The organism is Patulibacter brassicae (assembly GCF_033949425.1).
Lineage (GTDB): Bacteria > Actinomycetota > Thermoleophilia > Solirubrobacterales > Solirubrobacteraceae > Patulibacter > Patulibacter brassicae.
The window spans coordinates 1-56,794 of the sequence record NZ_JAXAVX010000008.1 but is presented as its reverse complement, the minus strand read 5'-3'; the positions used below and the strand labels follow the sequence as shown (position 1 = coordinate 56,794).

The window sequence follows — 56,794 nt, the reverse complement described above, 5'->3', positions numbered from 1 at the left end:
TCCCCGTCGAGCCGGACGCCGAGCGCGATGGGCCGTTCGCCGGTGTGCCGTTCCTCGTGAAGGACCTCGAGCAGGACGTCGCCGGGGTGGCCGGGTCCAGCGGCTCGCGCGCGCTCGTCTCGCACGTGGCGACGGAGCACTCCACCGTCGTGCAGCGCTGGATCGACGCGGGGCTCGTGCTCTTCGGCAAGACCAACACGCCCGAGTTCGGGGCGAAGGGCATCACCGAGTCGGAGGCCTTCGGTCCGGCCCGCAACCCGTGGAACACCGACCACACGCCGGGCGGCTCGTCCGGCGGCTCGGCGGCGGCGGTCGCGGCCGGGATCGTGCCGTGCGCGGGTGCGAGCGACGGTGGCGGATCGATCCGGATCCCCGCCGGCTGCTGCGGCCTCGTGGGGCTGAAGGCCGGACGGGGACTCGTGCCGGTGGGTCCGGCCGCGGGGGAGCGCATGCACGGCGCCGCCACCCACGGCGTCGTCTCGCGCACCGTGCGCGACACCGCTGCGATGCTCGACGTCCTGCGCGGCGGCGAGCCGTCCGGGCCCTACGTGCCGGCGGTGCCCGAGGCGTCGTTCGCCTCGCTCGTGGGCCAGGATCCCGGGACGCTGCGGATCGGCGTGCGCGTGCCGTCGGCGATCACGCCCGACCCGCACCCCGAGGCCCGCGCCGCGGTCGACGGCGCGATCCGCACGCTCACGGCCCTCGGGCACGAGGTGACCGAGCTCGCGCAGGCGCCCTTCGACGACCACGCGCTCGCGAAGGAGTTCCTGCTGACGTGGTTCGTCTCCGTCGCCGCGTCGGTCGACGAGGCCAAGCGGCTCACCGGCGCCGGCGACGACGGGTTCGAGCGCGACACGCGGATCATGGCGGCGCTCGGCCGCGCCACGAGCGGCGTGGACTACGTGAACGCCGTCAACGCGCGGCACGGCCACGCGCGCCGCCTGACGACGTACTTCGAGTCCTACGACCTGCTGCTCACGCCGACGCTCGCCACCCCGCCGCCGCGGATCGGCGAGTTCGACCTGCCGGTGGCGCTCCAGCGCGCCTCCGACGTGCTGCTGCGCACGAGGACCGCGCGACTGCTGCGCCACACGCCGATCGTCGACGACATGGTCGAGAAGAACCTCGGCTGGGTGCCCTACACGCAGCTGGCGAACATCACCGGCCGTCCGGCGATCTCGCTGCCGCTGCACTGGACCGCCGCAGGCCTGCCGCTCGGCGTGCAGCTCGTCGCGCCGCTCGGCGGGGAGGGGCTGCTCATCCGCCTCGCCGCGCAGCTCGAGGAGGCTGCGCCCTGGTTCGACCGGGTCGCGCCGCTGTAGGCGGAGGCGCCGAGCGACCGCTGCACGCGTCGGCACGGCGCGACGGATGCCGGCCGGACGCGGTCCCCTGAACGCCGGATGGCCCACGAACCGCCGCCCGAACAGTCGGCCAGATCGGCCGTCGCGGCATCTGGCCTTTCGTACCGTCGACCGGCTCGATGCGTCGGTTCAGCGGTCCATTCACCGAACAGCACGCCGAGCGGTTGCTCTGGCGGGCCGGGTTCGGTCCCAAGCCGGGGGAGGCGAAGGCCCTCGCGCAGCGCGGGCTCGTCGGGGCCGTCCGGTCGCTGACGCGCGTCTCCGGTCCCGCGAGGCTCGTCGGCCCCGCGCCGACCGGCAAGGACGGGCATCCGCTGGCGCCGCGCGACGCGTGGGGCCATGACCACCTCTGGTGGCTGGACCGGATGGTGCGCTCCGACCAGCCGTTCGTGGAGCGGATGACGCTCGTCTGGCACGACTGGTTCGCCACGAGCCGCGACACCTCCGACGGGAACCTCATGCTGCGCCAGAACGCGACGCTGCGCAAGCACGCGCGCGGCAGCTTCCGGTCGCTGCTGGCCGCCGTGACGACCGACCCGGCGATGCTCCTCTGGCTCTCCGGCGCGTTCAACACGAAGTGGTCGCCGAACGAGAACTACGCGCGCGAGCTCATGGAGCTCTTCACGCTCGGCGCGGGCGCCTCGTACACCGAGCGCGACGTCCGCGAGCACGCCCGGGCGCTCACCGGCTGGCAGCGCACGAGCACCGGGTCGGGCTCGGGACGGTTCCGCTACGTCCGTGCCGCCCACGACACCGGCCGCAAGCGGATCTTCGGGCGCCGCGGGCGGTTCGACTGGCGCGACAGCCTCGACCTCTGCCTCGCGCACCCCGCCCACCGGCGGTTCGTCGTGACGAAGCTCTGGGGCGCCTTCGTCCCTGCGACCCCCGACCGCGCCACCGTCCGCTCGCTCGTCGCGCTCTACCGACCCGGCAGGCCGATCCTGCCGGTGCTCGAGGCGATCCTCATGCACCCGGCGCTCTACACGGGGCCCCGCCAGGTGAAGAGCCCGATCGTGCAGACGGCGGGCCTGCTGCGCGCAACCGGACGCGCCGTCCACGACGAGTCGCTCAGCTGGGCCGGGTCCCTCTCGGGCCAGCAGCTCTTCCGTCCCCCGAACGTCGCCGGGTGGGATGAGGACCGCTGGCTGGACACCGGGACCTGGCACGGCCGCTGGGTGACGGCGAACCTCGTCGCCAAGCCCGACGCGCTGGGGGAGGGGCCGTACCCGCACGCGCTGCCCGAGAGCCCCGCCGACGCCGTCGCCCGCGCGCTGCGCCACTGGGGCGACCCGACGATCTCGGCCACGACCCGCGCCGAGCTGGAGCGGTTCGCCGGCGAGGTCGACCGCGCCGCCACCGCCCGCTGGCAGCGCGAGCAGTACCCGCGCCTGCGCCAGAACGCCCTGCGGATGCTCATCGCCACGTCCCCGGACTTCCTCACCTGCTGATGCCCGGACCCTGCCGCTCCCACCGCCGGGCCGAGGCGGCCCGCGCGGCCGCCGGTCGCGGCTTGCCGTCGATCGAGCCCGGCCAGCCCGCGCCGGCCGGCACCGGCATGAGCCGCCGCGCGCTGCTGGCGCGCGCGTCGGGCCTGGCGCTCGCCGTCTACGGCGCCTCGCACCTGCCGCTGGCGCAGCTGGAGGACTCCGTGGCCCACGCCGCCGCCCCGGCCGCCGCGCCGGGCGGCACCGTCCTCGTCTCCGTCTTCCTCGGCGGCGGGCTCGACGGGCTCGGCCTGCTCGCGCCCGTCGGCGACCCGCAGTACCGCAAGCTGCGCTCCGGCCTGCTCATCGGCGACGAGGCCCGGCCGTTCCGCGAGGACGATCGCCTGCGCTGGCATCCCGCCGCCGAGCCCCTGCGCGAGCTGCACGAGCAGGGCGTCCTCTCGGTGCTGCCGGCCATCGGCTACGCGAACCCCGACCAAAGCCACTTCACCTCCCGCCACTACTGGGAGGTCGGGTCGCTGGACCACCGCGGCACGACCGGCTGGATGGGCCGGCTGCTGGACCGCGTCGGCGACGACGAGCACCCGCTGCAGGGCCTGTCGCTGGACGGGACGCTCTCGCCGGCGCTCGCCACGAGCCGCGTCCCGGTCGCCGCCGTCGCCGATCCGTCGGAGTACTCGTTCTGGGCGCACCAGGTCTGGGGCGACGTCGACGACCTCATGCGCGAGTCGGCCGCCCGCATCGGCCGGGCGCACGCGGCCTCCGGCGATCCGGCCATCGCGGTCGCCGGCCGGGTCGCGCAGCGATCGATGGCGCTCTACGACCAGCTCGGTCCGGTGCGACCGAAGGACGGCGAGCAGGGAGCGGCCGACGCCTCGCCGGTCCGCTACCCGACGGCGCAGGACTCGTCGTTCCCGGAGAAGCTCCGGGCGCTCGCGGCGATGCTCGGCGCCGGCCTGCCGCTGCGCTGCGTGGCGGTCGACGGTCCGGGCCAGTACGACACCCACGACCGGCAGGCGCCGACGCTGCAGCGCAACCTCGAGCTGCTGAGCCAGACGCTGCGCGCCTTCCAGGCCGACCTGACGGCGCGCGGGCTCGCCGACCGGGTCCTCGTGCACGTCTGGAGCGAGTTCGGCCGCCGTGCGCAGGCCAACGGCTCGGGCGGGACCGACCACGGTGCCGCCGGCGTCTCGCTGCTGCTCGGCTCGCGCGTGCACGGGTCGATGATCGGCGAGTTCCCCGGCCTGTCGCAGCTGGACCGCGACGGCAACCTCCGCGCCACGACCGACTTCCGCGCGCTGTACGCCTCGATCGCCGAGCAGTGGCTCGGCGTCGACGGCGCCGCGATCCTGCCCGACGCCGGCCGCGTCGGCCGCTACGCCCTGCTGCGATGACCCTCCGCCTGCCGCTCCTGCTCCTCACCGCGCTGCTCGCCGTCGCGGGCCTGACGCTCGTGCGTCCCGTCGAGGCCGCCGCGCCGTCGCGCGTCTTCATCACCGCGACCGAGCACCACCTCGGCCTGTCGCGCACGAGCGTGAAGGCCGGGACGCTCATCGTCCAGATGCGCAACCAGGGCGAGGACCTGCACGACGTGCAGCTCGTCCGGCTCTCGCGCACCGGCCGCGCCACCGGGCGCACGTACCGGATGCGGACGCTGGCGCCCGGTGAGCTCGGCGAGCTGACGCTGCGGGTCCGCGCGGGGCGCTACCGCCTGACCTGCACGATCGCCGGGCACGCGCGGATGGGGATGCGCGCGACGCTCCGCGTGCGCTGAGGCGAGCGGCGGGACGCCACCGGGAGGCGCCGTGCGCCGGCCGCCGGACGGCGATGGCACCCGGATGATCGTCGAGTCGGTGGGGAGGCCCACGGGCGAGCGCTGCGAAGATCGAGGGATGGCGATCGACCGGGAGACGAGCGGGTTCGGGGCCCGCCCCGGGTGGCGGGCGCCGAAGGGCGGGCGCGGCGCTCGCCGGAACGGCGCTCCGACGCGCACGCCGCCGGCGGCCTCCGACCCCGCGGCGCCGGACGCGGCGGCCGTCGATCCGGCGGTCGCGGGCCTCGCCCGGCTGGCGGGACTGGGGGAGGACGCCACGCGGCGGCTCGCCCGGCAGGAGCTGCCGACCCCGGGCGCGCCGGACGCGATCCCGGCGGCGCTGCGCGCGGTCGGCGCGGTCGCCGGCGAGCTGGAGCGCGAGCGCGACGCCGAGCGCCGGCGCGCGGACACCGCCGAGCAGCGCCGTACCCGGGACGCCGAGCGCCAGGCCGTCGCGCTGGAGCGCGCGCGGGCCGCCGAGACCCGTCAGCGGACGAAGGCGGGCACGGAGCAGGGCGAGCGCCAGCGGCTGACCGGCGAGCTCGAGCGGGCGCACGGTGAGCTGGCGCAGCTACGCGCCGAGGCGGCGTCGCGGCGGCGGACCGATGAGGCGTCCGAGGCCGCCGCGTCGCCGGGCGAGACGTCCGCGTCGGGACGGGGCGGCGCATCGAGCGCGCGGGAGCGCGACGCCGAGCACGAGGGCCTCGTGGCGCGCGTCGCGGACCTGGAGCGCCAGCTCGACGAGCGCGGTCAGGCGCTCGACGTCCTGACCGGGCGGGCGGAGGCGGCCGAGGCCGAGCAGGCGCGGCTGCTCGTGGAGACGCGACGGCTGCGGCGCCAGGCGATCGAGGCCGGCGCCGACGTCGACCTCGTCGACCCGGAGGACGTCGCGCCGCTGCGGATCGACGACCTGCCGGAGGTCCGCACCTGCCTGGAGGCGGTCCAGCTCGCGGCGCGCCACGCGCAGCACCTCGTCTACACCGACCGGGCCTTCGAGACCGCGCGCAGCGCGCCGTACGACGAGCCGCGCAAGCTCCTGCGCGATCTCGTCGCCCTGGACCGCGTCGCCGCCGCGTGGAACGCGCCCGGCGGGACGGGGCGACCGATCCGCGACGTCGCGCGCGACGAGGGCCTGGAGTGGGCCGACGACGTCTCGGCCACCGCGCTGGGCCAGCACCCGCGCGAGTACCTCTTCGTCCACGCCGGGCGCCAGCTGTGGGCCGGCCCGCACGTGAAGGTCGCCACGGGACGGGGGATGCGGCGCACCTGCCGCGTGTACCTCGCGCTCGTGAAGGGCGACGAGGCGGACCTCGCCGGCCTGCCGCGCGGCGCCTACGTCGGGCCGGTCGGCAAGCACCTCAGCGACTCGACCACCGGCTGAGCCCGGCCGGCGCGCGGAGCCCCCGGAACGACGAAGGCCCCGCGATGCGGGGCCTTCGGCGCGATGCGGATGAGAGGACTCGAACCTCCACGGGATCTCTCCCACACGGACCTGAACCGTGCGCGTCTACCAATTCCGCCACATCCGCAGGCCGTTGCCGTCCGGACCCGAGGGTCCGAGCGGGACGCGCACGATAGCGCATCGCTCCGCCGCGACGGCGCCCGGCTGCGGCCGTCGCGGGCGGGCTCAGCGGCGCAGCGTCGCGCGCCGGGTCCGCTCGCGGTCCTGGCCGTCGACGGCGGCCGCCGCGACCGCGAGGACCCGTCGCGGAGCGCGGCGCAGGCGGGTCGTCGTCGCCCGGCCGACCGGCACCGCGACGTCGATGTCGCGCACGCCGTAGGGCAGGCGGAACGGGGCGTCGCCGAGGCGGGCGTTCGCCGGCGGGTTGCCGCGCCGGCGCTTGCCCGGCACCGCGCGCAGGCGGACCGTTCCGCCGCAGGCGAAGCGGACGTCGTCCTCGGTCCGGCGCAGCGTCACGGTGACGCTGCTGCGCCCCGAGGCGGTCGACACGGGGGAGACCGCCACCGGCGTGGCGGCGCAGCGGGCGGCGGCCTCGCGCGCGCCGCCGAAGCAGTGGTTCGGGTTGCCGGGCGGGCGCGAGACGCCCCGCTCGCACAACACGCGCTCGAGCGCCCGCGGCGCGGCGGGCATCATCCCGTCGACGCCGAGGTCGAGCATCTGGCGGTACACGCGGTCGGACTCCTCCTGGCCGCTGAACCACACGTGGACGGCCTGATTCATCGCGTGCGCGCGCGTGACGAACTCCTTCGTCACGAGCGTCAGGCCGAACTGCTTCGGCGGCACCTGCAGCGCCTGCGTGCCGGGCGGCGTCAGGCCGGTGGCGAGGAACAGCGCCACGCCGGTGATGCCCGGGGCGACCGGGATGCTCGGGGCGAGCTCGCGGAACCGGTCGACCGCGGCCTGCTGGAAGGACACGACGATCAGCGGCGGATGCGGCACGCGCTTCAGGAGGTCGGCCAGGAGGCGGGCGTTGCGCAGGAACGAGTCGAGGTCCTGGTCCGACCGGCCCTTGATCTCGATGTTCATCGGCACGTCCGGGAAGGCCCGCAGGACCTCCTCGAGCGTCGGGATGCGGAAGTCGTCGGGCCGGTACCCCAGCGGCGGGGCCTGCTCGCCCGTCCGCACGCCGCGCAGCGGGTAGCGGTCGGCGGGCAGGTCGGCGACGGTGCCCTTCCCGGGCACGAAGTTCCGTGCCGCATCGAGCCGCTGGACCTCGGCGCGGGTCATCGCGTAGACGGAGCGGTCGACGCCGGTGGTCCGCTTCACGCTCTGGTCGTGGAGGACCATGAGCTCGCCGTCGCGGGTGGGCTGGACGTCGAGCTCGAGCGTGTCGGCTCCGAGCGCGAGCGACTCGCGCAAGGCGTACATCGTCCCCGAGGGATGCTCGCGCTCGCCGCCCTGGTGGGTCATGTTGATGACGCGGCGGTCGAGCCAGGTCGCGGCCGAGGCCGGCGCCGGGAGGGCGGTCAGGGCGAGGCTTGCGAGCAGCGCCGCGACGAGGACGCGCGCGGGAGCGCGTAGGCGACGGACGGGGAGCGCGGGCATGCCAGGACGCTAGGCCACCGGCGGGGGTGCGCGCGTGAACGGTTCGGGCCGACGCACTCGCCGGCCCCTGGGGGCCGCTGATGCCGGCCCGGCTGCGACCGCCGGTCGGGCGGGTGCCTCACGGGGTCGCGGCGACGGCGTGTTCCGCGGCGGCTGCCCAGTCGACGGTCACGCGATCGGGCCGGCGCCGGTCGATCGCCACCGGAACCGTGGTGCCCTCGTCCAGCAGGTGCACGGCGAAGGCGGGGACCCGCATCCGCCGGCCCGCGACGGGTCGCGCAGCACCGTCGTCGTCGACCACGAGCCGCACGTTCCACGCGTCGGTGCTCATCCCCATGACGACCACCGGCTCGATCCCGGTGATGCGGGCCTGCGCGCGGCGGCCCTGCTCCAGCCGCGACCGGTCCGAGCCCCGGTGGTCGATCCCCGGCTCGATCGCGTGGCGCAGCTGCTTCGTGCGGAAAGCGACCGCGGGCTCGTCGCCGAGGGCGACGCCCGCGCGGCGCAGCGTCTCCTCCCAGTCGATCGCGACGTCGCCGTCGCGGTGACGGACGAGCACGGTCGCGCCGAGGTGCGCGCGCTCGGGCTCGGGCAGGAGCTGCTGGCGGACGGTGACGCGCAGCGGCCCCGCCGCGGTCGGCACGTCGAGGCCGTAGAGCCACGTGTCGGCGGTGTCGTGCTGCTCGACGTACCGGATGGCGTAGATCCGGGCCGGCAGCAGCTCGCCCTCGGCCATGAGCCGCTCCAGCCCGCGGTCGCGGCGCGCGAACGTGAAGACGTTGCTCAGCGCGTCGGTCACTACGTCGCCGATGATGCTCATGACCGGACCCTACGAGCGGTGGACGGCGTCTACCAGTCCCGTCCTGGTGCCGCCGCCTGACGCCTCCGCGCGAGCGTCACGACGGTCGCCTCGACGACCCGCCGACGTCACCGCACGCCCCGGGTCCCCTTGCTATAACTCCCGTCCCCGCGCCGCTATCGTCTAGGGGACTAGGACGCCGCCCTCTCACGGCGGAAACCGGGGTTCGAATCCCCGTAGCGGTACTCAAGAAAGCCCCGCAAACGCGGGGTTTTCTGCTTCCTGGACTCCCTGTCGGTACTGGGGGTCGGGAGGGGTCAAACGCCCCTTAGATGCGGTAGATGCCGCAAGGATTCGGTAGCGCCGGGGGTCGAAAGAGGGGTCGAAAACACGGCCGCCGGGCGGCGCTACGGTGCGCCGCATGGGCCGCCTGTCGCCGTCTCCCAAGGGCAATCAGCGTGCCGTCACGCACGGCGCTTCCAGCGAGTTGCGGCTCGCTCCCGTACGGGAGAAGCACGCCGTGATCCTCAAGCAGCGGTACGAGCACATCGACGACGTGCGCCTGGCGCTGCTGGCGAACCTGTTCGCCCGGATCGAGCTGGCAACGAGATGGCTCGACGCGCAGCGCGGCATCGTGCGCAACAAGAACGGCGAGCCGTTCCACATCGTGCGAGACCTGCACCTGTGGGAGCGCCGCGCCGAGCGCATCATCAAGGAGCTGGACGCCGAGTACCGCCAGCCGGAGAGGCTCGATCTCGCCAGCCAGATGAGCGCCGTTGGAGAGGGCGAGGAGGTCGAGATCGCAGATGCCACGCCAGCTTGATCCCGCCATCTACATGCGGGACACCGCGACGGGAGCCGTCGAGCGCGTGATGCGTGGCACGACGGCCGGGCTCGAGCGCCTCAACGAGATGCACGCCCAGTTCGTGGGTCTTCGCCCGCGGTGGGAGCAGATCCTCAACCCGGCGTCGAGTGACGGCGATGGCTGATGCCGCAACGCTCCGGAAGGACGTAGCCGCATTCGCGGAGTACATCGAGAGACCCTTCTCCGATCGCCAGGCCGCCGACCTGCGACGCGTCGCGGAACGCCGGTTCAGCGCCATCGTGGGGCCGCGCCAGTCGGGCAAGTCGCGCAGCCTCGCCGTCTACGCGCTGTGGCGCGCCATGCGCAAGGCCGGGCAGCGCGTATTGATCGTGAGCGCCGGCGACATGGCGGCCAAGCGCCTCCTGAGCGAGGTGCGGATGGTCGTGAGCAGCAACGAGGCGTTGCGCGGGGCAGCGATCGAAGAGCAGGCCGCGCTCGTTCGTCTCAGCAACGGCAGCGAGATCCGCAGCGTGCCTGCCAGCGAGGCGCAGATCCGCGGCTGGAGCGTGGACGCGCTGATTCTGGACGAGGCGCAGTTGCTGCCCCAGGACTTGATCGTCAGCGCGGCGTTGCCGACGGTGGCGGCCAGGCCGGAGGCGCTGGTCATCTTCGCCGGGACCGCCGGGCGGGCTCAGGGCAGCTTCTACGACGCGGTGGTCCGCGGCGACCAGCACAGCGACTTCCACCAGACGTTCCGGTGGAGCGTGGACGAGTGCCCGTGGATCACGCCCAGCGCCGTGGCCGCCATGCGCGAGAGCATGTCGCCGGCGCGGTTCGCGGCGGAGATGTTGGGCGAGTTCCAGTCGGGGAGCGACGCCCTGTTCAGCAAGGAACTGCTCGACCGCGCAACGGCCGACTACGTGCCTGGCACGCTGCAGAGCCTGCGCGGGCCCGCACGGGTGCTCGCAGGGGTCGACTGGGGAGCCGTACACGACCGCTCAGCCCTGGTGGCAGTGGCCCGGCTGCCGTACGTCGCCACCGACCTGCCGATGTTCGGCGTTGCGCTCGCGCACCGCTGGCAGGAGGGGGCGCCCCTGCCCGACGTCGTCAGCGACATCGTCGACGCACCGGCGCACTGGGGGTTTCTCGTTCCCGAGCGCAACGGCATCGGCGAGTCCGCCACGCAGACGCTCCTGCGGGCGATGGCCCGACGCCCTGGCAACGCTGGCGGAGCTCGCCGCAACCGCCTACGCCTCGTCGACGCGACGCGCTTCGAGCAGCGCACGCGGCAACGTGACCCGCGCCCCGCGCGACGTGACTGGCACGCCCGTGTGCTGCCGCATATGACGTCGGCGCAGTCCAAGGGGGCGATGTACGGCGACCTGGCGATGCTCCTGCACCGGGGGCAGATCGTGCTGTCGTCGAGCGACACCGAGCTTCTGCGCGAGCTGCTGTTCCTTCGGGTGGAACTCACCGCTGGGGGCAACGAACGGGTCGAGGCCGCAACAGACGAGGGCAGCGGCCACGACGACCTTTCGGACGCCCTGGCCTTGGCGCTGGCGCCGCACAAGCTCCGTGATGGTCGCTGGACGACCTTGGTCGGCCGCTGCGCCGAGCTGGACTCGCCACGCCCCGAGCCGCCGCCCTCAACCCTGAGGCGGCCTTCCGGACCGTGAAGACCGGCGCCGGCCTGAACGTTCCGCGGGTCCCAATCTGGCAGTCCGTCGGGGGCAGCAACGTAAGCGCGCCCGAGCACCTTCTCCGCCCGCCGCCGCGGCGCGTGGGCGACTTCGTGGTGATGACAAGGAACCGACAGGAGACGCAATGAGTACCCCGTACGACGGGATCAATCTGGACGAGGACACGCCCGACTGGGAGCCGCTGACGTTCGCCGAGGTGCAGCGCATGTCGCGCGACGAGATCATCGACCGCTGGGACGAGGTCGAGGTCGCTCTGGCCGCCGGGCCGACGCCGAAGGACGGCAACGATGACTGACGCGTTTGAGGAGCGGGAGCGGCTGCGCGGCGAGATCCGTGCGGCGACCTTGACCGGCGGCGAACTCAGCGCGCGGGCGGTTGAGTTGCGGCGGCAGATCGCAGAGGCGGACGTTGAGCAGTCCGACAACTACGCCAGGCTCGCTCGCGGTCAGATCGAACGGAAGCAGCTCAAGGCCACGAACGAGCGCCGGGCCGACCTCCAGAAGGAACTGGCGGAGGTGACCGTCGAGAGCCAGGGGGCGTTGCGGGGCCGGCGCCAGGCCGAGGCGGAACTCAAGGCGCTGTACGAACGCGAGCTGGATGCGTTTGCGAAGGAGGCCGAGAAGACAACGCAGGCGGCGCGGGCCGCGATGGAGGCGTTGCGGGGGCAGTACGTGCAGGCGCGCGAGCTGTGGGGTGCAGCTCAGGCCGCGTGGCACCCGCTCACGGTGGCCGTGCGCGAGCGCGTCGAGGCCAGCTTCGCCGACCAGGGCATGTACCCGTCGCGAGACGAGGTCGAGCGGCTGTCGCGGTGCCCGCCGTGCCCGCTGCCCAGCGATGTGGACGTGTTCGACAACGACATTGCGCCCCGGCCGCTGGGCCTGCTGCGCGAGGCCATCGAGAACACTCCGGCGGCCTACGTCGGCGAGATGGAGATCGAGGACGCAGCGCCTACCGCTAACGACTCGTAAGAGACCGCCTTGAATCTTAGCGGCCCCTTGCGGTAGTGTGCCTTCTAGGCGTACACACACCGTGCACTCGTTGGCGACAGTCGCGTCCGTTGCCCCGCTGCCGAGCGGGGTCTCTGGGGCGTGTAAGAGCCGTGACCGTTCAGCCCACTCGGTAGGGCCGCGATCGGATCCTCCAACGAGGTCTACGCCAGGCGCGTCGCAAATGAGCTTTCCGCGCTAAGGGCCTTCGGCAAGTCTCGAGCGGCGGTGTCTCAAGCCCGAGTGGCGCCTTGAAGTGCAGGCGGCGTCTCCTGGGTTTGAGACCCGTGCCTGCCGCTAGGGAGCCTTCGATGCCGAAGACCGAACCGACGCAGCCGCCCGTCCTTTCCAACGGGCAGGAACGGCTTTCCTTCTCCATCAATGAGGTCGCAGACCGGCGCGGCCTGACCCGTCGCCACGTTCGCGAGCAGATCGCGGCTGGGCGCCTTCGTGCGTGGCGCGCCGGCAATACCTGGCGCGTCGACCGCGAAGACGAAGAGGCCTGGATCGCTGCCGCGAAGGACGAGGCCGCCCCCAAGACGGCCGCGTAGTTCCCGGGCGCTCCGGAACGCAGCAGGGCCGGCGAGGGAGAAAGGAACCCTCGCCGGCCCTAGTCATCACACACACCAACCACGGGAAGGAGCCGCGAGGTGAATTCTACCACCAAAAACGGTGGGTTGCTACCGCGCACCCATATCTATCGAAGAGTCAGTGGCGAGCCTCTGTTCATGGTGCGTATCGAGGTCGGTCCGGACGGCCAGAAGAGCGTCACTCAGGAACACTGGACCGGCGCCGCGTGGGCGCCCGGCCGCAACGGCGCGCCCTCGGTGCCGTACCGGCTGAACGATCTGGCCGACGTGGCCGAGGCCGGCCGGGCCAGCGTGCGGATTACCGAGGGCGAGAAGGACGTGGACGCTCTCTGGGCCGAGGGGTTCACCGCGACGTGCAACCCCGGCGGGGCAGGCAAGTGGACCGATGACTTGACCCGCCACCTAGCCGACCTCGGCTACACGAAGGCGACCGTCGTTCGCGACAACGACGGGCCGGGCCGGGCTCACGCCCTGAGCGTTGGGAGAGCCTGGAGCGGGGCGGCATCCGGGTGGTTCATCGCGCTCCGCCGAAGCCCCACAAGGACGTCAGCGACCTCCTGGACGCCGGTGGCAGCCTGGCCGACCTACGACGCACGCGGCCCAAGGCGCCAGGTACCCCGTCGCCGGGGGCGCAGCGGGTCGTACAGGCCGCAGGCGAGCCACTACCGGCGGCGCTGCGGCTGCTGCTCGACCGAGAGGGCGCCAGCGCCAAGCGCACCGCCAACGGCTGGCAGGTTCGTTGCCCGGCGCACGAAGACCGCGGCCCCAGCCTGAGCGTGGCTACGGGCGACGACGTCCCGGTCGTCCTGCACTGCCACGCAGGCTGCACGGTGGGGGAGATCGCCGCTGCGCTGGGAGTGTCGCCGGCAGAGTTCTCGCGGGCGTTGCCGACCGACGAGTTCCGACGCGACGTCGAGCGGGAGCGGCGCCGCATCGAGGTTCGAGAGGAGGCCCGGCGGCTGATCGCATCGGACCGCCCGCGGCCACCACTGCCGACCGGAACCTTGGCCGACGCCCTGGCTGAGCCCTCCACCGAGGCCGAGTGGACGGTCGACGGCCTGCTGCCATTCGGTGGCAACGCCGTCGTGGTGGCCCTGGCGAAGTCCGGCAAGACCACGCTCGCGATGAACCTCGCGAAGTCGTTCGCCGACGGCGACGCGTTCCTCGGTCGATTTCCGGTGCGGCCGCTCGATGGGCGGCTGCTCTACCTCGACTACGAGCTCTCGCGTCGGCAGGAGCTGAGCTGGTTCCGCGGCATCGGTATCGAGCAGACCGAGCGCGTCGTGCCGTGGTCGTTGCGAGGCGAGAGCTTCCAGTTCTGGCTCCCCGAGGTGCGTGACGAGGCTGCCGCGCTCTGTCGCGAACAGGAGATCGAGGTCGTTGTCGTTGACCCCTGGGCGCGGGCGGCGCGGCCGTTGGTCGAGGAGGAGAACAGCAACAGCCAAGGGGCCGCGTGGACCGACGCGCTGGACGCGTTCAAGAAGTCCGCCGGCATCCGAGACGCCGTGGTCGTGACGCACACCGGCAAGGCCACCTACGAAGACGGCGAAGAGCGAGCCCGCGGAGCACAGCGCCTCGAGGACTGGATGGACGTGGGCTGGTACCTGACGAAAGACCGGGCCAGCGGGCGGCGCTCGTTCCGGGCGATGGGGCGCGACGTGGACCTGGATGCCATCGACCTTGCCTACAGCCCGGGCAATCGTGCGTTGTTGGCCACCGGCAAGACCCGTGCCGAGGCCCGCAGCGAAGAAGGTGCCCGGCGCGCAGTCCAAGCAGTGGCGGCCGTGGGGGAGGGCGCGAGCAGCACGAAGGTCATCGAGGCGATGACCGGGACCAAAGAGAACCGGCAGCGATGGCTCGACAGCGCAGAGCGGGAGGGCTACATCGAGCGCCGCGAGAACGGCCAGACGAAGCAGTGCTTCTTGACGGCCAAGGGGCTGGCGTTGCTGATCGCGCAGGGCGCGCACCTGTTGCAGGTAAAGGAGTGGCTGGGCCACGCCAGCGTCACCACGACCGAGCAGTACGCCCACCTGGCCCCGGACCGCAACGCCGACCTGGCCGCCCGCCTGGGCGTCGCCAGCCAGACCTGCTAGCTCAACTCACCCTTCTTGGGGAGGAGCCCCTGCTCCTCGACAGCCACCATGACCCGAATGAAGGCCTTCATTCGAGGGTCCTTGAACGCGGTGAGGTTGTAGACGCGCGTTCCGTCCTGAGACGGTCGCGGCACGTCACGCAGGATCTCTCCGTACTCGGGGGTTCGCAGCGTTGCAAGCGGTCCGCTCAGGGTCGTCGATGGAACGGTCTCGTTCAGGTACTTCGAGATGGACGTGGTGAGCTCTTCCATGGTCACAAAATCGCTGGGACTCTCCGCCATGGCTCGGAGGATCTGCTTCCGGTACCGCTTGGGGCCGACGGTTTCGATGGCCTCCATGTAGCGCTGCGTTAGACGCCGCTCACTTGTCTTGATGAACGTTGTAACGGCGTAATCGATGTCCTCGTCGGACACCTCACCCGTCTCGCGCTTGACGGTTCGCTCTGCGACGTCGAGGCAGACCTCCTGGAGGAGGGCCGGGGCCCCAGCCGCTGTCCTCACCATCCGCTCGACCAATTCCGTAGCGATGTGGATGTCGAGCTTTCCCATTCCGTTGGTCACAACGAAACGGGCTTCGTCGTCGGTCATCGGGTTCACGCGTACCTCGCGGAGAATCCGATCGATCCCCTGATCCTCTTTGACGAGTTCGGCCGCGTCGGCTGTCGTGCCGATCACGACGATCTTGGGCCAGCCGCGATTCAGCCCGTTGTTCGCCTTGATCATGGAAGCTAGCTGACGGCGAAAGCCTTCGGACGCCGTGTGGACTTCATCGAGTGCAAGGACGATCTCCGCGTCGGCCATCGCGTTGAGAAGGCCATGGTCGGTGGGCGTCCGAACTAGCAGTTCGGTCCTGGAGGACGACGACTCCGTGATCTCGCCTTTTAGCTTCGCCTTCAGAACCGAAAAGTACGAGGCCTCGGCTTCTCCGCCGATCGTGGCGCCACGGCCCTTCGTGGTTTCGACCACGACTTCGTAGTCCAGTGCCTCGAGGACGAGCCGCGCAACGTCGTCAAACTTGCGGTCCTGGGGGGTTAGGAAGTGGATCAGTCGACCATCGCGGTCGGCTTCCGCGAAATGCTTCTTGATGAGCGTGGTCTTACCCACCCCGTACTCCCCGAACACGACCGGGACCTCACTGCGCGTTAGAGCACGATCTAGAGATTCCTCGGCTTCTGTGCGCGCGGCGTAGACGTTGGTCTCTTTCACCGGAAGGCTCGACGGCGTAAAGACCTCGGTCGGCAACAGCTTGGCCATCGCCGCAGCGTAACGACAGGTGCGGCGACCGCAAGGCGTAGGGGTCGAAAAAGGGTCGAGCGCGCTCGCGGCCGTACGCAGTGGCCTAATTTTGCAGGCAATTCGTGGTGAAGGACCGGTGCTGGCCGGGCCCTCTCACGGCGGAAACCGGGGTTCGAATCCCCGTAGCGGTACCTCTCGAAACCCCCGCCCAGCGGGGGTTTCGTCGTTCTCGAAGCCGTGACTTGCGTTCGCCCTGAGCGCGCGTATCGGCGGCGTGTCCGCCAGGCGTCGGCTCGCCGCCCAGACTGCCCCCAGTCCAGGCTTCGCATGCTCAAGTCACTGCTGCGCCACAGTGCTTGCACCGAACAGCTTGCCGCTTGATGCTCTCGGCGCAGGACGGGCATCGCCGTGTGTCTTGCTCCAGTCGGACTGCTACTCCGCGGGCCGTCAGGCCCTTCCACGAGCTAGGAATCGGGCCGCGTGTGTATGCCACGCGGATGACGGCATTCGCGCCCATGCTGATCGCTTTCTCCCTGAGTCTTGAGTTGATGGCTTCGATGCTCGGGGAACGATTGAGCGGGGTGCGTGTGCCGATCCGAGCGAGGACGTCTCCGACGACCTCGTAGGGTCGGTCGGGCTCGCCGTCGTGGATCTCGATGTCCTCGATGCGCATTGTCTCCGCGTAGTTGTCGGTAGTGGCCGGATCGATCCGCTACTTCGGGATTCGAGCCCGCGCCGCCAGAATCGTGTCGGCTGTAGACGAGGAGCACGACCGGAGCGAGTCCGCCTCGCGTCTGAGGTAGTCGCTGAGTGGTGCGCCGTCGATCGTGACCCGCGGGTAGTTCTTGACGACGCGGCCGGACTGCGCGGCGAAATCATGGAGGTCCGTCTCGCTGGCGTCATGCTGCCCCAGGCTTCGGGTCTCGCAATAGGTGTGGGCTTTGCTGGCAGCGAGCTTCAAGCCGAGGGCGACGACCTCGGGGTTGTAGCCGGGGTCCTTCTCGCTGTCGGTGAGGGCGTCGTTCGTCCTGACGTCGGGCTCGTTTGCGGCGTCGGTCGAATCTGAGCCACATCCGGTCAGGCCGAAGGTCACGACCACGAGGGTCACGAGCGCAAAGGTTCTCATCGCTGCAGCCTAACTTGTGACTTTCCCTCTGGTGGCTGGGGGCATGTCACAACACGATCGACTTAGCGGACCTGGCCGCCTTCGCAGCGAACGTGCGCGCGGCGCGGGAAGCGTCCGGGTTCACTCAGGAGGACGTCGCAGATCGATCCGGGATCCACCCGACCGAGGTCAGTCGGATTGAACGGGGCCTGCGGGATCCGCGGATCTCGACAGTCCTGCGACTGGCAAAGGCCCTAGACGTCCCGCCGTCGAGCCTGATCGACGGCGCTTGATGCCCTTTCAATAGCCGGACAGTCATGGTCGCCGGTTCAAGGCCTCGTCAGCACGCAGCGCCGGCGGTGGTACGTCTCTGGGCCATAACGCTGCGAAGGGCTGGAAGCCCTTCCGGGGAGCGGCGGGGCATAAGCGGGCTGGGCGTCGGCCGTCGGTCTACGTCGTGCGGTATCACGGCGCCAGCGCGATGCCGATCCCGAGGCCGACCCGCCGCCCGGCATCGGCGGGAGGGCGGACGACGAACCTTGAGCCGCCCTCGGCGGCTGGACGACGGGCCAATCGCGACCCCAACGAGCAGAGGACGCAGCGCTCCTCGGCAACGGACGTCGCCACGCGCGAACGAGTCGAACAGCATTCCCATCCCGTCGGCGACCCACGGCGCGACGTCCGTGCGTCCGCCGGGCGGCCTCCGCTGTCACGCTCCGGCGATGTCCCGCCCGACGACGATCCTCTTCGCCATCGCGGCCGTCCTCCTGGTCCTCGGCGTCTGGCAGATCGGGTGGGAGACGGGCCAGACCGACAACGGCATGCGCTGCGACGGCGGCGACGAGCCCTTCGCCTGCCGGACGCGCGGCGTCGGGTACGTCGTCGTCCTCCTCGGCCTCCTCATGACAGTCACCGCGGCGGCGAGCAGCGTCGGCGACCGCTACGCCGCGAGATCCCGACGCACGCACGAGGTGCCCGATCCGAACGACGAGGATCCGCGTCGCTGACGGGGTCCCGATCGTTGGTCCCGGCAGCGGGGATGATGCCGTCGATGACGTCCCTGTCCCCACGCCTGGCGGCGATCGCCGACGCGCTGCCGCTGCGGCCCGGCCTGCGGGTGCTCGAGGTCGGCGGGGCGCCCGGGGCCGCGGCGCGCGAGGTGGCCCGGCGGGTCGGGGCGGCCGGGCACGTGCTCGTCGTCGATCGGTCCGCGGAGGGCATCGCGCTCGTCGAACGCGCCGCGGCGGCGGAGATCGCCGCCGGACGCCTCGGCGTGCGGTGCGTCGCGGTCGAGGATCTGGCGCTCGCGCCGGGCGAGGCGCCCTACGACCTGGCCCTCGCGGTGCGGGTCGGCGTCTTGGACGGCCGGCATCCCGCGCGCGAGGCGCAGGCGCTGCGCCGGATCGCCGACGCGCTGACGCCCGGGGGGCGCCTGTTCCTCGACGGCGGCTCGCCGTTGCGCGAGGTGGACCTCGGTCCCTACCGGCCGCGATGACGGCGCGGCGACGACGCCGTCCGGGGCGGGCGGCCCGAACTGGGCGCACCCCGCGCGGGGCGCACGCAGCCGGACGAGCGCGCGATTCGCGAGATCTGGTTGCACGGGTGTAACTCGTCGCGTTAAGGTCGCGAACGTGCCTGTTCGCCGTCCCTCACGACCACCCCGCCGGCGCCGACTCGGTGCCGCGACGCTCGCCACCCTCCTCAGCGGGGTGCTCGTCGCCGCGCTCGGCGCTCCCGCGGGGGCCACGGCGGCGGACGCGCCGGACCGCTATGCGCTCGTGCACGGGTGCTACGTCGTGCGCTCCGCGCAGACCGGGCAGTTCGTCCGGCGCGTCGGGGGCGGCTATCGCGCGGACGCCGCGACGGCCGCAGCCGGCACGCCGTTCCGGATGCAGGCCACCGCGCTCGGGCGCTACGTCCTCTACGGCCCCGACCGCGCCGCACCGGAGCAGGCCGGCCAGGGCGTGCGGCCCGCCACGGTCCTCGGCGGAGCGTCGGACTGGGCGGTGCGCCCCGATGGCGACGGCTTCCAGCTCCAAGCGCTCACGGGCGGCCAGCTGGCGGTGCAGCCCGACGCGAAGGGCGCGCTCAGCGCGACCGGCGGCGCCGTCGGCACGCCGGGGCGGTTCTCGTTCGTCGCGGCCGACGGCTGCGCGACGTTCCCGGAGGCCGACGTCAACGCGACCGGGACCCCGGCCCGCGGCGTCGCGCCGGACGCCGAGGTGCGCGGGCTGATGGACAGCCACAACCACCCGATCAACTTCAACTTCATCGGCGGACGGGTCCACTGCGGCCGCACGTGGTCGGCCTACGGGATCGAGCAGGCGCTCGTCGACTGCCCCGACCACCAGCTGGCCAACGGCAACGCCGCGGTGCTGGAGAACTTCCTCTCCGACGCACCGACCGGGCCCCTCGGCGCGCACGATCCGGTGGGCTGGCCGACGTTCAAGGACTGGCCGCGCTGGAACTCGCTGACCCACGAGGGCGCCTACTGGAAGTGGATCGAGCGCGCGTGGCGCGGCGGCCTGCGGGTGATGGTCGTCGACCTCGTCGACAACGGCGCGCTCTGCCGGATCTACCCGTTCAAGGGCAACGACTGCCGCGAGCTGCACACGCTGCTGCAGCAGGCGCGCTGGGCCCGCGAGCTCGAGGGCTACATCGACGCCCAGAGCGGCGGCCCGGGCAAGGGCTGGTTCCGGATCGTCACCTCGCCCGATCAGGCGCGGCGCGTGATCAACGACGGCAAGCTCGCGATCGTCCTCGGGATGGAGAACTCCGAGGTGCTCGACTGCGCGCTGCCCGGCGGGCGCTCGACCTGCACCGAGGAGCAGGTCATGAAGCGCCTGGACGACATGTACGCCCTCGGGGTGCGCAGCGCGTTCCCCGTCCACAAGTTCGACAACCCGTTCGGCGGCACGACCGGCGACGGCGGGCTCACCGGGCTTCTGACGAACGTCGGCAACCTCGTGAGCACCGGCTCGTTCCTGAAGCTCCAGAAGTGCGACCCGCACGGCCACGGGGACGGGCACGTCCACGACCGCTACGACCTCGACGTCGTCCCGCGGCTGGACATCGTCACCCAGCTGCTCACGACGCTCGGCGTCCACGGCGTGCTGCCGGTCTATCCCTCCGGCGGGCTCTGCAACCCGCGCGGGCTCAGCGACCTCGGCCGCAAGCTCATCGAGCGGATGATGGACAAGGGCATGATGGTCGAGGTCGACCACATGAGCGTGAAGACGCGCGACGAGGCGCTGAAGGTCATCGAGGGCCGCCGGTACGCCGGCGTCATCTCGAGCCACAGCTGGTCGGACGAGACCTCGCCGGCGCGGATCCTGCGCCTCGGCGGCTTCATCGGCCCGTACGCGGGGGCCTCGACGTCGTTCGCCGCGGAGTGGAAGACGCTGCGCAAGGTCGCCGCCGAGGTCGGCCTGCCGCGGCTGGGCATCGGCTTCGGCGCCGACATCAACGGCTTCGGCGCGCAGGGACCGCGGCGCGAGAAGAACAGCGCCAACCCGGTGCGCTACCCGTTCCGCTCCGCCGACGGCGCCGTCGTGCTGGACCGCAACCACGCCGGCCAGCGGACCTGGGACATCAACCGCGAGGGCGTCGCGCACTACGGGCTCTACCCCGACTGGGTCGAGGACCTGCGCCAGATCGCCGGCGACCCGATCGTCGACGACCTGATGCACGGCCCCGAGGCGTACCTGCGCACGTGGGAGCGCGCGACCGGCGTGCCCGCGGAGCGCTGTCAGGACGCCGGGCGCCTGACCGGCGCCGGCGTCGGGCCGCTGCGGATGGGGGAGGAGCGCCTGGCGCTGCTGCGTCGCGTCGGCCAGCCCGCCGAGCGACCCGGCGGGGCGTACCGCTACTGCGCGAAGGACGCCCGCGGACGCGAGGGCCGGATCGCCGCCGCGTTCGACGACCAGGGCCGGACGGTCGCGGTCAGCTCGACGCTCGCCGCGCACCGCGTGTCGGGCGTGCGGCCCGGCAGCCGGGCGGCCGTCGCCGCGAGGGGCGCGCGGCGCGTCGCCAACGGGCTCTGGGTCCGCCGGGCCCCGGCGGCCGGCGGCCGGCGCGTCGTGTTCGTCACCCGCCGCGGCAAGGTGCGGGCGGTGGCGGTCGTCCGCGCCGACCACGCGAAGGCCGCGCGGCTGCGCACGGTCCTGCGCCGGGCCGGGGTGCGCTGAGTCGCAGGGCGGCGGCGCGGGCGCATGGCGCTCCCGCCGCTCGCCCGCGGCGCCGAAGCGGCGAGCACGACGCGGACCGCCACGACCCCTCTAGCCTCTGGGTGATGTCCGAGGTTCCTCCGCTCTCTCGGTCCGGCCGGTCGTTCCTCCTGCGCCTGCTCGGCGCGGGGGTCGTCGTGCTCGTCGTCGTCGCCACGAGCGTCGCGGCGGTGGTCAACGAGGGCGCCGGGGACATCGAGGACGCGCTGCGGTCCAGTCAGGACGCGAACGTCGACGTCGACGGGTCCGCGCGCGGCGAGCCGCAGACGCTGCTGCTCGTCGGCGACGACCACCGCTTCGGCAGCGGCGAGGGCAACCGGACGCGGGCCGACACGATGCTGCTCGTGCGCCTGAACCCGGAGGAGAAGGTCACGACGATGCTGTCGCTGCCCCGCGACCTCCTCATCTCGCCGCCGGGATCGCCGAACGTGAAGCTCAACAGCGCGTTCACGAAGGGCCCGCAGAACCTCATGCGCAAGCTGCGGCAGCTCCTGTCGAGTCCCGGCGAGCGGTTCCGGATCAACCACTACGTCTCGATCCGGTTCACGGCGTTCTCCAAGGCGGTCAACGAGCTCGGCTGCCTCTACGCCGACATCGACTGGACGTACTTCAACGACAACAACCCGCCGCGCGGCAGCCGCGAGCCGTACGCCGCGATCGACGTGCCCTCGGGCTACCAGCGGCTCTGCGGCGAGGATGCGCTGTCGTTCGTCCGCTACCGCCACGGCGACACGGACAAGGTGCGCGAGGCGCGGCAGCAGACGTTCCTCGCCGACGCGCGGGCGCAGGTGTCCACGGGCAAGCTCATCTCCGACCGCGACGGCCTGCTGGAGGCGATCGCGCCGCTGCTCACGACCGATCCCCAGCTGAAGAAGCGGCGCGAGCTGCTGCGGCTGGCGAACCTCGCGCTGTCGGTCAGCGGCGGCGCGACGAAGCGGATCGAGCTCGACGTCACCGACGCCGGCGACAACTCCAGCTACCGCGCCAGCCCGGCCGCGCTGCGGCGCGCCGCCCGGCAGTTCCTGCATCCCGGGACGGTCGGCGAGCCCGGCGTGACCTCGTCGTCGAGCAGCAGCAGCGCCGGCCGCTCGTCGCGGCGCTCGACGAAGGCGCGCCGGGCCGCACGGCGCCGGGCGCGCGCCACGCCCGCGACGATCCAGGCCTCCGACGCCGGCCCGCAGCTGGGGCGCCAGCTGCAGCAGAAGCTCGCCGAGCTGCCGGTGCTCGCACCGACCCGCGCCCGCGCCGGCGCGACGTACGACGAGGCCGCGACGCACGCCTACGACATCGCCTCGCCGGGCGGCAAGCTCTACCCCTGGCCGGCGTACCGGATCGTCGTCGACCTGCCGGGCCTGGGCCAGCGGTACGGCATCCAGGGCACGACGTGGCGCGACCCGCCGCTGCTGAAGCTCCCCGGATCGAAGGAGCGCCTCGGCGGGCGGACGTTCACCGTGCAGTACGACGGCCGGCGGATCCGCCGGATCGTCCTGCGGACGAGCCGCGGCACCTACTGGGTCGCCAACTCGCTGACGGCGCAGCTCACGAACGCCGAGATGCGGGCGATCGCCCGGTCGCTGGCGCCCGTGCGCTGACGGGCGCCGCCGGCGCGATCAGCGACCGGCGCCGGGCTGCCAGAGCGGCTCGTCGCCGTCGTTCGCCGAGCGGGCGAGGATGAAGAGGAGGTCCGAGAGCCGGTTGAGGTACTTCGCGACCTCGGGGTTGGCGCCCTCGACGAGCAGCGCGCGGCGCTCCGCCCGGCGGCAGATCGTCCGTGCGACGTGCAGGTGGGCCGCCGCGGGCGAGCCGCCGGGCAGGAGGAACGAGCGCAGCGGCTCGAGCTCGGCGTTCACCTCGTCGCAGCGCTCCTCGACCCAGGCGACCTGCTCCGGCGTCGCGCGGAGGCGGTCCTTGCGCTCGGACGCCGTGTCCTCGGGGACCGAGAGGTCGGCGCCGAGGTCGAAGAGGTCGTTCTGCACCCGGCGCAGCCACGGGCGCAGGCGCTCGGGGAGGTCCGGCAGCGTCAGGACGACGCCGAGGTGGCTGTTCAGCTCGTCGATCTCGCCGTAGGCCTCGATCCGCGGATGCGTCTTCGGCACGCGGCTCATGTCGCCGAGGTGCGTCTCGCCGGCGTCGCCGAGACGGGTGTAGATCCGGGTCAGGTTGACGGCCACGGGCCGAGCCTACCGCTGCGTCCCGGGCGCCACGCCGCGGGGCCGCGAGGCGCGCCAATACACTCGCCACCCGGTGTCGCGCCCCGTCGTCCCGTCGATCCTCCGCCCGTGGCGCGCCGTGCGCGGCGGCGGTCTCCTCGCCCTCGGCCTGGTCGGGCTCGCGCTCGCCGGCTGCGGCGGGACCGACCGCGGCACGGGCGTGCGGGTGCTCGTCACCGACCGCTTCGGCGAGGTCCAGGTGCTCGACCGGCGCGACGTCGCGGTGCAGGACGGCGACCGCGTCCTCGACGTCCTGCGTCGCGCCACGGACGCGCAGGCCGACCGGACCGGCGACGTCGTGCGGATCGGCGACCGCGCCGCGACGGGGCAGCGCCGCTGGCGGTTCCTCATCAACGGCGTGCCGGCCGAGACCGGAGCGCTGGACGACGCGCAGCCGACGAACGAGCAGCGGCCGACCGACCGGCAGACGGCGTCCGAGGCGCCGATCCACGACGGCGACACGGTCTGGTTCGACCGCGCCGACCTCGGCGACCCGCGGCGCCCGGTCGCCACGCCGCCCCGTGGCGGCGTCGGCCTCTTCCCGGAGCCGTTCGTGCACGGCTTCGAGGGCAAGCGCTGGCCGCTGCGCCTGGAGTGCGTGGACCCGCGCGGCGACGCGTGCCGCCAGGTGCGCGACCTCATCGTCCGCTACGGCCTGCCGGCGTCGGTGGCGCCGCTGCGCAGCTCCTACAACCCGGAGACGGCGCGGATCGCGGTCGGCACGTGGCGGGACCTGCGCCAGGATCCGGCGGCGGGGCTGCTCGAGCTCGGGCCGCGCGTCTCCGGCGTCTTCCTGCGCCCGCGCGCCGACGGCCGCCAGGTCCAGCTGCTGGCCGCCGACGGCTCCGTCGCGCGGACCCTCGGCCCCGGGACCGGCCTCGTGGTGGCGTCCCGCTACCGCGACGAGCCTCCGAGCTGGATCATCAGCGGCACCGACGCGGACGGCCTGGCCCGCGCGATCGCCGCCTTCGACGAGCGGACGCTGCGCAACCGGCTCGCGATCGCCGTCTCCGGCGGCGACGTCATCGCGCTGCCGGTCCGCGCCGCGAAGTAGCGGCCCGCCTCCCGCCTCCCGCCTCCGCCCGCGGCTCGCCTCGGGTGGCCCGCATCCCGCGGAGGCGCCGCCCGGCCGGTGCCCCCGACGCGCGTCGCCGCGGTCCGCCGCGGTCGGGGCGGGGCCCCGAGAACGCGCGCAGGCGCGGACGGAGACCGGCGCCGCCGCCGCGCGTCCGGACAGCGTGTGCGGACGGGGTGGACACCGAAGTACACAACGTGTACTTTGATCGCGCCGCCCGCGCCCGGGCCGGGGAGGACCGACGGGCGCGGCGCCGTCGAGACCGCACGAGGGCGGCTCGGTGACGACCCCGGAGGAGCCATGGGCCAGAACACGTCGTACTTCATGAACCCGCAGATCGCCGACGGCTTCGGGACCGCCCGGCCGGAGGACGAGCTGCTGCACCGCGAGGCCCGGGCGACCGAGTCCAGCCCGGCGCTCGTGGAGACCGTCTTCACCGGGTTCAACGTCCCGGAGGCGGACATCCACTGCCTGAACTACCTGTGGATGCACCCGAACCTCCGCCTCATGAGCGGCGGCGTCTGGTGCTGGCAGGGCCACAAGGCCACCCAGCTGGAGGCCGAGATCTTCGAGATGCGGGACTTCGTGCCCGACACCGCGATCACCGACGACGGGGGCGACCTCGACGACGTGACGATGCCCTCCGGCTACCGCCATCAGGTGCTCGAGCCGCTGCGCGAGGTCCGGATGACCTACGAGGACGCCGCGCGCGACAACGCGATCGACGTGACGCTCACCGCCGTCATGCCGCCCGCGATGCTGCCGTCCAACCGACACTTCGACCAGATCATGCGCACGTCCGGCACGGTCCGGCTGCGCGGCGAGGAGCACGTCGTCGACGGCCTGGCCGTCCGCGACCGCTCCTGGGGCGAGGCCCGGACCGAGGACCCGACCGGGCTGCCCGGCATCCACTGGCTCGTCGCCGCGTTCGACAACGACTTCGCCATCCACGTCACGGGCCTCGAGGACCCGGAGACCGCGGAGTGGCGCGACCGCTTCGCCGCCGACCCGGCGATGGCGCAGGCGATGAACCGCGGCTGGGTCTGGCGCGACGGCCGGCTGCGGACCGTCACCTCCGCGGTCATCCGCACCGAGTGGGACCGCGCCGGGCGCCGTCAGGCGGGCCACGAGGTCGTCGTGACCGACGACGAGGGGCAGGAGCACCGCCTCCACGGCACGCTGCGCGCCTCGGCGCCGTGGCACACCTGGTCCAACGTCCACATGTCGGTCGGCCTGGCCCGCTGGGAGTGCGACGGACGCGTCGGGTACGGCGACAGCCAGGTGGCGATGTGGACCGACTTCGTCCGCGCGGCGCTCGGGGGGCGGTCCTGATGCCCGGTCCGGTGGTCGAGGACATCAGCGCCTACCTCGTCGCGGGACGGGTCGCCTCGCACCTGCCCGCGGACGCGAGCGACGAGACGGCGGTCCGGACGGTCCGCCAGGGCATCGACGACGCGGTGCAGGCCGAGGAGCTCGGCTTCGTCAACGCGTGGTTCTCGGAGCGGTGGAACCTCAAGGAGGCCGCGGTCTTCCTCGGCGCCGCGGGGGTGCGCACCGAGCGGATCGGGCTCGGGACGGGGCTCGTCTCGCCGGCGCGTCGCCACGTCCTGCACATGGCGGCCTTCGGGGCCACGATGCAGGCCGTCGCCGGGCCGCGGTTCATCCTCGGCCTCGGCCGCGGCGACCACGCCTACCTGCGCCACGAGGGCCTGCGGACCGCGGGCTTCGACGGCATCCGCGACTACGTCGACATCCTTCGCCGGCTGTGGGCCGGCGAGACGCTGGACTACGACGGGCCCGCCGGCACGTACCGGGCGATCAAGCTCGGGGACGTGTACGAGGGACCGCCGCCGCGGGTGTACTACGGCACCTTCGGCCTGCCCAAGGCCGCTGCGGCGGTCGCGCAGACCTTCGACGGCGTGATCCTGCCGCCGATGATGACCCCCGAGGCGACCGCCGGCTCGGTCCGTCGCCTGCGCGAGGCGTGCGAGCGGATCGATCGCGACCCCGCGTCGCTGCGGATCGTCCAGTGCGTCGTCACCGCGCCGGACCTCGGCGAGGAGGAGGCCCGGACGCTCGCCCACGCCCGGGCGGTGACGTACCTCCAGGCGCCGGAGTACGGCAACTCCCTGCTGCGGGTCAACGGCTGGGACCGGGAGCCCGCCGAGCGCCTGCGCGAGGCGATGCGGGCCCGGCAGGCCGCCGCCGGCGGCGACGAGCTCGCCGACACGGCCTTCCACCGGCGCGAGCTGCTGGAGCCGGCGACGCTCGTGCCGGACGCGTGGATGGAGGAGTCCTGCGCCTTCGGCGACGTGCCGGCGTGCGTGGCGGCGCTGCAGCGCTACCGCGACGCCGGCGCGGACGAGATCGCCACCTACGGCAGCACGCCGGGCCAGAACGCCGCGCTGCTGGAGGCCTGGCGCGCGCGCCCGGCCGCCCTCTCGACCACCGGAGCCACCCGATGACCGCCGAGCCGCCCATCGTCGACACGACCGAGGCCCGTCCGACGGTCTGGTTCGCGGATCCCCAGGCCACCGACCACGACGTCGTCGGGGGCAAGGGCGCGAACCTCGGCCGCCTCGTGCAGGCCGGGTTCCCGGTGCCCGAGGGGTTCGTCGTCAGCACCCGCGCCTACGACGCGCACGTCGACGCCCTGCGCGACGGGGTCCGGGAGCTCCTCGACGGCCTGCCCGCCGGCGACCTCGCGGCGCTCGAGGACGCCGCCGCGACGATCCGCGAGCGGATCGAGCAGGCGGCGATCCCGGACGCCGTCTCGATGCCGGTGCGCGCCGCCTACGCCGAGCTCGGCAGCGGCTTCGTCGCGGTGCGCTCGTCGGGCACCGCGGAGGACCTCGAGGGCGCCGCGTTCGCCGGCCAGCACGACACGTACCTCGACGTCCGCGGCGAGAACGAGCTGCTGGACGCCGTGCGCGGCGCGTGGGCGAGCCTCTACACGGCCCGCGCGATCGACTACCGCCGGCAGCGCGGGATCGATCCGCTGCCCTCGATCGCGGTCGTCGTCCAGCGGATGGTGGCCTCCGAGGTCGCCGGCGTGCTCTTCACGGCCGACCCCGTCCGCCGGCGCACCGATCGCCTGCTCGTCAACGCGAGCTGGGGGCTGGGGGAGGCGGTCGTCTCCGGCATCACGACGCCCGACCAGCTCGTCGTCGAGCACGGCAGCTGGCGCGTCCTGGACCGCGTGATCGGCGGCAAGGAGGTCGAGGTCGTCCGCGACCCCGAGACCGGCCGCGGCACGATCGAGCGCGACGTCGAGCCGGAGCGTCGGGCCCGGCCCGCGCTCGACGACGAGCGCGCCGCCGAGCTCGCGCGGCTCGGGGCCCGCGTCGCCGAGCACTACGGCAGCCCGCAGGACGTGGAGTGGGCGCTCGCCGACGGGACGCTCGTCCTGCTGCAGGCGCGGCCGGTCACCGGCGTGGACTTCTCGCTGCCGCCGGAGCCCGACGGGCCCGACCTCGACGCGAGCCCGGTGCACCTGCCCGGCAGCCGCGTCCGCTGGACGACGGCGAACGTCGACGAGGCGTTCCCGGGCATCGTCACGCCGCTGACCTGGTCGGTGTACGACCCGGCGACCGAGGCGACGATGCGGGACTGCTGGACCGACTTCGGCGTCCTGCGCGAGCGCGAGCGCGGCGTCCCCGCCGACGTCGACCTGCGCTTCATCACCGTCGCCCACGGTCGCGCGATCGCCAACGTCGACGTCATGTGCCAGCTGGCGGGGCGCCTGCCCGGCAGCTCGGCGGCCCAGATGGAGGAGCAGCTCTTCGGCTCGGTGCCGGAGGAGAACACCGAGCCGCCGTTCCTCGAGCGGATCCGGCGGTGGCCGATCGTCGCGGTGCGGATGCCGCTGACCGTCCGCCGGCGCATGCGCGAGCAGGAGCAGGTCGCGGCGGACGTCTTCGCCTGGTGGGGTCGGGTCGCCTTCGGCGTCGCGCACGCGACGCTCGCCGACGCCGTCGACCTGCTCGCCGAGGCGCGCCGTCGCTACGCCGAGGTCACCCGCAGCCACATGGTCCTCTCGATCATGGCCCAGGGGCTGCTGGCGAAGGTCGAGTCGCTGGCGCAGGACGCCGGGCTGCCGGGGCTGGAGCGCGAGCTCGTGCGCAGCGACCACGGCACGGCGGAGTTCGACCTCGTGCGCGACCTCCAGCGGCTCGCGCGCGACGAGATCGACGTCCCGGCGTTCCAGCGCGCGCACGGCTACCACGGGCCGCGCGAGGGGCTCGTGGAGTCCGTGTCCTGGCGCGAGGACCCGTCGCTCGTGCGCGAGCTCGCCGCCGCCTACCGCCGTCGGCCGGAGGCCGAGGACGTGGAGCGGATCGCGGCCCGGGGCCGCGAGGCGCGGGCCGACGCGATGGCCCGCCTGCGCGAGGCGGTCGGGCCGGCGCGCTGGCCGCTCGTGCGGGCGATCGTCCGCTTCTCGGGCCACGCCCCGATGTGGCGCGAGCGGGGCCGCGCGGCGATGCTCCAGACCGTCGACGCCGCGCGCGCGGCGTCGCGCGCGGTCGGCCGGCACCTCCACGACGAAGGCGTGCTCCAGGACCCGCGCGATGTCCAGTTCCTCACGATCGAGGAGCTCGAGGCGCTCGATCGCGACGCGATCCCGGCGCTCGTGGCCCAGCGCCGCGTCGACCACGCGGCGTTCGAGGCGGCCGAGCTGCCGCACGTCTGGCACGGCGTGCCCGAGCCCGTCGCGGCCTCGGCGGACCCGGGCGACGGGTCGACCCGGCGGCTGACCGGCCTCGGGGTGAGCTCCGGCGTCGCGGAGGGCACCGTCCGCGTCATCACCGACCTGGCCGGCGCCGACATCCCGGAGGGGACGATCCTCGTCTGCCACGCGACCGACCCGAGCTGGGCGTCGCTGTTCCCGCTCGCCAGCGCCGTGGTGACGAACGTCGGCAGCGCGCTGAGCCACGCGGCGATCGTCTGCCGCGAGCTCGGGCTGCCGTGCGTCTCGAACACCCGCACGGGGACGCGGGACCTGCGCGACGGGATGCGCGTGCGGGTCGACGGCGCGGCGGGCGTCGTCGAGGTGCTCGACGCCTGATCGGGCGAGGCGGCCGACCGGCGCCGTCCCCGCGGCGCCGGCGCGCGGCGTCGCTGCGAAGGGCGGCGCCGGCGCGTGGCGCCGCGAGGCGCTCGGGCTCAGCGCAGCGCGCGCCAGGGCTGGGCGCGCAGGCGCAACGCGAGGACCTCGCAGCCCTCGGTGCCCGGCGCGGCGGCCGACCGGCAGCCGTAGCGGCCGTCGCTGGCGAGGCGCCGGACCGTGGCGATCCGCGCGTCGTCGAGCCACGCCACCGCGCTGAGCGCCGAGCCGTAGCGCTCGGTCTGCCCGGCCGTGAAGCCGCTCTCGAGCTTCCAGGCGCGCGAGCCGCCGATCGTCGTGCGCACGATCGTCGAGCGGCCACCGCCGCCGGTGCGGATCACGGGGGCGAGGACCTGCAGGCCCGTGCTCTGGCCGCCGCCGAGCGCGGGGCTGCCGAGCGCCGAGACCGAGCCGCGCGCGGCCGGCAGCTCGAAGAGCCCCTGCGCCGATCGCACGGCCGGCGCCCGGGTCGATCCGGTCAGCAGGGCCGTCCGCAGGCTGCCCACCGTGCCGGAGCGGCGACGGACCTCCCAGGTGTAGGCGAGGCGCCGGCCGACGAGGTCCAGGCCCACGGGGCCGTAGCTGCGCGCCCGGACCGGCCGGCGGCCGCGCCGCTCGTTGCGCGGCCCGTGCACGACCGCCCGCCGCGGTGCGGGACCGTCGAGCGCCGCGATGGCGATCCCGACCCGGCGTGCGCGGCTGCCGCGCTCCTGGCGAGCGAACGCGATCCGCGTGCCCCAGACGGTCGGCAGGCGCTCGTCGACGTCGGGCCGGCTCGCGGCGGCCACGACGCGGGTCTCGCCGCTCTGCGGGTCGATCCGCCAGACATCGCAGCCCGTCGGGGGCTGCGCGGCCGGTGCGGCGCAGCGCGAGTACACCACGAGCGGCCGCCCGTCCGGTCCGGGACCGATCCGCGCGTCGTAGGGCCGCCGCTGCGCCGGAGCGGGCAGCGCGAGCCCCGTCCCGTCCGGCGCGCGCGCGACGAGCGTGAACGTGCCGCCGGCGTCGCGGCGGCTCCAGACGAGCCAGCCGCCCCAGCCGTCCAGCGCCGTGTCGCCGCTCTCGACCGAGAGCGCCTCGGGCCCCGCCAGGGCGGCCTGGGCGGGCGACGCGGGCAGGCCGGCGAGCGCGCCGGCCAGGGCGAGGACGAGGAGGGAGGAGCGGCGGGAGACCACGTCCCTCAGAACCCCGTCGGTCGCGGCGAGTTGCGCAGGCCCGCCCCGGCGCGACGGTCCGGGCGTCCGGCGCTCACCGACCCGCCGGCGCGTAGGCCGGGTCGTCCTCGTGCTCGCGGAAGAACGCGACCACGGGCCCGACGTACTCCGCCAGCGACGGGCACCGCAGGCCCCGGCTCGCGAGCAGCTGCGTGGCGCGCGAGGTGTCGTAGCGCACCTCGTGGCCGAGGTAGCGCAGCGACTCCCGCGGCGTGCCCCCGTAGAGGGCGCGGACCGGCGCCAGGCGCAGCGCCTGGTCGACCAGCGCGAACGGCAGGCGCACCTGCGGCTCGCGACCCGCGTACTCCACGCAGAGCAGGCGGAAGAGCTCGGCGGCGCTCACCGGGTCGGGGTCCACGAGGTGGAGGGTCTCGCCGACGAAGCGGTCGTCGTCGGTCCGGGCGCCGGCGGCGATCGCGTCGACGATGAAGTCGACCGGGACGACGTTGAACGGCGCGGTCATCGCCCCGGGCTGGAAGAGCAGCCCGCCGCCGCGGCGCAGCGACGCGGAGATCACGCGCAGCAGGTAATAGGGCCCGTCGAACTTCTGCGTCGCGCCCGTGCGCGAGTCGCCGACGACGATGCCCGGTCGGTAGATCGTCGTCGGGACGTCGTCCATCGACGCGCGGACGAGGACCTCGGCGGCGAACTTCGTCGACTCGTAGTGGTTCTTGAACTGCTGGCCGGCGGCGAGGTCCGCCTCCATCACGCGCCCGCCGCGCAGGCCGGCGACGTAGGCGGTCGAGACGTAGTGGTGGCGCTCCAGGCGCGGGCAGGTCCGGCAGAAGTCCACGACGTGCTGGGTGCCCAGGACGTTCACGCGCTCGGCGAGCGCCTGGGGGACGGCGAGGTCGTAGATCGCGGCGAGGTGGTGGACCGCGACGACGTCGTTGGCGAGCGTCCGGGCGGTCGCCTCGTCGAGGCCCAGGCGCGGCAGCGTGATGTCGCCCGGCTGGATCCGCAGCCGGTCGCCGGCCCGCAGCTCGGCCGCGGCGGCGTGGGCCTTCTCCACCATCCGCGGCTCGACGAGCGCGACGACGCTCGCCTCGGGGTCCTGCTCGAGCAGCAGCGGGATCAGGCGGGCGCCGATGAAGCCGGGGAAGCCGGTGATGAGGATCGTCCGCGCGCTCATGGGCGGCGATCCTACTCATGCGTAGGGTCGACTCGCCGTCCGACGGCGAGCGGCGTGGGACTCAGTCCACGAGCCGCCGCTCGGCCGCCCAGCGCGTGAGCTCGTGGCGGTTGGAGAGCTGGAGCTTGCGCAGCACGGCCGAGACGTGGTGCTCGACGGTCTTCGGGCTGATCGACAGCCGCAGCGCGACCTCCTTGTAGAGGTAGCCGCGGGCGATGAGCCGCAGGACCTCGCGCTCGCGATCGGTGAGCTGGTCGAGCTCGGGATCGACCTCGCCCTGCGCCAGGCCCGCCTCCTCGAGCCGGCCGGCGAAGGCGTCGAGGACGAAGCCCGCCAGCCGGGGCGAGAAGACCGCGTCGCCGGCCCGGACGCGACCGAGCGCGTCGACGAGCTCGGTGCCCGAGATCGTCTTCGTGACGTAGCCGCGGGCCCCGGCGCGGATCAGCGCGATGACGTCGGCCGGCTCGTCGGAGACGGACAGCGCGAGGAACCGCTGCCCCGGGCGGCGCTCGTGCACGCGGCGCAGCACCTCGACCCCGCCGCCGCCCGGCATGTGGACGTCGAGCAGCACCACGTCGGGCTCGCGGTCCAGCACGAGGCGCACGGCCTCGTCGACGTCGCCCGCCTCGCCCAGGACGGTGGCGTGGCCGTCGCCCTGCTCGAGCTCGGCGCGCACCCCGGCGCGGAAGAGGGCGTGGTCGTCGACGAGGACGACGGTGGGCGGCTGCGTGGTCATGGGGCTCCGGTCGCCGGGGTCAGGCGTCGAGGGGCAGGGAGAGCTCGACCTCGGTCCCCTGTCCGGGGGCCGAGTGGATGGTGGCGCGCCCGCCGGCGCGACGCAGGCGGCCGACGATCGACTCGCGCACCCCGCGGCGGTCGGCGGGCACCGCGTCGGGGTCGAAGCCGCGTCCGCGGTCGCGGACGAAGACCTCGAGCCGGTCGCCGGTCACCTCGGCGAAGACCTGGACGGCCTGCGGCATGCCCTGGGCGTCGGTCCCGGCGTGCCGGGCCGCGTTGGCGATCGCCTCGCGGGCGGCGGCGACGAGCGCGGCGGCGCGGTCGTCCAGCGCCCGCTCGCCGGTGGTGACGACGTCGACCTCCACGCCGTGCTCGAGCTCGACGGCCGCGGCGGCGGCGCGCAGCGCCGCCATCGTCTCGTCGTCGGGACGCTCGCTGCGGCCGGACAGCCACAGGCGCAGCTCGCGCTCCTGGCCGCGCGCGAGCCGCGCGACCTCGCGCGGGTCGTCGCTGCGGCGCTGGATGAGCGCGAGGGTCTGCAGCACCGAGTCGTGGAGGTGGGCGGCCACCTCGGCGCGCTCGTCGCTGCGGATCCGCTCGTTGCGCTCGGCGGTCGCGCGGCGCGAGAGGCGCCGCCAGAACGGGGCGACGACGACCGTCAGCGCCACGAGCACGACGACGGTCTGCAGCAGGCTGCTGCGGCTCCAGGCCAGCGCGCCCTGCGACGACAGCAGCGCGAGCGCGCCGAGGACGACGAGGGCGATGCCGGCGGCGAGCACGAGCGCGTCGCGCCCGCCGTCCGCGCCGGGTCGGCGACCGAGCATCCGCGGCACGCCGAGCAGGCGCTCCCAGCCGCTCGGCGCGCGTCCGGTCGGCTGCGCGAGCTCGGCACCCACGGCCTGGGACCAGACGAGCAGCCCGCCGGCGCTCAGCAGCAGCAGCGCCCAGAAGTCGACGCCCAGCAGCCACTGGAGCCCGAGGAGCGCCAGCGCGACGCCGACGAGCCCGAGGACGGTGCCGGAGGCGGCGCGGCGGTCGACGGGGACCGCGAGCTCGGGCGCCGGGGCCCGTGGCCCGGTGGCGAGCGCGCGGCGGGCGCGCCGACGCTGGATCGCCAGGACGAGCCACAGCGGCAGGGCCACGAGCACGGTGACCGCGACGGTCCCGGCGAGCAGCGCGTCGCAGAGGCGCTGCCCGGAGGTCTCCGCCCATCCCAGCGCGGCGCCGACGAGGATCGTCAGGACGCCGGCCAGGCGGACCGCGGTCACCGGCTGGCTCAACGCCGCTCCTCGCAGGCGGCCGTCCGCAGCGTCGCGCCGCGGTCGCCGGAGCGCCAGCCGCTGCGCACCGCGCCCTGCTGGTCGCCGTCGGAGCCGTGGACGATGTCGATCTGGCCGACGCCGACGCGCAGGTCGAGCTCCACCACGGGCCGACGGCGTCCGCCGGGGTCGATCTCCAGCTCGCGCTCGCCGGTGCCGCTGAGGAAGGTCCGGGCGGGGCCGAAGCTGTCGCCGCTGCTGACGAGCTCGCCCGCGACGCGCAGGTCGCTGCGGATCCGCCACGTGATGCAGCGGTCCGACGGCAGGCGCACGAGGAGGTGGCCGACGTCGACGCGGGCGGGGATCCGCAGCGGGCGGCCGCGCCGTGGGGCGTCGAGGTCGCGCAGGTCGACGGTGAGCTCGCCGATGCCCAGCCGCGAGCCCTCGCGGGCGATCGGCGCGGAGACCGGCGCGAACGTCCGCTCGCCGACCGTGTCGTCGACGCGCACGTCGCCGATCACCGCCGCGCTGGCGGGGATCGCCAGCGACACGATGACGAGCAGCAGCGCGGCGGAGGCCGGGCGGCTGCGCGCGCTGACGATGAGCACGACGCCGAGCAGGACGAGCAGGACCGCCACCGGCCATCCGCCGAAGAACGCGGTCAGGCCGAAGCCGAGCGCCGCCACGGCGGCGAGCCCGACGAGGCTCGCGAGGATCGCGGCCATGCCGACGAGCAGGCGCGCCGCGCCGCTGGCGGCGGTGCCCGCGGCGGCCGCCCCCGGAGCGCCGGCCGCGGGAGCGGCCGCGCTGGGCACGAGGATCGCCGCGGCGAGGTAGAAGAGCAGGCCCGAGCCGCCGAAGAACACGGCGATGACGAACGCGATCCGGATGAGGATCGGCTCCACGCCGTAGCGCTCGCCGATGCCGCCGCAGACGCCGAAGAGGACGCGGTCGGTCGAGGAGCGCAGGAGCCCGCGCTCGGCGCCACCGGCGGGGTCCGCGCCGGCGCCGGTCGGCGCGTCGTCGGGCGACGGCCGTGCGACGGTCGGCTCGTCGGGGGAGGGGTCGGGCGTGGGATCGGGCATCGGGTGCTCCTGGCGGACGGACGGGACGTCACCAGGGTGCAACGGGGCGGCCCCGCGCACCATGGGGGATGCCCCGGGTCCGACCCGGAGTGTCCCCGCTGCGGCGGACCCCCGGGGCGTGGCAGGGATCGGGATCGCGATCCTGCGGCCGGCCGCGCCGGGCGGCCTCGCGGTCCCCGGCCGCTCGCGTCCGGCGGCCCCGGCTGCGATCCTGGCGCCGTGCTCGAACGCTCCGACGCGCTGTCCGCCCTGGCGGAGGAGACCTTCGACGTCGTGGTGGTCGGCGGTGGCGTCACCGGCGCCGGCGTGGCCCTCGACGCGGCGTCGCGCGGGTTCTCCGTCGCGCTCGTCGAGCGCGCCGACTACGCGTCCGGCACGTCCAGCCGCAGCTCGAAGCTCGTCCACGGCGGCCTGCGCTACCTCTCGAGCTTCGACCTCGGGCTCGTGCGCGAGGCGCTGCTGGAGCGGCAGATCAACGCGCGGCTGGCGCCGCACCTCGTCACGCCGCTGCCGCTCGTCGTCGCCGCGGCCGGGCAGGGGCGACCGGACCGGATCACCGGCGTCGGCCTGAACCTCTACGACGTCCTGGCCGTGGACGCCCGGCGCGGCGGGCGCCGCCGGCGCCGCGCGCTCTCCGACGAGGAGAAGGCGTGGAGCCCGGACCGCCACCGCGCGCTGGACCCGCACGAGGTCGTCGAGCACCTGCCGGCGCTCGCGGGCCGCGGCCCGACGGGCGGCCACCTCTTCTACGACTGCCAGACCGACGACAGCCGGCTCGTGCTGACGATCCTCCAGGAGGCCGAGCGCTTCGGCGCGGTCTGCCTGAACCGGATCGAGGTGCTGGAGCTCCTCGAGCGCGACGGGTGGGCCGAGGGCGTCCAGGTCCTGGACCGCGTGTCCGGCGAGCGGTTCCCGATCCGCGCCGCCGCGGTCGTCAACGCCACCGGCGTCTGGGCCGACCGCCTGCGGCCGGCCGAGCTGCGCGACGAGGCCGAGGTCCCGGTCATCCGGCCCTCGCGCGGCACGCACGTGACGCTGCCGGTCGAGAAGCTGCCGCTGCGCTCCGGCGCGATCGTCCCCTCGGGCGGCGGGCGGTTCATGTTCGCCCTGCCGTGGCTCGGGCGCACGCTCGTCGGCACGACGGACAACGAGTACGACCGCCGCGACCTCGACCACGTGCCGCCGCCGGTCGAGGACGTGACGTACATCCTCGACGGGGTCAACGCGTTCTTCGGCACGTCGCTGACCGCCGACGACGTCCAGGGTGCCTACGCCGGCGTGCGGCCGCTGATCTCCAGCGGCGACCCGAAGCGCTCCGTCGACATCTCGCGCCGCGCCGAGCTCTACGAGACGTCGTCGGGGATGCTCACGATCACCGGCGGCAAGCTCACGACCTGGCGGCGGATGGCGAAGCAGACCGTCGACCGGCTCGTGGAGCGGGAGGGGCGCCAGGCCCCGTGCCGCACCGACCGCCTGCCGCTGGGCCAGCCGATCGACCCGCTGCGCCTGCCGCACGTCGAGGGCACCACCCAGGACGTGCGCGACCAGCTCGCCGCCCGCTACGGCTCGGTCGCGCGCGACGTCCTCGCGCTCGCCGAGGCCCGGCCGGAGCTCGCGTCCTTCGTCGTCGACGACGGCCCGGTCGACCTGCTGGCCGAGGTCGTCCACGCCGCCCGGCACGAGCAGGCGCTGAGCGTGGGGGACGCGCTGCTGCGCCGCACGCGGCTCGGCCTGACCGCCGCGCGCCGGCTGCTCTCCGACGACGCCGCGGCGGTCCGCGTCGTCGCCGAGGCGATGGCGCCCGAGCGCGGCTGGGACGCCGCCGCGACCGCCGCCGCGGTCGAGGACTTCCGGGAGGAGGCGCGCCTGGAGGGGCTCGTCCCCGCGGCGGTGGGCGCCCCCGGGCTGGACGAAGGGTCGACCTCGGTCGCGCCCCCCGACCGCGCGAGCGCCTAGGATCGGGGCCGATCGGGATGTCGAGCGCAGCTGAGCCCCCCACGCCCACCCCGGCGACCGTCACCGCGGCCCGCTTCGACCGCGACGGCGAGACGGTCTACAACCTGACCCTGCGGGTCACGGACAGTCCCGGCGCGGCCTGGCACGCGACCGTGGCCGCGTTCAGCGCCACCGCCGAGCGGATCCCGGCCGACGCCCCCGCCGGGCTGGACGAGCGCGACCTCCTGCTCATGGGCTGCTGGCACGCGCGCCAGATGCTCGGCCAGATCGAGGCGAACCCCGAGTACGCCGCCCAGCTGCGCGCGCACGACGAGGCGAACGTCCCGATGGCCAGCCTGCAGGCGTCGGTCGTCAAGGCCAACCGCGTGCTGCCGGTCGACCAGCGCGAGATCCTCGCCCTGCGCGGCCTCAGCCGGCTGGACCACAACGACCTCGCGACCCTGCTGCGCGCCGATCCGTCGGTGCTCGCGGCCGTCCTGGCCCAGGCCCGCCTCATGCTCCGCGACGCGATGCGCGGCAGCTCGATCGCCAGCGAGGCGCTGACGACGCCCGAGGCGCGCCAGGCGATCGCCCTCGCCGCGCTGCGCCAGGACGGGCAGCTGCGCGGGGCCGAGGCGCGCCTGACCCTGGCCCGCTGGCTCGAGGGCGGCGACGAGCGTCGCAGCGTCGTCGACGCGCTCGAGGAGGCCGGCCTGTCGTACCGCGCCTGGACGCGCACCGCGGCACCGGAGGGCCTGCGCGAGGCGGTCGTCGCCGCGGCCGCCCAGGTCCAGGCGCCGGCCCCGAGCGCCCCGGCCGCCGAGCCCGAGGCCGTCGCGCCCGCCGCGTCGCCGGCGCCCGCCGCGTCGCCCGCGCCCGCCGCGGTCGACCCGTCGCCCGTCGCGCCCGCGGCCACGCCGGAGCCCGCCACCGGCGAGCCGCTGGCGCCCGCGCCCGCCGACGACCCCGCGCCGCTCGAGGAGCCGACGGCGATCACGCCCGGCCCGGCGCCCGGCGCCCCCGCCGACGAGGGCCCCGCGCCGGCGCAGCCCGTCGGTCCCGGCGGCGAGCCGGTCGATCCCGACGCGACGGTCGAGTGGTCCTCGGCCGAGGTCGCCGCGCTGGGCCTCGCGCAGGACGAGGCGGTGCACCACGACGTCCCGCAGCCGTCCCACCCCGAGCACGTCACCGACGAGGACGACGAGCACCTCGAGGACGGCGGCTCCTGGGACGACGACGACTGGGACGACCACGAGGGCCCGCTCGTCGCCGAGCGCCTGCAGCCGATCGGGCCCCGCCGCCGCGCCCCGCGCTGGCAGGTCCTCGTGCTGGGGATCCTCCTCGTCGCCCTGCTCGTCGTGCTCGCGCTGACGTTCCTCGGCGGCGACGACGACGGGCCGACCCCGACGACGCCGAGCACCGACGAGAGCGCGCTGCAGGTCCCGGGCGTGGCGACCGCCGCGGCGACGACGCACACGATCATCGTCGTGCGCGGGTGAGCGAGCCGCCGCGCTACGCCGCCCTCGTCCCCGGCGAGCCGACCGGCGCGGCGGCCGTCCTCGACGCGATCGTCGCCGATCCCGCGCCGGCGGTCCCGGGCCGCCCACGCACGATCGGGGTGATGGTCGCCTCGATCGACGGCCACGCGACCGTCGCCGGCCGCTCGGGCGCGCTGGGCGGTCCCGAGGACCGCGCGATCTTCCGCGGCGTCCGCGAGCGCGCCGACGCCCTGCTCGTCGGCACCGGCACGCTGAACCGCGAGCGCTACGCGACGGTGCTGGACGACGACCAGCGCGAGCGCCGCCGCACGGCGGGGCGCACCCCCGAGCCGCTGCTGGCGACCGTCACGCGGTCGGGATCGCTGGACGCCGACGTCCCGGTGCTGCACGAGGACGAGGCCCGCGTGCTCGTCGTCACCGAGCAGGCCGACGCGGCGCTCGAGCAGGCGCGCGCCGTCGAGCTCGTGCAGGTGGTCGACGCCTCGCCGGCGACCGTGCTCGGGGAGCTGCACCGCCGCGAGATCGGCCTCGTCGCCTGCGAGGGAGGACCGACGCTCCTGGCCGCGCTCGTTCGCGACGGGCTGCTCGACGAGCTGCTGCTCACGGTCTCGCCGCTGCTCGTCGGCACCGCGACCACCGGCGCGCCGACGATCCTCGACGGCGCGATCGGGGTCGACCCGCTGACGCTGCGCCCGCGGGGCGTCTGGCGCTCCGGCGACGTCCTCTTCCACCACCTCCATCTCTCCGACGGGAGCCCCGCGTGAGCGACACGCTGACCCTCCGCCTGCGCCAACGGACCCTCACGCTCCGGGCCGGGCACCCCCTCCTGATGGGGATCGTCAACTGCACGCCGGACTCCTTCAGCGACAGCGTCCGGCTGGAGACCGTCGAGCAGCGCGTGCGCCTGGGCCTCGAGCTCGCCGACGCCGGCGCGACGATCATCGACGTCGGCGGCGAGTCCGGGATCGTGCACCGCCCGCCGGTGAGCGCGAAGGAGGAGATCGAGCGCGTCGCGCCGGTCGTCGAGCGCCTCGTCGGGCACGGCCTGATCGTCTCCGTCGACACGTGGAAGCCGGAGGTCGCCGAGGCCGTGCTGGCCGCCGGCGCGCACCTCATCAACGACGTCAGCGGCCTCTACCACGCGCGCCTGGCGAGCGTCGTGGCCGCCCACGGCGCCGGGATCGTGCTCATGCACACCCGCGCGGAGCCGAAGACGGAGCGCTTCCCCGACTACGGCGGGCGCGTCGTGGCCGACGTGCGCAACGTCCTCGGGCAGCTGCGCGAGCGGGCGCTCGCCGCGGGCGTCCGGTCCGACGCGATCGTCCTCGATCCCGGTCCGGACTTCGCGAAGATGCCGCAGGAGTCCGTCGAGGTGCTGCGCGACCTGCCGGCGCTCTCCGTCCACGGCCACCCGCTGCTGCTGGCCGTCTCGCGCAAGTACTTCGTCGGCACGATCATCCACCGCGAGCCCGACGAGCGGCTGGCGGGCACGCTCGCCGCCCTGGGCTGGTGCGCGGACCGGACGAAGTTCTCGATCGCCCGCGTCCACGACGTGCGCGAGGCCGCCGACTACCTGAAGGTCCGCGCCGTCATGAACGGCATCGAGGAGATGCCGTCGATCGACCGCAACGACGTGCGCCTGCAGTGGCTGCACGAGTCCGACGACGACGAGGACGACGACGGGCTCGGGGGCTCCCGGGAGCCCGCGCTACGCTGAGACCACGAGCCGGAGCGTCCCGCCCCCGCGGGGCCGCCGGCCGTCCGCCGACCGCCCTGCACGCCACCCACCCTCCAGGGAGCCGCACCCCATGAAGCTGTTCATCGACACCGGATCGGTCGCTGAGGTCGAGGAGATCGCCCGCTGGGGCGTGCTCGCCGGCGCGACCACGAACCCGTCCCTCCTGGCGAAGGAGGACGGCGCGCCCGAGGACATCATCCGCCGGATCTGCGAGCTCGTCGACGGGCCGACGTCGGCCGAGGTCGTCAGCGAGGACGCCGACGGCATGGTCGCCGAGGGCGTCGCCCTGCGCGGCTTGGACGAGCGCGTCGTCGTGAAGGTCCCCTTCAGCGCCGCCGGGCTGGAGGCGACCGCCCGCCTGCGCGAGCTCGGCCACCCGGTGAACATGACGCTCGTCTTCAGCGCGCCGCAGGCGATCCTCGCCGCCGAGGCGGGGGCGACGTACATCTCGAGCTTCCTCGGCCGGCTGGACGACATCGGCATCGACTCGACCGAGACGACCCGCGAGATCGTCGAGGCCGTCGCGGTGAACTCGACCGGCGCGCAGGTGCTCGCCGCGTCGATCCGCCACCCGATCCACGTCACGACGGCCGCCGCGCTCGGCGCCGACGTCGCGACGGTGCCGGGCAAGATCCTGCGCCAGATGCTGCAGCACCCGCTGACGGCCTCGGGCATCGACCAGTTCACGAAGGACTGGCAGTCGCGCCCCGAGTTCGCGGAGTGGCTCAAGGGCCTCGTCGCGAAGTCCGGCGCCACCGCCTGACGCGCCCTCGGGTCCACGAACTCCCTGCACGCGGCGTCCTTCGGGGCGCCGCCTCGCGTTGGGGGGCCCGAGGGGGAGGGACGGACCCGGACGATCGTCGGCCGCGGCGCGCGGGGCCGTCGCGTCCGTTAGGTTGGGCCTCGAGTCGCCGACCGCTGCGCACCAACGCGGTCGGGCGCCCACCGACGCCACCCATCGAGGAGCACCCAATGTCCGTCCTGACCCGCGACGTCCTGGAGTCCAGCACGCTCGCCGACCTCCACGCGCTCGCCGGCGAGCTGCAGATCGACGGCTTCCGCCGCCTGCGCCGCGAGCAGCTGGTCGACACGATCATCGAGCGTCGCGGCGGCGACGCGTCCGACGAGGAGCCGCGCGAGGGCGGCCGTCGTCGCCGTCGCCGCGGTGGTCGCCGCGACGAGGACCGCGACGAGCCGACGACGGAGGCCGTCGCCGCCGACGAGGAGCCCGCCGAGGAGCCGCGCGGCCGTCGCCGCCGCCGGGGCGGTCGCGAGGAGTCCGAGGAGGCTCCGCGCGAGGACGCCGGCAAGCAGGTCGCCGACGGCGAGACCGTCGAGGGCACGATCGCCGTGACCCCGAACGGCTCGGGGCTGCTCTCCGCCGCCGACGGCGTCGAGGTCTACGTCTCCGCCGGCCAGGTCCGCCGCTGCGAGCTCGTCGACGGCGACCGCGTCAGCGGCCCGACGCGCCCGGCGCGGCGCAGCGAGCGCTTCCCGTCGCTCGTGCGCGTCGAGACGATCAACGGCCGCCCGGCCGACGAGACCGTCCCGGACGAGCGCTTCGACGACCTCGACGTCCTGCGCCCGCACGAGCTGCTCGTCGTGCGCAGCGAGGACCCGACGGTCTCCGCGATCGCGTGGCTGACCCCGATCGGCCGCGGCTCCCGCGCGCTCATCACCGGTCCGCACGCGTCCGGCAAGACCGAGGCGCTGCGCCGCCTCGCCGTCGCGCTGCGCGACGTCGACGGCGTCGAGCTGCTGGCCGTCCTGGCCGGCGCCCGCCCGGAGGAGCTGGGCGACTGGCGCGAGGGTGGCGTGACGCCCGTCGCGGCGCTCGACCTGTCCGAGGGTCCCGAGCAGCGCACGAAGGCGATCGACGAGGTCGTCGAGCGCGGCCGCCGGATCGCGGCCCGCGGCGGTCACGCCGTCGTGCTCGTCGACACGCTCGACGGGCTGGGGGAGGGCGCGGCGCGCCGGATCCTCTCGGCCGCCCGGCGCCTCGGCACCGGCGGCTCGCTGACGATCGTCGCGACCCGCGAGCAGCCGGTCGGCGGCGAGAGCACGGTCGTCGTGCTCGACCGCGGGCTGGCCGGCACCGGCCGCTTCCCGGCGCTCGACCTCGCCGCCTCGACGACGCTGCGGCCCGAGCTGCTGGTCGGCGAGGAAGGCGCCGCGGCGATCGCCGCCGCGCGCGCGGAGCTCCTCGAGGGCTGATTCCCGCCGTCGGTCCCGCGCGCCCGGTGCGCGCGGGGCGACGGTGCGGCTCCCTGGAACGACGAAGGCCCCGCGGTGCGGGGCCTTCGTCATCTCCGGGCCGGGCGGATCCGGCGGTGCTGGCTCAGCGGCGCTCGTCGACCGGGACGTAGGCGACGGTGAACCACGAGGGGGCGGGAGCGAGCTCGACCGGCTCGTGGTCCCGGGCGGGCTGGACGTACTCGAAGCGCTGCTCGCGCTCGTCGAAGCGGACGTCGAGCTCGCCCTCCTTCACGCGCTGGTCGAGCCAGGCGCCGCGGAAGACGAGGCGGCGCAGCCAGTGCACGAGCGAGCGCTCGGCGGGCCCGGAGAGCTCGGCCCAGCAGTCGTTGACGTGGGCGCCGAGGTTCGAGAGGGGCTCGTCGACCTCCCCGTTGACCGTGAGGTTCACGAGGTCGTCGACCTCGGATGGGTCGAGGCGGTCGTGGACGAAGCCCAGCCGCACGGCGGCCTGCTCGCACCGCTCCGCGAAGTCGCGCTCGTTGAAGGTGAAGCGGAGGTCCCCGTACTCGAGGACGAAGTCCTCCCCGGAGTCGTAGTTCCCTCGAAAGCTGGAGTCCATGTGCGCGAAGTCGTGACGGGACGGGTCCCGAGCGGCCCGTGCGCAGCGGCACGGCAGCAGGGAACGGATCGGTCGATGCACCCGGGGGGAACGCACGGCGGCAAACCGCGTTCCGTGGGCTGCGGGGCATCCTAGACGCCGATCGCGGGCGCGCAGGAGGGCTGGGTTCGATGTTGCACCGCCTCCGGTGGTGTACGCGCGTGGCGCGCGTCACGGGGATCGGGTGGCCGGGGGCGTACCGTTGGCGGGCGATGCCCGTCCTGCTCCGCTCGATCCTGCGCGCCGGCTGGGCGCGCCGGACCCGGGCGCTGCGGATCGGCCTGAGCTTCGTCCTGCCGCTGAGCATCGGGGCGCTGCTCGGCGAGGTCGCGTGGGGGGCGATCGCCACCCAGGGAGCGTTCGTGGCGATGTACGCCGGCGACGTCCCGTACCGCAAGCGCGCCCGGGTGCTGGCCGGGGTCGGCGTCGGCCTGGCGCTCGCGATGGCGATCGGCACGCTCGCCGCGCCGCACCCGTGGCTGGCGGCGGTGCTCGCCGGGCCGGTCGTGGCGTCCGCGGCGCTGCTCTGCCTCGCCTTCGAGGTCGGGCCCCCACGCGAGTTCATGCCGACGCTGAGCTACCTCGTGGCGATCTCGCTGCCCGTCGACCCGGGTGCCGCGCCGGAGCGCGCGGGCGTCGTGCTGCTGGCGGCGGCGCTCGTCGGGTCGCTGGCGCTCGCCGGGGCGCTGCGCCGCCCGCGGGGGCCGGAGGAGGACGCCGTGCGCGGCGGGGTGCTCGCGGTGGCTGAGCTGCTGGAGCGCGTCGACGGCGACGAGGACGAGGTCGACACGGCGCGCCAGCGTGCAGTGCTCGCCGTGCGCGACGCCGCGCAGGCGATGCGCGCCGCCGGCGACGGGGACCCGGCGCGCCGGCGCCTGACCGAGCTGACGATCGCGCTCGAGGCGGTGCTCGACGCGGCCGTCGGGCTGGCGCTGCGCCAGGACGCCGCGGTCGATCCGGCGTGGTCGGCGGCGCTGCGGGCGCTTGCCGAGAGCGTCGATGACCCGTCGCGTGCGACGCCGGTCCGGCTGCCGGACGACGCGCCCGACACGCCGCCGGGCCACCGGCTCGAGGCGGCGGCGCTGGCGCTGCGCCGGGCGGCGGATCCGGCGCGGCGGTGGGACGAGACGTTCGTCCCGTTCGCGCCGCGCCACCGGCCGCGGGCGCTGGCGGCGCTGCGGCGCGCGCTGCGGCCGAGCTCGCTCGTCGTGCCGACGGCGGTGCGCAACGGCGTCGCCGCGGCCGCGGGCGTCCTGCTGGGCCTGGCGATCGGCGTCGAGCGCGGCGCGTGGGTCGGCCTGACGGCCGTGGCGGTGCTGCAGGCCAGCAACGTGCGCCTGACCGCGCGCCGCACGGCGCACCGCATGCTCGGCACGGGGGTGGGGGTCGTCGTCGCGGCGGCGATCCTCGCGTTCCGGCCGGCGGTCGCGGTGGTGATCGTCGTGATGGCGCTCTGCCAGACGGTCGGCCAGGCGTTCATCAAGGTCGCCTACGGCGTGGCGGTGGCGTGCGTCACGCCGATCGCGCTGCTCGTCTTCGACCTCGGCCAGCCGGGCACGCCGGTCGGCTCGCTGCTCGGCGCCCGCCTGCTCGACACGGCGCTCGGCTGCGCCGTCGGCCTGGCCGCCCGCCGGTTCCTCTGGCCGCAGACGGCGCGCACGCGCCTGCCGACGGCGCAGGCGGCGGTGATCGAGGCGGTGGGGGACGTCCTGCACGCGGCGGCGATGCGCCCGGTCGAGCCGTCCGGCGTCCGCCTGCGCCAGGCGCGCCGCCGGCTGCAGACGGCGCTGCTGAACCTGCGTGCCGTGCAGGCCGACGCCCTCGGCGACCTGGCCTGGCGCCCGCCGTGGCCCGGCCGCCGGCGCGGCGCGCAGGCGGAGCCCGACTGGGCGACGACCCTGGCGGTCACCGCCCTGGCCCACGCCGCGATGGCCGCCCCGGCCCGCGCCGACGGCCCCCCGCCGGACCCCACGACCGTGGCCGCCCTCGACGCCGCGATCGCCCACCTCGCCGCGACCGCGTCGGGCCTGCGCGCCCCCGCCTGGGTCGCCCTGCCGCGCCTGCGTCAGTGGCCGCGCACTGCGGCCGCCCTGGCCGAGCTGCGCGACCGCCTGGCTGGCGAGGACGCGCCGGCGGAGCGCCCGCTCCACGCGACCGGCGCCCCGCTCACCGCCTGACCCCGTCCCAGCGCCGCGTCTGAGTACCGCTTGCCCGCGCACAGCTCGACGCGACCTCGCCGGTTCGCGGAAGCGTGAGTACAGTCCTGGACGCCCGAACGCTTCGAGCAGTGGAAGGCGACCGTCAGCGACGGGCAGCGGCGGGCCGGCAGGGCTAGACGTTGACGGCGTCGGCGATCCTGGCGGCGATCGCGGCTAGCGAGCCGTCGCTGGTCAGCCCGGAGCGCGCCGCGAGCAACGCGCTGTGCTCGCGGACCGTCTCGAAGGTCGTGCCGTGGGCGACCGGTATAAGCCGGTCGGTCGCCAGCAGCGCGGACAGCTCCTTGTCCGCGACCCCCTCTGCGTCGATGCTGCGCAGGAGGGCCGGCGTCGCCAGGACAATGCCAATCCGGGACATCCGCAGGCCCTTGTCGATCTCGCGCATCATCGAAGTCCCGAGGGCGATGTCCTTCTCGCTGAACCAGACGGTCACACCGCGGGCCTCCAGGAGGTCGTGGAGCTCCTTGGCGGCGCCGCTCCGGTCGTCCCAGGCGTGGCACAGGAACACGTCGCGGCGCTCGGGATGCTTCGCGGCCTGCTCGTCCGCCGCCTCGAAGACCGGCTTGACGGTCCGCCACTCAGCGTCCGTGTAAGCCAGGCGCGTCACGCGCCCAGCGCTCGTCGACCGGGCCGAGCGAGACGACCTCGAACCAGAGGAACCGTACGAGCCGTAGGACGGCCGCGATGACGACGGCGAGTGCGAGGGCCGGTAGGACGAGCGCCCGTACCGGCCGCCGCACGCCGGGCACCTTGCAGCAGCTGCGGCCGAGCGGTGGCCCTCGACAGGAGCGGTGCAGCGCATGTCTGGAGGGTACGCTCGGCCCCGGCGTCTACTTCAGCGGACCGGACGGGCCGGCGGTCTGACCGGCCGCGTCGGTCAAAGGGCGGGCCGCGTTGACGACGCCGAACCGCAGAAGCCCAGCCCAGAGGCCGGTTTCGGCGTCGCACTCCGGTTAGCGGGCGTCCGGAACGGCTGGAACTCGCGGGGCTCTCCCGTTCGCCAGATCAAGGGCCTTCGGCGCCAGCAACTATGCGGGTTTCGACGTGCAACCAGCCCCTAGGCCGGCGCCTCCGCGCCACTGCCCGGAGGCCCGAAGGTCGGCAGTGTCAACGTCCATGTGCGCGCGATCAGCCGCGATGCGAACCAATGCGATCCGTTCAACCATGTCGCAGAATCGGCGGGAGCCCCGGCGTTGAAAGGCCGCAGGTTTGGTCGGATCACGCCGACCTCGGATGAGGGCCAGAGTCGGTCGTACGAGGTGAGGAACTCCGTCAGGTCGGCGGCGCCGTGCTCAAGCGCGATCCGTTTATCCGTCGCGGTCCGTCGTAGCACGAACAACGTTTGCGGCTATTGGTCTCGCCACGTCTTTGAGACGGGCTCCGGAACGCCCGATAGTCGAGCTAGGGTCATCAACATGACGGACGGCGAGAGCGGGACGACCGGCGCGGAGCCCCGCTCGGACGGGCCACGAGCCAACCGGGACCCCGACGAGCTTGCTCGAAAGCGCAGTCTCCTCACTGAGCCGCACGTCGCGCCGCTCGCCGATTACGTGACTCGACTCAGAGGAGAGCGCGGCGCCGATCGCGTCCCCGATTTCGATCCGACCGAAGCGGGTGTCGAAGCCAAGATCTTGTTGCTCCTAGAAGCGCCAGGCGGCAAAGCAACGGTCGAGCGCGGCGGGTCAGGCTTCGTGTCCCCCGACAACAACGATGGCTCTGCGGAGAACATGTGGAGGCTCTTCCAGGAACTCGGTGTCGACCGCCGCCGCGAAGTCGTCACCTGGAACGTCGTGCCGTGGTACATCGGCGGCGACAGCAAGATCCGACCTGCTGAGTCCAGCGATCTGCTGGAAGGTCAGCGCTACATCGAGGAGCTCGTCGGCCTGTTGCCGAATCTGCGCGTCGTAGTGCTCATCGGCAAGCACGCCGCCCGAGGGTGGCAACGTCTCGGAATTGATCTGCCGACCGTCGAAGTCCCGCATCCGTCGCCCCAGAATCTGAACGTCCGACCGCACATGCGAGATCAGTTGCGCGCCGGGCTCCAGCACGCCCGTGAGATCGCACGGGTCGTCTCCAACGGCACGGTCTAGAGAGGGCGCGCAGAAGACAAGAGGCCTACGGATCTGACGGAGTCCTCCAGCCGATAAGCCCCGGCCGCGGTGACCAGCTTGACGCTGCGGGTAGCCGACTGCGCGCGCTTCGGAACGTCGATGATGGCGGTCGGCTACTTGCCGCCCAGTAGCTCCTGCTCCCGACCGTAGACCGGATCGTCACCGAGCTCGCTCACGGGGTCAGCGCGTTGCCGACCCCGTCGCTCCTGAGGCTCTTCGCCTTGCGGGAGCGCTCGGCGCGTCGCGACCGATGCGGGGTGACGCAATGCGGCGACGAAAACGCGGGGGAGAACCTGCGGTGGGTGGCGGGTGAGAGGGGCATCATGAGCGACTCGCCCCCCATCGCCACCCTGCTGCTCGTCGAGGACGACGACCTGACGCGGGAGTTCCTCGCCGAGCACCTTGCGGCCGACGGCTACGAGCCACTGGCTGCGAAGGATCTCGCCACCGCGCGGCGGCTGCTGGATCGGCACGCGCCGGATCTCGTCCTCACCGACGTCGTGTTGCCGGACGGCAGCGGGCTGGAGCTCGCGCGCGAGGTGCGGCGCGCGGACGGGATCGCCTCGCGCGTGGATCCGGCGACGCCGGTCGTCGTGCTCAGCGGTCGGGACGGCGAGCTGGACCGGATCCGCGGCTTCGAGTGGGGGTGCGACGACTACCTCGTCAAGCCGTTCAGCTATCCGGAGCTGCGCCTGCGCCTCCGCGCGGTGCTCGCGCGCGCGGGGCGCCGGGAGCAGGCGGGGATCCTGCGGGTCGGATCGCTGCGACTGGACCCGTCGCGGCGGCGCGTGCTGATCGGCGAGCAGCCGATCGAGCTGACCCAGAAGGAGTACGCGCTGCTCCTGGCGCTCGCGCGTGAGCCGACGCGCGTGTTCACGAAGTCCGAGTTGCTGCGCGTGGTGTGGGGCTTCCGCGACGCGTCGATCGTCTCGCGGACCGTCGACTCGCACGCCTGCCGGCTGCGGCGCAAGCTCGGCGTCGCCGGCGACGAGTTCGTCGTGAACGTGTGGGGCGTCGGGTACCGGCTGGTCGAGGCGCCGGCCACCGCGGTCGAGCGGGCGTGGGCGGCATGAGCGCGCTGCTGGCCGCCGGCTGGCTGCTCGCCGTCGGCGCGGCGTCGCTGCTGCTGCTCGAGCGGCGCGCCGGCCGCAGCACCGCCGAGCGCGTCGTCCGCGCCTGTCACGAGCTGCGCGGTCCGCTGACGACCGTCCTGCTGGCGCTCGACGACCCGACGAACCCGCGGACGTCCGCCGTCGCCGGGGAGCTCGCTCGCGCACGCCGCGCCGCGGACGAGGTCTCCGCCGCCGTCGCGCGACGTCGCCTGCCCGACGAGCGCCGCCCGGTCGATGTCGCCGAGCTGGTGCGGGGGCTCGTCGCGGTGCACGATGCGCTCGCGCGCCGCGTGGGTCGCCGGATCGAACTGACGGTCGCGCCCGGCCCGACGATCGTCGTCGGCGACCGCGCGCGACTCGCCCAGGCGCTCGGGAACCTCCTGCAGAACGCGGTCGAGCACGGCGAGGGCATCGTCCGCGTGCGGCTGCACGCCGGCGACGACGTGCGGATCGAGGTCCACGACGACGGCCCGGGGCTCGCCCACCCGGTCGCGACGCTCGCCGCCGGTTCGCGGCGCGGGTTGCGTGGCCGCGGCCTCGCGATCGCCCACGAGGCCGTGCGCCGTCAGGGCGGCAGCCTCCGCTCGGCGCCCGCGGCTCGCGGAGCGCGCCTCGTCGTCGACCTGCCCGCCGGCCGGGTCCGCGGGCGGGCCGCGTCGTGAGCCCGCGCCGCCGCGCGCTCCTGCTGCTCGGGCTCGCGATCGTCCTCGGCACGCTCGCCGCGGGCGACATCGGCCGGCGAGAGGCGGAGCTGCGGGCGGCCGTCGGCCCGACGGTCCCGGTCGTCGTCGCCGCGCGCGACATCCCCGCCGACGCGCCGATCTCGAGCGATCAGCTCGCCGTGCGGCGCGTCCCGCGCCGCTACGCGCCGCAGGAGCGCGTCGCCGACGGTCGCGAGCTCGTGGGGCTGCGCGCCCAGGCCGCGGTCCCGCGCGGCAGCGACCTGACGCTCGCCCTCGTCCAGTCCCGGGATCCGCTGCGGCTCGCGCCCGGCGAGCGGATCGCCGACATCGTCGCCACCGGTGACCGGCGCCTCGTGCGGCCCGGAGGACGCGTTGACGTGCTCGTCACCCGCGAGCAGCAGGGGCGGGGCGGCGCGACCCGGCTGGCGCTCGAGAACGCCGAGGTCCTGCGGGTCGCCGACGCACCGGCGGCCGACGGCGACGACAGCGGCGGCCGGATCGCGGTGGCGCTGCGCGTGCGGCTGCGGCAGGCGATCTACCTCACCGCCGCCCAGAACTTCGCGACCGAGCTGCGCGTCCTGCCCCGCGCGGAGGACGACGCGCGCGCCGGCGACGGCGAAGGCCTGACGACGACCTCCGACCTGGACGGCGTTCGATGAGCCTCCACGGCCAGATCGCGGCCGAGCTGCACCGCGAGCTCGTCGACCTCGCGTCCCGCCCGGCCGAGGAGGGCACGCTCGCCGCACCCGAGCACGTGCTGGAGCAGGTCCTCGCCCGCGAGGCGCCGCTGCTGCCGCCCGAGGACCGCGCCGAGGTGCGACGGCTGCTCGTCGAGCGGACCGTCGGCCTCGGCCCGCTCGAGAGCCTGCTCGACGACCCCGACGTCGACGAGATCATGGTCCTCGGCACCCGCCCGGTCTGGGTCGAGCGACGCGGTCGGATCGAGGCCACGAGCGTCCGCTTCGCCGACGGCGACGAGCTGCTGCACGCGATCGAGCGGATGCTCGCCGGCGCCGGCCGCCGCGTCGACCGCTCCGAGCCGCTCTGCGACGCCCGGCTGCCGGACGGGTCGCGGCTGCACGTCGCGCTGCCACCGGTGTCCGTCGACGGGCCGTCGGTGACGATCCGCCGCTTCCGCGACCGCTCGTGGACGGCGGAGGAGCTCGTCGCGCGGGGGACATGGACGCCGACGCTCGGCGCGGCGATCGCCGGTGCGGTGCGGGACCGCCGCTCGATCCTCGTCAGCGGCGGGACAGGGGCCGGCAAGACGACGACCCTCGCCGCGATCGCCGGGCTGCTCGACCCGGGTGAGCGGATCGTCACCGTCGAGGACACCGCCGAGCTGCGGCTGACGCTGCCGCACGTCGTGCGGCTCGAGGCCCGGACCGCCCGCGGCGACGGCCAGGGTGCGATCGCGATCCGCGATCTCGTCCGCAACGCCCTGCGCATGCGGCCGGACCGGATCGTCGTCGGCGAGGTCCGCGGCGGCGAGGCGCTCGACATGGTGCTCGCGATGACCACCGGCCACGACGGGTCGCTCTCCACGATCCACGCCCGCTCGCCCGAGTCGGCGCTGCGGCGGCTCGAGACGCTCTGCCTCATGGCCGACTCGGGACTGCCGCACGCCGCCGTGCGGCGGCTCGTCGGCGACGCGATCGGGCTCGTCCTGCAGCAGGCGCGCCTCGCGGACGGCTCGCGGCGCGTGATCGCCGCCCAGCGGGTCGTTGCCGCCGGGCAGGGATGGCGGACCGTCCCGGTCGACGTCGGGGAGCCCGCGTGATCCGGGCACCCTGGATCGCGGGCGCGGGGCCGGCATGAGCGGCGCTGCGGTCACGATGGCCGTCGCGGCGACGCTCGCGGCGGCTGCGGCGATCGACCTGCTGGCGCTCGCCGTGCCGGCGGCGCGCCGGGTCGTGCGCGAGCGCCCCGCACCGGGGCTCGGCGCGCTCGAGCGTCCGCCGGTGATCGTCGGCGCGGCGTGCGCCGGTGGGCTGCTCCTGCTCCTCGGCGCGGTCGTGCCCGGGCTCCTCGTCGCCCTCGGCCCGCCGGCGGTGCGCGCGACCCGTCGCCGCCACCAGGAGCGCCGCCGGCGGGCGCTGCGCGACGGCGCGCCGCTCGTGGCCCGCGCGATCGCCGACGGGCTCGACGCCGGCTCGCCCGTGCGCGGCGCGATCGTCGAGGCCGCCGCGACCGGCCCGCCCGGGGCGGCCGGACGCGAGCTCCAGGTCGTCGCGGCGCGCCTGCGCGCGGGGGACCCGCTCACCGCCTCGATCGTCGCGTGGCGGCGGCGCACCGGGGACCACGCCCACGTCGCGCTCGTGGCCGGGTTGCTGCTGCACGGCGAGGCCGGCGGCGAGCTCGCCGCGGTCCTGCGCGCGCAGGCCGATGCGCTCGAGCGTCGTCGGCGCGCGACGGCGGAGGCCGAGAGCGCCACGGTCCAGGCCCGGACCGCCGCGCGGATCGTCGGGGGCCTGCCGGTCCTCATCGCCGTCGCGGTCGCGGTGCTCGCGCCCGACGCGATCCGCGCCGTCACTGCGGACGCGATCGGCGTGGGGCTCGTCCTGCTCGCGGTGCTCCTGCAGGTGGCGGCGAAGGTCGCCGTCCGGCGGTTGACCGCGGAGCTCGCCCGATGACTGCTCGCCCGATGCCGCGGAGCTCGTTGGCGGCCGTGCTGCCGGTGCCCGCCGGGCCCGACCGGACCGGGCGCCGCGGTCGGGTACCGCGGCGATCCGTGTGGGAGCGGTCGCGGTGATCGCGATCCTCCTCGCGGGTGCTGCGGGCGCGGCGGCCGGTGCCGCCGCCGGGGAGCTGCTCGCGGCACGCGCCGCACGGCGTCCCGTGCGCGGACGCGGCGACCGGCTCCTGCGGCTCGCGCGACGCCTCGGCGGCCGTCTCGCCCCGCGGATGCCGCTGCCGCGGGACGCGGCGGAGCGGCTCGACGCGGCCGGGCTGGCGCCGGACGTCCGGCCGGCGGACCTCCAGGCGATCCGCGGGGCGGCGGCGGTCGTCGCCGGGGCCTCGTGGCTCGTCGTCGTCCCGTTCGCGGGAGCGGGCGGGGTCCTGCTGAGCATCGCGCTGCCCGCGGCGATCGCGCTCGCGCCGGAGGCGATCATCGCCCGGCGGATCCGCCTGCGCAGCACCGAGATGCTCACGACGCTGCCCGACGCGATCGACCTGCTGCGGATCGCGCTCGGCGGCGGACGATCGGTGCCCGAGGCGCTCGCCGCCGTCGGCGCGCACCACCAGGGCACGCTCGCGGCCGAGCTGCGGCGCGCGGCGGCGGAGGTCCGCGTCGGCGTGCCGGTGCAGCCGACGCTCGAGCAGCTGCGCCGGCGCTGCCCGGCCGACGGGGCGATCGAGCTCACCGCGCTGCTCGCGCGGGCGCACCGTCAGGGCGCGGCCGCCGACGACGGCTTGCGCGCGCTGGCCGAGGACCTGCGCGAGCGCCGGGCCCGGCACGCGATCGACGCCGCGGCCCGTGCGGCGCCGAAGGTCCAGCTCGTCGTGGCGCTGCTGCTCGTGCCGTCGGTGATGCTGCTCATCGCCGCGGCCCTGCTCGCGGTGCAGCGCTGAGGTCGGCCCTCGAGGCGAGGCTCCGCCCGGAGCCGGGTGCCGTGCACGGGGGCCGAGCACGCCGTCGCTGCTCCTCCGGGTCGGCGGAACAGCGGCGGCCGTGCGGGGGCGGGGGCGCGCCGCAGCGCGCCCCCAGGACCTCACGGGGTGGTGGTCGTCGTGCCGGTGCCGCCCGTGCCGCCGGACGTGCCCGGGGCGTAGCTCAGCGCGAGCGTCGAGTTGAACGTCGAGCCGCTCGACGTGCCGCCGGCGCTGATGAGCTTCAGGCGCTGCAGGACGGCGAGGACCATCTGGCCGTCGCGGTCGCGCAGCTCGTCGATCGGCAGGCTCTGGAGGAACTGCGAGATCTTCGTCGCGTCGATGATCGCGGTCGGCTTCTTGCCGCCCAGCAGCTCCTGCGCCTGGCCGTAGACCGGATCGTCGCCGAGCTTGCTCGACGGCGTCAGGGCGTTGCCGACCGCGTCCGTGCCGAGGCCGATCGCCAGGCGATCACCCTTCACGCCCGCCGCGATGAGGAACGGCGCGCCCGGGAACTGGGCCACGACGCCCTTGTCGGCACCGGTGATCGAGCGCTCCTGGAACCGCAGCGGCAGCGTCTGCTGCACGACCCCGCGGAGCTGATCGAGGATCGTCGAGGCGCCCGCCGCGTCCTTCGCGCGCAGCACGACCGCGCCGCCGATCGAGGTGATGCTGTCACCGCGCACCGCGATCGCGCCGGACTCCAGGCCGCCGAGCGCGTCGAGCAGCGAGTCCGGGATGTTGATCCCCGTCAGCTGCCGCAGCTGGCCCAGGAGCGCCTTCGGATCGGCCGCCGGCGTCGGGGTCGACGTCGTGCCCGTCCCCGAGCCGCCGAGCAGCGTGCCGTAGCTCTTGAACGCCTGCTGGAAGCCGCCGAGGCCCGCCGCCAGCCACGAGCCGGCCGGCAGGTTCGCGAGCTCGTCCTCGGAGTCCGTCGTCGGCGCCGACAGCCCCTCCGGCTGCGTCCCGCCGACCTGCAGCCGAATCCGGCCCGAGCGCAGCTCGACGCCCATCGCGATCGCCGCGTCGACCTTCGGCAGCGTGTCGCCGCCGATGCTCGACAGGCTGCCCAGGCCGCGCTCCAGGCCCGGCACCGCCGCCGAGCCGCCCGAGCGCTCGAGCTGGCGCAGCTGCCGGCGCAGGCGCGCCTGCCGCTGGCCGGAGTTCGTCACGTCGCCGATCACGCTGTTCAGCACGTCGGCCTGCTGCAGGTCCACGTAGCCCCCGCCGAGGAGATCCTCGGTCCGGACCTGCTCGACCGCCTTCTTGAAGCGGTCGTTGCCGGCGAGGTCGGCTCCCGGCCCGGCCTTGATCGCGGCCTCGACGGCCGGGACCTGGCCGACGGCGAACGTCTCGTCGCCGATCCAGACCGCCGTGTCCTTGTCGTTGCCGGGGCCCTGGTAGTAGGTCTGGCCGTCGAGCTCGCGCTTCGTGCCCTCGTCGAGCTCCTTCTGCAGGCCCTTGCGCAGGCCCGCCGCGTCGCGGACGGTCGCGACGAACGCCGCCGCCGACTCGGTCTTCCCGCGGCTCGCCGGATCGCGGACGACGAAGCCGCCGATCTGATCCCCGAGGAAGGGGATGATCGCGTCCTCGAAGCTCGCGCCGCCCGCGAGGTCCTCGTCGTCGAGGTCCAGGGCCTTGATGAGCGCCGGACCGGGGTCGGTCACCCCGAACGCGCTCGTCAGCTCCTCGATCCCGGCCTTCGTCGCGCCGCCCGGGCGGATCGTCGCCTCGGCGAAGCCCGCCGCGCCCGCGGGCACGTCGTCGGCGAGGGCGAGCTGCAGCGGCGCGCCCTGCGTCGAGGGGCCGGCGGTCGTGGAGGTCGTCTTCTCGTCGTCGCCCCCGCATCCGGCGACCGCGAGCGCGAGCGCGCCCGAGAGGGCGAACGCCATCGGCGCGCGTCGGAAGCGGCGAGTCGGACTGGTGCTGGTGCTGGTCATGGGCTCTCCGGTCAGGGGGACCGGCCGAATCGTACGGGCTGCCCGGGCAGCGCGGCGCCGCTGCCGGGACCGACGCGCGATCGGTCGCCGACCCTCCGTGCGCCCAACGTGCCCCACCTTGCCCCACCACGCCGGTCAACGTCCCCACCTTGCGGGCGTCGACCGACCGCGAACGCGGCCGAATCGCCTCGATCGTCCGTCGACGAACAGGTGTTCGATCACGTGGGAACGATCGTGCAGCGGCGTCCTCGAACGGGGCAAATTGCCAGTATTCAAGGGGTAAATGGCCGACCAACGCCGGGCGAACGCGTGTTCCGCCGGACGCGTTGCTAGGCCGAAGTGGGCCGCTGGTCCACGAGAGTGGTGCGAAGTGGGGTGAAGTGGGGTATGTTCCCGCCAGCAGGTCGGGCCGAGACGGTTCCTCCCACCGCCCCGGCCCGACCTGCACCGGTCATCTCCGCCGGCCTTCGCTGTGACCGACCTGCAGCTGCAGTCGCAGTTCGAGCTCACCCTCGACGCCAAGAACCGCCTGACCATTCCGGCGCGGTTCCGCGATCCCTTTCGGGCCGGCCTCGTCCTCGTGCGCTCCTTCGACGTCCCGGCCATCGGGGTCGAGCCCGCGGCCGACTACCGTGAGTTCGTGCAGCAATCGCTCGCCGGTCGCCATCCGCTGGACCCCGCCACGCGCGCGATCGAGCGCTCGCTGAACTCGATGGCCACGCCCGCCGAGCTCGACGGCCAGGGCCGCGTGACGATCTCCCCGACGCACCTCGAGCACGCCCGCATCGGCGGCAAGGAGGTGCTGCTCGTCGGCAGCGGCCGGCGCTTCGAGCTCTGGGACCGGGCCGGCTGGGAGGCCTACGCCCCGTCGATGCAGGACGCGATGCTGCAGATCGCCAACGCGATCGGCGGCCAGTCCGGCTTCCCGCCCGCGCCCGGCTTCGGTGCGGCGCCCGGCGCCCCGGGCGGCGACGCGCCCGGGCCCGGCTCCGCCCCGGCGGAGGGCTGACCCGTGGCCCGCCGGCGCCCCACCGCGCCCCCCGAGCCTGCGACGGCGCCGTCCGCGGACGCGCGCGACGCCGCGACGGACGCCCCGCACCTGCCGGTGCTCGCCGAGGAGACGCTCGAGCTGCTCGACGCCCGGCCCGGCGAGACGATCGTCGACGCGACGTTCGGCGCCGGCGGCCATGCGCGCCTGGTCGCCGAGCGGCTCGGGCCGACCGGGACCCTCGTGGTGATCGATCGCGACCCCGTCGCGCTCGCGCTCGCCGAGCGGTTCGCGGCCGAGGCGCCGTGCGCCGTGCGGATCGTGGGAGCGCCCTTCGCCGACGCGCTCGAGGGCCTCGCCGAGGAAGGGTTCCGGGCCGACGGGGCGTACTTCGACCTCGGCATGTCCTCGATGCAGATCGACGAGCCCGAGCGGGGCTTCTCCTACGTGCGCGACGCCCCGCTCGACATGCGGATGGGGGAGGGCAGCGCCCAGAGCGCGGCCGAGGTCGTGGCGACGTGGGGCGAGCGCGAGCTGGCGGCCGCCCTGCGCGAGCTCGGCGAGGAGCGTCACGCGTCGCGGATCGCCCGCGCGATCGTGCGCGAGCGCGAGAAGGCCCCGATCGAGACGACCGGCCGGCTCGTCGACGTCGTGACCGACGCGATCCCGACCCCGGCCCGGTTCGCCGGCGGGCACCCCGCCAAGCGGACCTTCCAGGCGCTGCGGATCGTCGTCAACGACGAGCTCGGGCAGATCGACCGCGCGCTCCCCGCCGCCTGGCGGCTGCTGCGCCGCGGCGGCCGGCTCGTGGCCATCAGCTTCCACTCGCTCGAGGACCGCCGCGTGAAGCGGTTCCTCGCCGACCGCGCCCAGGGGTGCATCTGCCCGCCCGACCTGCCGGTCTGCGGCTGCGGCAAGGTCGCCGAGGCCGAGCTGCTGACGCGTGGCATCGCGCCGACGGCCGCCGAGCAGGAGCGCAACCCGCGCTCGCGCTCGGCTCGCGTGCGCGCCGCGCGACGGATCGAGGTGCCCGCGTGAGCGCCGCGCCCGCCCCGCGCCGCTCGGCGCCGGCCGGTCGTCCCGCGCCCGCGACGCGTCCCGCGCTGCGCCCCGTTCCCGGGGGACGCCCCGCGCCCGGCGGACGG

The 56,794-nt window shown here is 74.7% G+C and carries 50 protein-coding genes and 2 tRNA genes (1 of these 52 cut by a window edge); 38 read left to right on the top strand and 14 right to left on the bottom strand.

Annotated elements, in window-relative coordinates; all coding sequences use genetic code 11:
• From SK069_RS14325 to SK069_RS14305, 5 genes are all read left to right on the top strand, one after another.
• Positions 1–1,322 carry the 3' portion of an amidase gene (locus tag SK069_RS14325; RefSeq protein ID WP_319954932.1) on the top strand. Its footprint begins 148 nt before the window's first position, so only the last 1,322 of its 1,470 coding nucleotides appear in the window; its start codon lies beyond the left edge, outside the window; its stop codon occupies positions 1,320–1,322.
• Between the two features lie 158 nt (positions 1,323–1,480).
• Positions 1,481–2,809, top strand: coding sequence for a DUF1800 domain-containing protein (locus SK069_RS14320; protein WP_319954931.1), 1,329 nt, complete (start codon positions 1,481–1,483; stop codon positions 2,807–2,809).
• The gene (locus SK069_RS14315) at positions 2,809–4,200 is read left to right on the top strand and encodes a DUF1501 domain-containing protein (protein ID WP_319954930.1); all 1,392 of its coding nucleotides are present in this window, start codon (positions 2,809–2,811) and stop codon (positions 4,198–4,200) included. The genes SK069_RS14320 and SK069_RS14315 overlap by 1 nt, the downstream gene beginning before the upstream one ends.
• Positions 4,197–4,580: a hypothetical protein gene (locus tag SK069_RS14310; protein ID WP_319954929.1), complete on the top strand. Its 384-nt coding sequence runs from the start codon at positions 4,197–4,199 to the stop codon at positions 4,578–4,580. The genes SK069_RS14315 and SK069_RS14310 overlap by 4 nt, the downstream gene beginning before the upstream one ends.
• A 118-nt stretch (positions 4,581–4,698) precedes the next feature.
• Positions 4,699–6,000, top strand: coding sequence for a hypothetical protein (locus SK069_RS14305; protein ID WP_319954928.1), 1,302 nt, complete (start codon positions 4,699–4,701; stop codon positions 5,998–6,000).
• Positions 6,001–6,064: 64 nt separating this feature from the next.
• Here SK069_RS14305 and SK069_RS14300 read toward each other — a convergent pair.
• The 3 genes from SK069_RS14300 to SK069_RS14290 form a co-directional block, all read right to left on the bottom strand.
• Positions 6,065–6,148: transfer RNA gene (locus SK069_RS14300), tRNA-Leu, on the bottom strand.
• A 98-nt stretch (positions 6,149–6,246) separates the two neighbouring features.
• Entirely contained in the window at positions 6,247–7,626 is a 1,380-nt protein-coding gene (locus SK069_RS14295; RefSeq protein WP_319954927.1) for a glycerophosphodiester phosphodiesterase family protein, read from the bottom strand.
• A gap of 118 nt (positions 7,627–7,744) precedes the next feature.
• Positions 7,745–8,446 (bottom strand): hypothetical protein, encoded by a 702-nt coding sequence (locus tag SK069_RS14290; RefSeq protein ID WP_319954926.1) that lies wholly within the window; start codon positions 8,444–8,446, stop codon positions 7,745–7,747.
• Positions 8,447–8,597: 151 nt separating this feature from the next.
• Here SK069_RS14290 and SK069_RS14285 point away from each other — a divergent pair.
• The 8 genes from SK069_RS14285 to SK069_RS14250 all read left to right on the top strand — a co-directional run bounded on the left by SK069_RS14285 (position 8,598) and on the right by SK069_RS14250 (position 14,599).
• Positions 8,598–8,670, top strand: a tRNA-Glu gene (locus tag SK069_RS14285).
• Between the two features lie 176 nt (positions 8,671–8,846).
• On the top strand, positions 8,847–9,248 hold the full coding sequence (locus SK069_RS14280; RefSeq protein WP_319954925.1) for a hypothetical protein: 402 nt from the start codon (positions 8,847–8,849) through the stop codon (positions 9,246–9,248).
• Entirely contained in the window at positions 9,232–9,414 is a 183-nt protein-coding gene (locus SK069_RS14275) for a hypothetical protein (RefSeq protein WP_319954924.1), read from the top strand. Before SK069_RS14280 ends, SK069_RS14275 begins: the two co-directional genes overlap by 17 nt.
• A complete protein-coding gene (locus tag SK069_RS14270; RefSeq protein WP_319954923.1) occupies positions 9,407–10,906 on the top strand; it encodes a terminase large subunit domain-containing protein in 1,500 nt (499 codons plus the stop codon). Before SK069_RS14275 ends, SK069_RS14270 begins: the two co-directional genes overlap by 8 nt.
• Before the next feature lie 148 nt (positions 10,907–11,054).
• Complete coding sequence (locus SK069_RS14265; RefSeq protein WP_319954922.1) at positions 11,055–11,225, top strand: hypothetical protein; 171 nt, start codon at positions 11,055–11,057, stop codon at positions 11,223–11,225.
• Positions 11,218–11,898, top strand: a complete 681-nt coding sequence (locus SK069_RS14260) for a hypothetical protein (RefSeq protein ID WP_319954921.1) — start codon at positions 11,218–11,220, stop codon at positions 11,896–11,898. The genes SK069_RS14265 and SK069_RS14260 overlap by 8 nt, the downstream gene beginning before the upstream one ends.
• A gap of 329 nt (positions 11,899–12,227) precedes the next feature.
• Entirely contained in the window at positions 12,228–12,467 is a 240-nt protein-coding gene (locus tag SK069_RS14255) for an excisionase family DNA-binding protein (protein WP_319954920.1), read from the top strand.
• A 548-nt stretch (positions 12,468–13,015) separates the two neighbouring features.
• Positions 13,016–14,599, top strand: coding sequence for an AAA family ATPase (locus SK069_RS14250; RefSeq protein WP_319954919.1), 1,584 nt, complete (start codon positions 13,016–13,018; stop codon positions 14,597–14,599).
• Here the strand turns inward: SK069_RS14250 and SK069_RS14245 are convergent.
• Positions 14,596–15,852: an nSTAND1 domain-containing NTPase gene (locus SK069_RS14245; protein ID WP_319954918.1), complete on the bottom strand. Its 1,257-nt coding sequence runs from the start codon at positions 15,850–15,852 to the stop codon at positions 14,596–14,598. The genes SK069_RS14250 and SK069_RS14245 overlap by 4 nt on opposite strands.
• A 694-nt stretch (positions 15,853–16,546) precedes the next feature.
• Positions 16,547–16,960 carry a hypothetical protein gene (locus SK069_RS14240; RefSeq protein WP_319954917.1) on the bottom strand — a complete coding sequence of 138 codons (414 nt, stop codon included), beginning with the start codon at positions 16,958–16,960 and terminating at the stop codon, positions 16,547–16,549.
• Positions 16,961–16,995: 35 nt separating this feature from the next.
• Here SK069_RS14240 and SK069_RS20315 point away from each other — a divergent pair, with 35 nt between their 5' ends.
• From SK069_RS20315 to SK069_RS14220, 5 genes are all read left to right on the top strand, one after another.
• Entirely contained in the window at positions 16,996–17,232 is a 237-nt protein-coding gene (locus SK069_RS20315) for a helix-turn-helix domain-containing protein (RefSeq protein WP_406628298.1), read from the top strand.
• A 429-nt stretch (positions 17,233–17,661) separates the two neighbouring features.
• Complete coding sequence (locus SK069_RS14235) at positions 17,662–17,946, top strand: hypothetical protein (protein ID WP_319954916.1); 285 nt, start codon at positions 17,662–17,664, stop codon at positions 17,944–17,946.
• Between the two features lie 44 nt (positions 17,947–17,990).
• Entirely contained in the window at positions 17,991–18,434 is a 444-nt protein-coding gene (locus SK069_RS14230) for an SAM-dependent methyltransferase (RefSeq protein WP_319954915.1), read from the top strand.
• 136 nt (positions 18,435–18,570) lie between these two features.
• Positions 18,571–21,126, top strand: coding sequence for a membrane dipeptidase (locus tag SK069_RS14225; RefSeq protein WP_319954914.1), 2,556 nt, complete (start codon positions 18,571–18,573; stop codon positions 21,124–21,126).
• 104 nt (positions 21,127–21,230) lie between these two features.
• Complete coding sequence (locus tag SK069_RS14220) at positions 21,231–22,757, top strand: LCP family protein (RefSeq protein WP_319954913.1); 1,527 nt, start codon at positions 21,231–21,233, stop codon at positions 22,755–22,757.
• An 18-nt stretch (positions 22,758–22,775) separates the two neighbouring features.
• Here SK069_RS14220 and SK069_RS14215 read toward each other — a convergent pair whose 3' ends face one another.
• Positions 22,776–23,336: a cob(I)yrinic acid a,c-diamide adenosyltransferase gene (locus SK069_RS14215; protein ID WP_319954912.1), complete on the bottom strand. Its 561-nt coding sequence runs from the start codon at positions 23,334–23,336 to the stop codon at positions 22,776–22,778.
• A gap of 73 nt (positions 23,337–23,409) precedes the next feature.
• Between SK069_RS14215 and SK069_RS14210 the strand changes: the two genes are divergently transcribed.
• From SK069_RS14210 to SK069_RS14195, 4 genes are all read left to right on the top strand, one after another.
• Positions 23,410–24,429, top strand: coding sequence for a hypothetical protein (locus SK069_RS14210; protein WP_319954911.1), 1,020 nt, complete (start codon positions 23,410–23,412; stop codon positions 24,427–24,429).
• A 321-nt stretch (positions 24,430–24,750) separates the two neighbouring features.
• Entirely contained in the window at positions 24,751–25,782 is a 1,032-nt protein-coding gene (locus SK069_RS14205) for a DUF7064 domain-containing protein (protein WP_319954910.1), read from the top strand.
• Positions 25,782–26,915 (top strand): TIGR03857 family LLM class F420-dependent oxidoreductase, encoded by a 1,134-nt coding sequence (locus tag SK069_RS14200; RefSeq protein WP_319954909.1) that lies wholly within the window; start codon positions 25,782–25,784, stop codon positions 26,913–26,915. Before SK069_RS14205 ends, SK069_RS14200 begins: the two co-directional genes overlap by 1 nt.
• Positions 26,912–29,515 carry a PEP/pyruvate-binding domain-containing protein gene (locus SK069_RS14195; RefSeq protein ID WP_319954908.1) on the top strand — a complete coding sequence of 868 codons (2,604 nt, stop codon included), beginning with the start codon at positions 26,912–26,914 and terminating at the stop codon, positions 29,513–29,515. Before SK069_RS14200 ends, SK069_RS14195 begins: the two co-directional genes overlap by 4 nt.
• A gap of 98 nt (positions 29,516–29,613) precedes the next feature.
• Here SK069_RS14195 and SK069_RS14190 read toward each other — a convergent pair whose 3' ends face one another.
• The 5 genes from SK069_RS14190 to SK069_RS14170 all read right to left on the bottom strand — a co-directional run bounded on the left by SK069_RS14190 (position 29,614) and on the right by SK069_RS14170 (position 34,982).
• Positions 29,614–30,729 carry a hypothetical protein gene (locus tag SK069_RS14190; protein WP_319954907.1) on the bottom strand — a complete coding sequence of 372 codons (1,116 nt, stop codon included), beginning with the start codon at positions 30,727–30,729 and terminating at the stop codon, positions 29,614–29,616.
• Positions 30,730–30,802: 73 nt separating this feature from the next.
• A complete protein-coding gene (locus SK069_RS14185) occupies positions 30,803–31,900 on the bottom strand; it encodes an SDR family oxidoreductase (RefSeq protein ID WP_319954906.1) in 1,098 nt (365 codons plus the stop codon).
• Positions 31,901–31,961: 61 nt separating this feature from the next.
• Entirely contained in the window at positions 31,962–32,636 is a 675-nt protein-coding gene (locus SK069_RS14180; RefSeq protein ID WP_319954905.1) for a response regulator transcription factor, read from the bottom strand.
• A gap of 19 nt (positions 32,637–32,655) precedes the next feature.
• Positions 32,656–33,918 (bottom strand): sensor histidine kinase, encoded by a 1,263-nt coding sequence (locus tag SK069_RS14175; RefSeq protein ID WP_319954904.1) that lies wholly within the window; start codon positions 33,916–33,918, stop codon positions 32,656–32,658.
• Positions 33,915–34,982: a PspC domain-containing protein gene (locus tag SK069_RS14170; RefSeq protein ID WP_319954903.1), complete on the bottom strand. Its 1,068-nt coding sequence runs from the start codon at positions 34,980–34,982 to the stop codon at positions 33,915–33,917. The genes SK069_RS14175 and SK069_RS14170 overlap by 4 nt, the downstream gene beginning before the upstream one ends.
• A 219-nt stretch (positions 34,983–35,201) precedes the next feature.
• Between SK069_RS14170 and SK069_RS14165 the strand changes: the two genes are divergently transcribed.
• From SK069_RS14165 to SK069_RS14140, 6 genes are all read left to right on the top strand, one after another.
• Positions 35,202–36,938 carry a glycerol-3-phosphate dehydrogenase/oxidase gene (locus SK069_RS14165; protein WP_319954902.1) on the top strand — a complete coding sequence of 579 codons (1,737 nt, stop codon included), beginning with the start codon at positions 35,202–35,204 and terminating at the stop codon, positions 36,936–36,938.
• Positions 36,939–36,955: 17 nt separating this feature from the next.
• Entirely contained in the window at positions 36,956–38,416 is a 1,461-nt protein-coding gene (locus SK069_RS14160; RefSeq protein ID WP_319954901.1) for a hypothetical protein, read from the top strand.
• A complete protein-coding gene (locus SK069_RS14155; RefSeq protein WP_319954900.1) occupies positions 38,413–39,180 on the top strand; it encodes a dihydrofolate reductase family protein in 768 nt (255 codons plus the stop codon). Before SK069_RS14160 ends, SK069_RS14155 begins: the two co-directional genes overlap by 4 nt.
• Positions 39,177–40,133 (top strand): dihydropteroate synthase, encoded by a 957-nt coding sequence (gene folP, locus SK069_RS14150; protein WP_319954899.1) that lies wholly within the window; start codon positions 39,177–39,179, stop codon positions 40,131–40,133. Before SK069_RS14155 ends, folP begins: the two co-directional genes overlap by 4 nt.
• Before the next feature lie 91 nt (positions 40,134–40,224).
• Positions 40,225–40,917 carry a transaldolase family protein gene (locus tag SK069_RS14145; RefSeq protein ID WP_319954898.1) on the top strand — a complete coding sequence of 231 codons (693 nt, stop codon included), beginning with the start codon at positions 40,225–40,227 and terminating at the stop codon, positions 40,915–40,917.
• 209 nt (positions 40,918–41,126) lie between these two features.
• A complete protein-coding gene (locus SK069_RS14140; protein ID WP_319954897.1) occupies positions 41,127–42,368 on the top strand; it encodes a Rho termination factor N-terminal domain-containing protein in 1,242 nt (413 codons plus the stop codon).
• A gap of 124 nt (positions 42,369–42,492) precedes the next feature.
• Here the strand turns inward: SK069_RS14140 and SK069_RS14135 are convergent, their stop codons facing one another.
• Complete coding sequence (locus tag SK069_RS14135; RefSeq protein WP_319954896.1) at positions 42,493–42,969, bottom strand: hypothetical protein; 477 nt, start codon at positions 42,967–42,969, stop codon at positions 42,493–42,495.
• A 251-nt stretch (positions 42,970–43,220) separates the two neighbouring features.
• On the opposite strand from SK069_RS14135, the gene SK069_RS14130 reads away from it, so the two are divergent.
• Positions 43,221–45,185, top strand: a complete 1,965-nt coding sequence (locus SK069_RS14130) for an FUSC family protein (protein WP_319954895.1) — start codon at positions 43,221–43,223, stop codon at positions 45,183–45,185.
• A 154-nt stretch (positions 45,186–45,339) separates the two neighbouring features.
• Here SK069_RS14130 and SK069_RS14125 read toward each other — a convergent pair whose 3' ends face one another.
• Positions 45,340–46,026 (bottom strand): toll/interleukin-1 receptor domain-containing protein, encoded by a 687-nt coding sequence (locus tag SK069_RS14125; protein ID WP_454824048.1) that lies wholly within the window; start codon positions 46,024–46,026, stop codon positions 45,340–45,342.
• 613 nt (positions 46,027–46,639) lie between these two features.
• Between SK069_RS14125 and SK069_RS14120 the strand changes: the two genes are divergently transcribed.
• The 7 genes from SK069_RS14120 (at position 46,640) to SK069_RS14090 (ending at position 52,703) form a co-directional block, all read left to right on the top strand.
• A complete protein-coding gene (locus SK069_RS14120) occupies positions 46,640–47,314 on the top strand; it encodes a uracil-DNA glycosylase (RefSeq protein WP_319954893.1) in 675 nt (224 codons plus the stop codon).
• A 344-nt stretch (positions 47,315–47,658) separates the two neighbouring features.
• Entirely contained in the window at positions 47,659–48,408 is a 750-nt protein-coding gene (locus tag SK069_RS14115; protein WP_319954892.1) for a response regulator transcription factor, read from the top strand.
• Entirely contained in the window at positions 48,405–49,109 is a 705-nt protein-coding gene (locus SK069_RS14110; protein WP_319954891.1) for a sensor histidine kinase, read from the top strand. The genes SK069_RS14115 and SK069_RS14110 overlap by 4 nt, the downstream gene beginning before the upstream one ends.
• The gene (locus SK069_RS14105) at positions 49,106–49,789 is read left to right on the top strand and encodes an RcpC/CpaB family pilus assembly protein (protein ID WP_319954890.1); all 684 of its coding nucleotides are present in this window, start codon (positions 49,106–49,108) and stop codon (positions 49,787–49,789) included. The genes SK069_RS14110 and SK069_RS14105 overlap by 4 nt, the downstream gene beginning before the upstream one ends.
• A complete protein-coding gene (locus tag SK069_RS14100) occupies positions 49,786–50,910 on the top strand; it encodes a CpaF family protein (RefSeq protein WP_319954889.1) in 1,125 nt (374 codons plus the stop codon). The genes SK069_RS14105 and SK069_RS14100 overlap by 4 nt, the downstream gene beginning before the upstream one ends.
• A gap of 34 nt (positions 50,911–50,944) precedes the next feature.
• Positions 50,945–51,763 carry a type II secretion system F family protein gene (locus SK069_RS14095; protein WP_319954888.1) on the top strand — a complete coding sequence of 273 codons (819 nt, stop codon included), beginning with the start codon at positions 50,945–50,947 and terminating at the stop codon, positions 51,761–51,763.
• Between the two features lie 115 nt (positions 51,764–51,878).
• A complete protein-coding gene (locus tag SK069_RS14090) occupies positions 51,879–52,703 on the top strand; it encodes a type II secretion system F family protein (RefSeq protein ID WP_319954887.1) in 825 nt (274 codons plus the stop codon).
• Positions 52,704–52,843: 140 nt separating this feature from the next.
• Here SK069_RS14090 and SK069_RS14085 read toward each other — a convergent pair whose 3' ends face one another.
• Positions 52,844–54,661: a hypothetical protein gene (locus SK069_RS14085; protein ID WP_319954886.1), complete on the bottom strand. Its 1,818-nt coding sequence runs from the start codon at positions 54,659–54,661 to the stop codon at positions 52,844–52,846.
• A gap of 472 nt (positions 54,662–55,133) precedes the next feature.
• On the opposite strand from SK069_RS14085, the gene SK069_RS14080 reads away from it, so the two are divergent.
• Positions 55,134–55,670, top strand: coding sequence for a division/cell wall cluster transcriptional repressor MraZ (locus tag SK069_RS14080; RefSeq protein WP_319954885.1), 537 nt, complete (start codon positions 55,134–55,136; stop codon positions 55,668–55,670).
• A 3-nt stretch (positions 55,671–55,673) separates the two neighbouring features.
• A complete protein-coding gene (gene rsmH / locus SK069_RS14075) occupies positions 55,674–56,687 on the top strand; it encodes a 16S rRNA (cytosine(1402)-N(4))-methyltransferase RsmH (RefSeq protein WP_319954884.1) in 1,014 nt (337 codons plus the stop codon).
• Positions 56,688–56,794: the final 107 nt, after the last annotated feature.

Bases quoted from the DNA above. Each gene is read 5' to 3' on its own strand.
- SK069_RS14320 (WP_319954931.1), top strand. From the start codon at position 1,481: ATGCGTCGGTTCAGCGGTCCATTCACCGAACAGCACGCCGAGCGGTTG.
- SK069_RS14315 (WP_319954930.1), top strand. From the start codon at position 2,809: ATGCCCGGACCCTGCCGCTCCCACCGCCGGGCCGAGGCGGCCCGCGCG.
- SK069_RS14310 (WP_319954929.1), top strand. From the start codon at position 4,197: ATGACCCTCCGCCTGCCGCTCCTGCTCCTCACCGCGCTGCTCGCCGTC.
- SK069_RS14305 (WP_319954928.1), top strand. From the start codon at position 4,699: ATGGCGATCGACCGGGAGACGAGCGGGTTCGGGGCCCGCCCCGGGTGG.
- SK069_RS14295 (WP_319954927.1), bottom strand. From the start codon at position 7,626: ATGCCCGCGCTCCCCGTCCGTCGCCTACGCGCTCCCGCGCGCGTCCTC.
- SK069_RS14290 (WP_319954926.1), bottom strand. From the start codon at position 8,446: ATGAGCATCATCGGCGACGTAGTGACCGACGCGCTGAGCAACGTCTTC.
- SK069_RS14280 (WP_319954925.1), top strand. From the start codon at position 8,847: ATGGGCCGCCTGTCGCCGTCTCCCAAGGGCAATCAGCGTGCCGTCACG.
- SK069_RS14275 (WP_319954924.1), top strand. From the start codon at position 9,232: ATGCCACGCCAGCTTGATCCCGCCATCTACATGCGGGACACCGCGACG.
- SK069_RS14270 (WP_319954923.1), top strand. From the start codon at position 9,407: ATGGCTGATGCCGCAACGCTCCGGAAGGACGTAGCCGCATTCGCGGAG.
- SK069_RS14265 (WP_319954922.1), top strand. From the start codon at position 11,055: ATGAGTACCCCGTACGACGGGATCAATCTGGACGAGGACACGCCCGAC.
- SK069_RS14260 (WP_319954921.1), top strand. From the start codon at position 11,218: ATGACTGACGCGTTTGAGGAGCGGGAGCGGCTGCGCGGCGAGATCCGT.
- SK069_RS14255 (WP_319954920.1), top strand. From the start codon at position 12,228: ATGCCGAAGACCGAACCGACGCAGCCGCCCGTCCTTTCCAACGGGCAG.
- SK069_RS14245 (WP_319954918.1), bottom strand. From the start codon at position 15,852: ATGGCCAAGCTGTTGCCGACCGAGGTCTTTACGCCGTCGAGCCTTCCG.
- SK069_RS14240 (WP_319954917.1), bottom strand. From the start codon at position 16,960: ATGAGAACCTTTGCGCTCGTGACCCTCGTGGTCGTGACCTTCGGCCTG.
- SK069_RS14235 (WP_319954916.1), top strand. From the start codon at position 17,662: ATGTCCCGCCCGACGACGATCCTCTTCGCCATCGCGGCCGTCCTCCTG.
- SK069_RS14230 (WP_319954915.1), top strand. From the start codon at position 17,991: ATGACGTCCCTGTCCCCACGCCTGGCGGCGATCGCCGACGCGCTGCCG.
- SK069_RS14220 (WP_319954913.1), top strand. From the start codon at position 21,231: ATGTCCGAGGTTCCTCCGCTCTCTCGGTCCGGCCGGTCGTTCCTCCTG.
- SK069_RS14205 (WP_319954910.1), top strand. From the start codon at position 24,751: ATGGGCCAGAACACGTCGTACTTCATGAACCCGCAGATCGCCGACGGC.
- SK069_RS14200 (WP_319954909.1), top strand. From the start codon at position 25,782: ATGCCCGGTCCGGTGGTCGAGGACATCAGCGCCTACCTCGTCGCGGGA.
- SK069_RS14195 (WP_319954908.1), top strand. From the start codon at position 26,912: ATGACCGCCGAGCCGCCCATCGTCGACACGACCGAGGCCCGTCCGACG.
- SK069_RS14185 (WP_319954906.1), bottom strand. From the start codon at position 31,900: ATGAGCGCGCGGACGATCCTCATCACCGGCTTCCCCGGCTTCATCGGC.
- SK069_RS14180 (WP_319954905.1), bottom strand. From the start codon at position 32,636: ATGACCACGCAGCCGCCCACCGTCGTCCTCGTCGACGACCACGCCCTC.
- SK069_RS14170 (WP_319954903.1), bottom strand. From the start codon at position 34,982: ATGCCCGATCCCACGCCCGACCCCTCCCCCGACGAGCCGACCGTCGCA.
- SK069_RS14160 (WP_319954901.1), top strand. From the start codon at position 36,956: ATGTCGAGCGCAGCTGAGCCCCCCACGCCCACCCCGGCGACCGTCACC.
- SK069_RS14145 (WP_319954898.1), top strand. From the start codon at position 40,225: ATGAAGCTGTTCATCGACACCGGATCGGTCGCTGAGGTCGAGGAGATC.
- SK069_RS14140 (WP_319954897.1), top strand. From the start codon at position 41,127: ATGTCCGTCCTGACCCGCGACGTCCTGGAGTCCAGCACGCTCGCCGAC.
- SK069_RS14135 (WP_319954896.1), bottom strand. From the start codon at position 42,969: ATGGACTCCAGCTTTCGAGGGAACTACGACTCCGGGGAGGACTTCGTC.
- SK069_RS14130 (WP_319954895.1), top strand. From the start codon at position 43,221: ATGCCCGTCCTGCTCCGCTCGATCCTGCGCGCCGGCTGGGCGCGCCGG.
- SK069_RS14125 (WP_454824048.1), bottom strand. From the start codon at position 46,026: ATGCGCTGCACCGCTCCTGTCGAGGGCCACCGCTCGGCCGCAGCTGCT.
- SK069_RS14120 (WP_319954893.1), top strand. From the start codon at position 46,640: ATGACGGACGGCGAGAGCGGGACGACCGGCGCGGAGCCCCGCTCGGAC.
- SK069_RS14115 (WP_319954892.1), top strand. From the start codon at position 47,659: ATGAGCGACTCGCCCCCCATCGCCACCCTGCTGCTCGTCGAGGACGAC.
- SK069_RS14110 (WP_319954891.1), top strand. From the start codon at position 48,405: ATGAGCGCGCTGCTGGCCGCCGGCTGGCTGCTCGCCGTCGGCGCGGCG.
- SK069_RS14100 (WP_319954889.1), top strand. From the start codon at position 49,786: ATGAGCCTCCACGGCCAGATCGCGGCCGAGCTGCACCGCGAGCTCGTC.
- SK069_RS14095 (WP_319954888.1), top strand. From the start codon at position 50,945: ATGAGCGGCGCTGCGGTCACGATGGCCGTCGCGGCGACGCTCGCGGCG.
- SK069_RS14085 (WP_319954886.1), bottom strand. From the start codon at position 54,661: ATGACCAGCACCAGCACCAGTCCGACTCGCCGCTTCCGACGCGCGCCG.